Annotated in this window: 82 protein-coding genes and 1 tRNA gene (1 of these 83 cut by a window edge); 8 read left to right on the plus strand and 75 right to left on the minus strand. The window is 33.2% G+C overall.

The window, feature by feature from the left end:
* Together ACZ267_RS04605 and ACZ267_RS04610 are read right to left on the minus strand one after the other, a co-directional pair.
* The coding region (locus ACZ267_RS04605) for a beta-class phenol-soluble modulin (RefSeq protein WP_242244583.1) at positions 1–74 on the minus strand (74 nt) is incomplete at its 3' end.
* Between the two features lie 35 nt (positions 75–109).
* The gene (locus tag ACZ267_RS04610; RefSeq protein ID WP_002450639.1) at positions 110–244 is read right to left on the minus strand and encodes a beta-class phenol-soluble modulin; all 135 of its coding nucleotides are present in this window, start codon (positions 242–244) and stop codon (positions 110–112) included.
* Between the two features lie 363 nt (positions 245–607).
* Between ACZ267_RS04610 and ACZ267_RS04615 the strand changes: the two genes are divergently transcribed.
* Positions 608–681: transfer RNA gene (locus ACZ267_RS04615), tRNA-Arg, on the plus strand.
* Positions 682–1,039: 358 nt separating this feature from the next.
* On the opposite strand, the gene ACZ267_RS04620 is transcribed toward ACZ267_RS04615, so the two are convergent.
* The 30 genes from ACZ267_RS04620 to ACZ267_RS04765 form a co-directional block, all read right to left on the minus strand.
* The gene (locus tag ACZ267_RS04620; protein ID WP_079449223.1) at positions 1,040–2,269 is read right to left on the minus strand and encodes a Fic family protein; all 1,230 of its coding nucleotides are present in this window, start codon (positions 2,267–2,269) and stop codon (positions 1,040–1,042) included.
* A 907-nt stretch (positions 2,270–3,176) separates the two neighbouring features.
* Positions 3,177–4,589, minus strand: a complete 1,413-nt coding sequence (locus ACZ267_RS04625; protein WP_079449222.1) for an N-acetylmuramoyl-L-alanine amidase — start codon at positions 4,587–4,589, stop codon at positions 3,177–3,179.
* An 11-nt stretch (positions 4,590–4,600) separates the two neighbouring features.
* A complete protein-coding gene (locus ACZ267_RS04630) occupies positions 4,601–4,852 on the minus strand; it encodes a phage holin (protein ID WP_015365107.1) in 252 nt (83 codons plus the stop codon).
* 48 nt (positions 4,853–4,900) lie between these two features.
* A complete protein-coding gene (locus tag ACZ267_RS04635; protein ID WP_046464354.1) occupies positions 4,901–5,302 on the minus strand; it encodes a hypothetical protein in 402 nt (133 codons plus the stop codon).
* On the minus strand, positions 5,286–5,705 hold the full coding sequence (locus ACZ267_RS04640) for a hypothetical protein (RefSeq protein WP_047210501.1): 420 nt from the start codon (positions 5,703–5,705) through the stop codon (positions 5,286–5,288). Before ACZ267_RS04640 ends, ACZ267_RS04635 begins: the two co-directional genes overlap by 17 nt.
* Positions 5,706–5,744: 39 nt before the next feature.
* Positions 5,745–5,918, minus strand: coding sequence for an XkdX family protein (locus ACZ267_RS04645; protein WP_078103901.1), 174 nt, complete (start codon positions 5,916–5,918; stop codon positions 5,745–5,747).
* A gap of 1 nt (position 5,919) precedes the next feature.
* Entirely contained in the window at positions 5,920–6,288 is a 369-nt protein-coding gene (locus ACZ267_RS04650) for a DUF2977 domain-containing protein (protein ID WP_047210502.1), read from the minus strand.
* Entirely contained in the window at positions 6,288–7,733 is a 1,446-nt protein-coding gene (locus ACZ267_RS04655) for a BppU family phage baseplate upper protein (protein ID WP_047210503.1), read from the minus strand. The genes ACZ267_RS04650 and ACZ267_RS04655 overlap by 1 nt, the downstream gene beginning before the upstream one ends.
* A gap of 13 nt (positions 7,734–7,746) precedes the next feature.
* Complete coding sequence (locus ACZ267_RS04660) at positions 7,747–9,681, minus strand: phage baseplate protein (RefSeq protein WP_047210763.1); 1,935 nt, start codon at positions 9,679–9,681, stop codon at positions 7,747–7,749.
* Positions 9,682–9,692: 11 nt separating this feature from the next.
* Complete coding sequence (locus ACZ267_RS04665; RefSeq protein WP_047210504.1) at positions 9,693–10,259, minus strand: hypothetical protein; 567 nt, start codon at positions 10,257–10,259, stop codon at positions 9,693–9,695.
* On the minus strand, positions 10,252–11,838 hold the full coding sequence (locus ACZ267_RS04670) for a prophage endopeptidase tail family protein (protein WP_079449173.1): 1,587 nt from the start codon (positions 11,836–11,838) through the stop codon (positions 10,252–10,254). The genes ACZ267_RS04665 and ACZ267_RS04670 overlap by 8 nt, the downstream gene beginning before the upstream one ends.
* Positions 11,839–11,846: 8 nt before the next feature.
* On the minus strand, positions 11,847–12,668 hold the full coding sequence (locus ACZ267_RS04675) for a phage tail family protein (RefSeq protein ID WP_047210760.1): 822 nt from the start codon (positions 12,666–12,668) through the stop codon (positions 11,847–11,849).
* 4 nt (positions 12,669–12,672) lie between these two features.
* A complete protein-coding gene (locus tag ACZ267_RS04680; RefSeq protein WP_079449174.1) occupies positions 12,673–18,114 on the minus strand; it encodes a peptidoglycan DD-metalloendopeptidase family protein in 5,442 nt (1,813 codons plus the stop codon).
* Between the two features lie 198 nt (positions 18,115–18,312).
* A complete protein-coding gene (gpG, locus tag ACZ267_RS04685) occupies positions 18,313–18,783 on the minus strand; it encodes a phage tail assembly chaperone G (RefSeq protein WP_079449175.1) in 471 nt (156 codons plus the stop codon).
* Between the two features lie 63 nt (positions 18,784–18,846).
* Complete coding sequence (locus ACZ267_RS04690) at positions 18,847–19,437, minus strand: major tail protein (protein WP_079449176.1); 591 nt, start codon at positions 19,435–19,437, stop codon at positions 18,847–18,849.
* Positions 19,438–19,443: 6 nt separating this feature from the next.
* Positions 19,444–19,857: a hypothetical protein gene (locus tag ACZ267_RS04695; RefSeq protein ID WP_047210752.1), complete on the minus strand. Its 414-nt coding sequence runs from the start codon at positions 19,855–19,857 to the stop codon at positions 19,444–19,446.
* Positions 19,850–20,260, minus strand: a complete 411-nt coding sequence (locus ACZ267_RS04700) for an HK97-gp10 family putative phage morphogenesis protein (protein ID WP_047210751.1) — start codon at positions 20,258–20,260, stop codon at positions 19,850–19,852. Before ACZ267_RS04700 ends, ACZ267_RS04695 begins: the two co-directional genes overlap by 8 nt.
* Positions 20,260–20,583: a phage head closure protein gene (locus tag ACZ267_RS04705; RefSeq protein ID WP_047210750.1), complete on the minus strand. Its 324-nt coding sequence runs from the start codon at positions 20,581–20,583 to the stop codon at positions 20,260–20,262. Before ACZ267_RS04705 ends, ACZ267_RS04700 begins: the two co-directional genes overlap by 1 nt.
* Positions 20,544–20,879 (minus strand): head-tail connector protein, encoded by a 336-nt coding sequence (locus ACZ267_RS04710; RefSeq protein WP_047210749.1) that lies wholly within the window; start codon positions 20,877–20,879, stop codon positions 20,544–20,546. The genes ACZ267_RS04705 and ACZ267_RS04710 overlap by 40 nt, the downstream gene beginning before the upstream one ends.
* A 9-nt stretch (positions 20,880–20,888) precedes the next feature.
* Entirely contained in the window at positions 20,889–21,062 is a 174-nt protein-coding gene (locus ACZ267_RS04715; RefSeq protein WP_171991407.1) for a hypothetical protein, read from the minus strand.
* A gap of 14 nt (positions 21,063–21,076) precedes the next feature.
* Positions 21,077–22,378, minus strand: a complete 1,302-nt coding sequence (locus ACZ267_RS04720) for a phage major capsid protein (RefSeq protein ID WP_079449177.1) — start codon at positions 22,376–22,378, stop codon at positions 21,077–21,079.
* A gap of 42 nt (positions 22,379–22,420) precedes the next feature.
* Positions 22,421–22,975, minus strand: a complete 555-nt coding sequence (locus ACZ267_RS04725) for an HK97 family phage prohead protease (RefSeq protein WP_058714782.1) — start codon at positions 22,973–22,975, stop codon at positions 22,421–22,423.
* Positions 22,962–24,200, minus strand: coding sequence for a phage portal protein (locus ACZ267_RS04730; protein ID WP_047210746.1), 1,239 nt, complete (start codon positions 24,198–24,200; stop codon positions 22,962–22,964). The genes ACZ267_RS04725 and ACZ267_RS04730 overlap by 14 nt, the downstream gene beginning before the upstream one ends.
* Before the next feature lie 5 nt (positions 24,201–24,205).
* Positions 24,206–24,391, minus strand: a complete 186-nt coding sequence (locus ACZ267_RS04735; RefSeq protein WP_047210745.1) for a hypothetical protein — start codon at positions 24,389–24,391, stop codon at positions 24,206–24,208.
* Positions 24,392–24,403: 12 nt separating this feature from the next.
* A complete protein-coding gene (locus tag ACZ267_RS04740) occupies positions 24,404–26,152 on the minus strand; it encodes a terminase large subunit (protein WP_079449178.1) in 1,749 nt (582 codons plus the stop codon).
* Complete coding sequence (locus ACZ267_RS04745) at positions 26,145–26,615, minus strand: phage terminase small subunit P27 family (RefSeq protein WP_079449179.1); 471 nt, start codon at positions 26,613–26,615, stop codon at positions 26,145–26,147. The genes ACZ267_RS04740 and ACZ267_RS04745 overlap by 8 nt, the downstream gene beginning before the upstream one ends.
* 126 nt (positions 26,616–26,741) lie before the next feature.
* The gene (locus tag ACZ267_RS04750) at positions 26,742–27,053 is read right to left on the minus strand and encodes an HNH endonuclease (RefSeq protein ID WP_081047738.1); all 312 of its coding nucleotides are present in this window, start codon (positions 27,051–27,053) and stop codon (positions 26,742–26,744) included.
* Positions 27,054–27,274: 221 nt separating this feature from the next.
* On the minus strand, positions 27,275–27,721 hold the full coding sequence (locus tag ACZ267_RS04755; RefSeq protein WP_058714784.1) for a transcriptional regulator: 447 nt from the start codon (positions 27,719–27,721) through the stop codon (positions 27,275–27,277).
* Between the two features lie 12 nt (positions 27,722–27,733).
* Entirely contained in the window at positions 27,734–27,886 is a 153-nt protein-coding gene (locus tag ACZ267_RS04760; RefSeq protein WP_124747980.1) for a DUF1514 family protein, read from the minus strand.
* Positions 27,886–28,056: a hypothetical protein gene (locus tag ACZ267_RS04765; RefSeq protein WP_171991408.1), complete on the minus strand. Its 171-nt coding sequence runs from the start codon at positions 28,054–28,056 to the stop codon at positions 27,886–27,888. Before ACZ267_RS04765 ends, ACZ267_RS04760 begins: the two co-directional genes overlap by 1 nt.
* Positions 28,057–28,115: 59 nt before the next feature.
* Between ACZ267_RS04765 and ACZ267_RS04770 the strand changes: the two genes are divergently transcribed.
* Positions 28,116–28,346 (plus strand): hypothetical protein, encoded by a 231-nt coding sequence (locus tag ACZ267_RS04770; protein ID WP_058714785.1) that lies wholly within the window; start codon positions 28,116–28,118, stop codon positions 28,344–28,346.
* 11 nt (positions 28,347–28,357) lie between these two features.
* Here ACZ267_RS04770 and ACZ267_RS04775 read toward each other — a convergent pair whose 3' ends face one another.
* From ACZ267_RS04775 to ACZ267_RS04890, 24 genes are all read right to left on the minus strand, one after another.
* Complete coding sequence (locus ACZ267_RS04775) at positions 28,358–28,615, minus strand: DUF1381 domain-containing protein (protein WP_079449180.1); 258 nt, start codon at positions 28,613–28,615, stop codon at positions 28,358–28,360.
* On the minus strand, positions 28,615–28,830 hold the full coding sequence (locus tag ACZ267_RS04780; RefSeq protein ID WP_079449181.1) for a hypothetical protein: 216 nt from the start codon (positions 28,828–28,830) through the stop codon (positions 28,615–28,617). Before ACZ267_RS04780 ends, ACZ267_RS04775 begins: the two co-directional genes overlap by 1 nt.
* Before the next feature lie 6 nt (positions 28,831–28,836).
* Positions 28,837–29,094, minus strand: a complete 258-nt coding sequence (locus ACZ267_RS04785; protein ID WP_079449182.1) for a hypothetical protein — start codon at positions 29,092–29,094, stop codon at positions 28,837–28,839.
* Between the two features lie 72 nt (positions 29,095–29,166).
* A complete protein-coding gene (locus ACZ267_RS04790; protein WP_079449183.1) occupies positions 29,167–29,487 on the minus strand; it encodes a MazG-like family protein in 321 nt (106 codons plus the stop codon).
* Entirely contained in the window at positions 29,480–29,725 is a 246-nt protein-coding gene (locus ACZ267_RS04795) for a hypothetical protein (RefSeq protein ID WP_049416319.1), read from the minus strand. Before ACZ267_RS04795 ends, ACZ267_RS04790 begins: the two co-directional genes overlap by 8 nt.
* A complete protein-coding gene (locus ACZ267_RS04800; protein WP_079449184.1) occupies positions 29,725–29,985 on the minus strand; it encodes a DUF1024 family protein in 261 nt (86 codons plus the stop codon). Before ACZ267_RS04800 ends, ACZ267_RS04795 begins: the two co-directional genes overlap by 1 nt.
* Positions 29,978–30,151, minus strand: coding sequence for a hypothetical protein (locus ACZ267_RS04805; protein WP_185639945.1), 174 nt, complete (start codon positions 30,149–30,151; stop codon positions 29,978–29,980). Before ACZ267_RS04805 ends, ACZ267_RS04800 begins: the two co-directional genes overlap by 8 nt.
* The gene (locus tag ACZ267_RS04810; RefSeq protein WP_124747979.1) at positions 30,148–30,579 is read right to left on the minus strand and encodes a hypothetical protein; all 432 of its coding nucleotides are present in this window, start codon (positions 30,577–30,579) and stop codon (positions 30,148–30,150) included. Before ACZ267_RS04810 ends, ACZ267_RS04805 begins: the two co-directional genes overlap by 4 nt.
* Positions 30,580–30,591: 12 nt before the next feature.
* Positions 30,592–30,837: an SAV1978 family virulence-associated passenger protein gene (locus tag ACZ267_RS04815; RefSeq protein WP_432813848.1), complete on the minus strand. Its 246-nt coding sequence runs from the start codon at positions 30,835–30,837 to the stop codon at positions 30,592–30,594.
* Positions 30,818–31,174: a thermonuclease family protein gene (locus tag ACZ267_RS04820; protein WP_079449186.1), complete on the minus strand. Its 357-nt coding sequence runs from the start codon at positions 31,172–31,174 to the stop codon at positions 30,818–30,820. The genes ACZ267_RS04815 and ACZ267_RS04820 overlap by 20 nt, the downstream gene beginning before the upstream one ends.
* Positions 31,175–31,188: 14 nt before the next feature.
* Positions 31,189–31,392, minus strand: a complete 204-nt coding sequence (locus ACZ267_RS04825; RefSeq protein ID WP_047210736.1) for a hypothetical protein — start codon at positions 31,390–31,392, stop codon at positions 31,189–31,191.
* Positions 31,370–31,591 carry a hypothetical protein gene (locus ACZ267_RS04830; protein ID WP_058714791.1) on the minus strand — a complete coding sequence of 74 codons (222 nt, stop codon included), beginning with the start codon at positions 31,589–31,591 and terminating at the stop codon, positions 31,370–31,372. The genes ACZ267_RS04825 and ACZ267_RS04830 overlap by 23 nt, the downstream gene beginning before the upstream one ends.
* Positions 31,581–31,835: a DUF3310 domain-containing protein gene (locus ACZ267_RS04835; RefSeq protein WP_058714792.1), complete on the minus strand. Its 255-nt coding sequence runs from the start codon at positions 31,833–31,835 to the stop codon at positions 31,581–31,583. The genes ACZ267_RS04830 and ACZ267_RS04835 overlap by 11 nt, the downstream gene beginning before the upstream one ends.
* Positions 31,836–31,841: 6 nt before the next feature.
* Positions 31,842–32,024, minus strand: coding sequence for a hypothetical protein (locus ACZ267_RS04840; protein ID WP_079449187.1), 183 nt, complete (start codon positions 32,022–32,024; stop codon positions 31,842–31,844).
* 4 nt (positions 32,025–32,028) lie between these two features.
* Complete coding sequence (locus ACZ267_RS04845) at positions 32,029–32,436, minus strand: SA1788 family PVL leukocidin-associated protein (protein ID WP_079449188.1); 408 nt, start codon at positions 32,434–32,436, stop codon at positions 32,029–32,031.
* Positions 32,437–32,613: a hypothetical protein gene (locus ACZ267_RS04850; protein WP_171991410.1), complete on the minus strand. Its 177-nt coding sequence runs from the start codon at positions 32,611–32,613 to the stop codon at positions 32,437–32,439.
* A 4-nt stretch (positions 32,614–32,617) separates the two neighbouring features.
* A complete protein-coding gene (locus ACZ267_RS04855; protein WP_079449189.1) occupies positions 32,618–33,022 on the minus strand; it encodes a DUF1064 domain-containing protein in 405 nt (134 codons plus the stop codon).
* A 9-nt stretch (positions 33,023–33,031) separates the two neighbouring features.
* The gene (locus ACZ267_RS04860; protein ID WP_079449190.1) at positions 33,032–33,256 is read right to left on the minus strand and encodes a DUF3269 family protein; all 225 of its coding nucleotides are present in this window, start codon (positions 33,254–33,256) and stop codon (positions 33,032–33,034) included.
* Positions 33,257–33,267: 11 nt separating this feature from the next.
* Positions 33,268–33,426 (minus strand): hypothetical protein, encoded by a 159-nt coding sequence (locus ACZ267_RS04865; RefSeq protein WP_186293611.1) that lies wholly within the window; start codon positions 33,424–33,426, stop codon positions 33,268–33,270.
* A complete protein-coding gene (locus ACZ267_RS04870; RefSeq protein ID WP_079449191.1) occupies positions 33,423–34,208 on the minus strand; it encodes an ATP-binding protein in 786 nt (261 codons plus the stop codon). Before ACZ267_RS04870 ends, ACZ267_RS04865 begins: the two co-directional genes overlap by 4 nt.
* Positions 34,209–34,220: 12 nt before the next feature.
* Positions 34,221–35,036, minus strand: a complete 816-nt coding sequence (locus tag ACZ267_RS04875) for a conserved phage C-terminal domain-containing protein (RefSeq protein ID WP_079449192.1) — start codon at positions 35,034–35,036, stop codon at positions 34,221–34,223.
* Positions 35,029–35,250 (minus strand): helix-turn-helix domain-containing protein, encoded by a 222-nt coding sequence (locus tag ACZ267_RS04880; RefSeq protein ID WP_015365157.1) that lies wholly within the window; start codon positions 35,248–35,250, stop codon positions 35,029–35,031. The genes ACZ267_RS04875 and ACZ267_RS04880 overlap by 8 nt, the downstream gene beginning before the upstream one ends.
* The gene (locus ACZ267_RS04885) at positions 35,240–35,914 is read right to left on the minus strand and encodes a putative HNHc nuclease (protein WP_015365158.1); all 675 of its coding nucleotides are present in this window, start codon (positions 35,912–35,914) and stop codon (positions 35,240–35,242) included. Before ACZ267_RS04885 ends, ACZ267_RS04880 begins: the two co-directional genes overlap by 11 nt.
* A gap of 11 nt (positions 35,915–35,925) precedes the next feature.
* The gene (locus ACZ267_RS04890; protein ID WP_011276639.1) at positions 35,926–36,471 is read right to left on the minus strand and encodes a hypothetical protein; all 546 of its coding nucleotides are present in this window, start codon (positions 36,469–36,471) and stop codon (positions 35,926–35,928) included.
* A 72-nt stretch (positions 36,472–36,543) separates the two neighbouring features.
* Between ACZ267_RS04890 and ACZ267_RS04895 the strand changes: the two genes are divergently transcribed.
* Complete coding sequence (locus ACZ267_RS04895; RefSeq protein ID WP_340081564.1) at positions 36,544–37,227, plus strand: hypothetical protein; 684 nt, start codon at positions 36,544–36,546, stop codon at positions 37,225–37,227.
* Here the strand turns inward: ACZ267_RS04895 and ACZ267_RS04900 are convergent.
* The 6 genes from ACZ267_RS04900 to ACZ267_RS04925 all read right to left on the minus strand — a co-directional run bounded on the left by ACZ267_RS04900 (position 37,224) and on the right by ACZ267_RS04925 (position 39,476).
* Entirely contained in the window at positions 37,224–37,385 is a 162-nt protein-coding gene (locus tag ACZ267_RS04900; RefSeq protein ID WP_164978474.1) for a hypothetical protein, read from the minus strand. The genes ACZ267_RS04895 and ACZ267_RS04900 overlap by 4 nt on opposite strands.
* Before the next feature lie 25 nt (positions 37,386–37,410).
* Positions 37,411–38,196, minus strand: a complete 786-nt coding sequence (locus tag ACZ267_RS04905; RefSeq protein WP_015365160.1) for an AAA family ATPase — start codon at positions 38,194–38,196, stop codon at positions 37,411–37,413.
* Complete coding sequence (locus ACZ267_RS04910; protein ID WP_079449193.1) at positions 38,197–38,682, minus strand: siphovirus Gp157 family protein; 486 nt, start codon at positions 38,680–38,682, stop codon at positions 38,197–38,199.
* Positions 38,675–38,902: a hypothetical protein gene (locus tag ACZ267_RS04915; RefSeq protein WP_015365162.1), complete on the minus strand. Its 228-nt coding sequence runs from the start codon at positions 38,900–38,902 to the stop codon at positions 38,675–38,677. Before ACZ267_RS04915 ends, ACZ267_RS04910 begins: the two co-directional genes overlap by 8 nt.
* A 74-nt stretch (positions 38,903–38,976) precedes the next feature.
* Entirely contained in the window at positions 38,977–39,156 is a 180-nt protein-coding gene (locus ACZ267_RS04920) for a DUF1270 family protein (protein WP_079449194.1), read from the minus strand.
* 2 nt (positions 39,157–39,158) lie between these two features.
* Entirely contained in the window at positions 39,159–39,476 is a 318-nt protein-coding gene (locus tag ACZ267_RS04925; RefSeq protein ID WP_015365164.1) for a DUF771 domain-containing protein, read from the minus strand.
* 57 nt (positions 39,477–39,533) lie between these two features.
* Between ACZ267_RS04925 and ACZ267_RS04930 the strand changes: the two genes are divergently transcribed.
* Positions 39,534–39,764, plus strand: coding sequence for a hypothetical protein (locus tag ACZ267_RS04930; protein ID WP_050969579.1), 231 nt, complete (start codon positions 39,534–39,536; stop codon positions 39,762–39,764).
* Here the strand turns inward: ACZ267_RS04930 and ACZ267_RS04935 are convergent.
* The gene (locus ACZ267_RS04935; protein ID WP_165489105.1) at positions 39,761–39,937 is read right to left on the minus strand and encodes a hypothetical protein; all 177 of its coding nucleotides are present in this window, start codon (positions 39,935–39,937) and stop codon (positions 39,761–39,763) included. The two genes, ACZ267_RS04930 and ACZ267_RS04935, sit on opposite strands and share 4 nt — an antisense overlap.
* A gap of 93 nt (positions 39,938–40,030) precedes the next feature.
* On the opposite strand from ACZ267_RS04935, the gene ACZ267_RS04940 reads away from it, so the two are divergent.
* Complete coding sequence (locus tag ACZ267_RS04940) at positions 40,031–40,411, plus strand: DUF2513 domain-containing protein (RefSeq protein ID WP_463680290.1); 381 nt, start codon at positions 40,031–40,033, stop codon at positions 40,409–40,411.
* On the opposite strand, the gene ACZ267_RS04945 is transcribed toward ACZ267_RS04940, so the two are convergent.
* The 3 genes from ACZ267_RS04945 to ACZ267_RS04955 are packed head-to-tail and all read right to left on the minus strand — an operon-like array spanning position 40,398 to position 41,638.
* Positions 40,398–40,595 carry a hypothetical protein gene (locus tag ACZ267_RS04945; protein ID WP_079449196.1) on the minus strand — a complete coding sequence of 66 codons (198 nt, stop codon included), beginning with the start codon at positions 40,593–40,595 and terminating at the stop codon, positions 40,398–40,400. The two genes, ACZ267_RS04940 and ACZ267_RS04945, sit on opposite strands and share 14 nt — an antisense overlap.
* Positions 40,596–40,608: 13 nt before the next feature.
* Entirely contained in the window at positions 40,609–41,364 is a 756-nt protein-coding gene (locus ACZ267_RS04950) for a phage antirepressor KilAC domain-containing protein (RefSeq protein ID WP_079449197.1), read from the minus strand.
* Between the two features lie 13 nt (positions 41,365–41,377).
* On the minus strand, positions 41,378–41,638 hold the full coding sequence (locus ACZ267_RS04955; protein ID WP_046464318.1) for a helix-turn-helix domain-containing protein: 261 nt from the start codon (positions 41,636–41,638) through the stop codon (positions 41,378–41,380).
* Positions 41,639–41,829: 191 nt separating this feature from the next.
* Between ACZ267_RS04955 and ACZ267_RS04960 the strand changes: the two genes are divergently transcribed.
* The 3 genes from ACZ267_RS04960 (at position 41,830) to ACZ267_RS04970 (ending at position 44,657) form a co-directional block, all read left to right on the plus strand.
* Positions 41,830–42,468 carry an XRE family transcriptional regulator gene (locus tag ACZ267_RS04960; RefSeq protein WP_046464317.1) on the plus strand — a complete coding sequence of 213 codons (639 nt, stop codon included), beginning with the start codon at positions 41,830–41,832 and terminating at the stop codon, positions 42,466–42,468.
* A 682-nt stretch (positions 42,469–43,150) separates the two neighbouring features.
* Positions 43,151–43,276 (plus strand): hypothetical protein, encoded by a 126-nt coding sequence (locus tag ACZ267_RS04965; protein ID WP_257875483.1) that lies wholly within the window; start codon positions 43,151–43,153, stop codon positions 43,274–43,276.
* A 355-nt stretch (positions 43,277–43,631) separates the two neighbouring features.
* Positions 43,632–44,657 (plus strand): tyrosine-type recombinase/integrase, encoded by a 1,026-nt coding sequence (locus ACZ267_RS04970; RefSeq protein WP_058714806.1) that lies wholly within the window; start codon positions 43,632–43,634, stop codon positions 44,655–44,657.
* A gap of 166 nt (positions 44,658–44,823) precedes the next feature.
* Here the strand turns inward: ACZ267_RS04970 and ACZ267_RS04975 are convergent, their stop codons facing one another.
* From ACZ267_RS04975 to ACZ267_RS05015, 9 genes are all read right to left on the minus strand, one after another.
* Entirely contained in the window at positions 44,824–45,342 is a 519-nt protein-coding gene (locus tag ACZ267_RS04975; protein ID WP_002466007.1) for a YfcE family phosphodiesterase, read from the minus strand.
* Complete coding sequence (locus ACZ267_RS04980) at positions 45,335–45,922, minus strand: XTP/dITP diphosphatase (RefSeq protein ID WP_002466003.1); 588 nt, start codon at positions 45,920–45,922, stop codon at positions 45,335–45,337. The genes ACZ267_RS04975 and ACZ267_RS04980 overlap by 8 nt, the downstream gene beginning before the upstream one ends.
* A gap of 15 nt (positions 45,923–45,937) precedes the next feature.
* On the minus strand, positions 45,938–46,735 hold the full coding sequence (gene racE / locus ACZ267_RS04985; RefSeq protein WP_002466008.1) for a glutamate racemase: 798 nt from the start codon (positions 46,733–46,735) through the stop codon (positions 45,938–45,940).
* Between the two features lie 152 nt (positions 46,736–46,887).
* Positions 46,888–47,724 carry a succinate dehydrogenase iron-sulfur subunit gene (gene sdhB, locus ACZ267_RS04990; RefSeq protein WP_015365172.1) on the minus strand — a complete coding sequence of 279 codons (837 nt, stop codon included), beginning with the start codon at positions 47,722–47,724 and terminating at the stop codon, positions 46,888–46,890.
* A complete protein-coding gene (sdhA, locus tag ACZ267_RS04995; protein ID WP_002450644.1) occupies positions 47,724–49,490 on the minus strand; it encodes a succinate dehydrogenase flavoprotein subunit in 1,767 nt (588 codons plus the stop codon). Before sdhA ends, sdhB begins: the two co-directional genes overlap by 1 nt.
* Before the next feature lie 53 nt (positions 49,491–49,543).
* Complete coding sequence (locus ACZ267_RS05000) at positions 49,544–50,158, minus strand: succinate dehydrogenase cytochrome b558 subunit (RefSeq protein WP_002466009.1); 615 nt, start codon at positions 50,156–50,158, stop codon at positions 49,544–49,546.
* Positions 50,159–50,565: 407 nt separating this feature from the next.
* Positions 50,566–52,350: an excinuclease ABC subunit UvrC gene (gene uvrC / locus ACZ267_RS05005; RefSeq protein WP_079449140.1), complete on the minus strand. Its 1,785-nt coding sequence runs from the start codon at positions 52,348–52,350 to the stop codon at positions 50,566–50,568.
* Between the two features lie 133 nt (positions 52,351–52,483).
* Positions 52,484–52,798: a thioredoxin gene (gene trxA, locus ACZ267_RS05010; RefSeq protein WP_002450647.1), complete on the minus strand. Its 315-nt coding sequence runs from the start codon at positions 52,796–52,798 to the stop codon at positions 52,484–52,486.
* A gap of 171 nt (positions 52,799–52,969) precedes the next feature.
* On the minus strand, positions 52,970–54,542 hold the 3' portion of the coding sequence (locus tag ACZ267_RS05015; protein ID WP_047210711.1) for an endonuclease MutS2. It continues 776 nt past the right edge of the window; the window shows 1,573 of its 2,349 coding nt (coding positions 777–2,349); its start codon lies off the right edge, out of view; its stop codon occupies positions 52,970–52,972.

A 54,542-nucleotide genomic window follows, 5' to 3' on the forward strand; every position in this document is an offset into this window, starting at 1 on the left:
GTTCCTAATTTTGCGCCGTCATGTCCTTGTGCCGCTTGTACTGTGTTTGCGATTGCTTCTGCTAATTTTGTCATAATTCAAAACTCCCTTTATTTAGATATTTTTATAATTAAAATCCGAATAGTTTACTTAACACACCTACACCGTTTTCTACAATGCCTACGATGCTTGTTCCTAATTTTGCGCCGTCGTTATTAACGCCAGCTTCAACAGTATCTTTAATTGCTTTGATTAAACCTTCCACGATAAACACTCCTTAATATTTATTGTTCAAAAGTTACTTTCAAAAACTGTTGTCATTGATATCGTGTTGTTTATCTATCGTTTTGTTATCTATACTATATAACTTGTACGCAATTATTTGGAGATTTGTTCTTAATTAGACAATTAGAACTCAAAACTGTAAAATCGCTTACAAAATTGAACAGTTAGGCACACTAAACTGAATTGCATTCAATTTAATAGTCCTTGTCCCTTTAACTTATTGATCATTAAGTTGATTTTATGTTTAATAACACTACTATAGTGAAAAATATAAACATTTTTTATAACATAGCTATTGCTAATTACTGATTATTTAGCTATAATAATTCTTGTGTTAAAAAATGTCCTGGTAGCTCAGCTGGATAGAGCAATGGCCTTCTAAGCCATCGGTCGGGGGTTCGAATCCCTCCCAGGACGCTAATAACCAAAAATTAAACACTTTTTAAAATTAAGAATCCCATAACGACGGGGTTCTTTTTATTTTGTCTATTAATAACACACCATATAAAACCAATTTTTAGGGACTTTTTAGGGACCCGAGTCCCTAAAAAAATCCGCGCTCAATAAAGAACGCGGACAAAATATTAGAAAGATCTATTTTTGGAAGGTGGAACTAAATAGTTCCAATAATAACGCTAACATTTTTACGAATAAAAAGCCACGCTCTTATGAACGTGGCTAGTAGAATATAGTATCGATAAGACGTTATCGTTAGGTATATTATAGCATAAAAATAACCGTACCAGTTAAGATACGGTTGATACTCATTTCTAATTTAGAAAGACATTAAATTATTTACGAATTCATCTTTGATTTCATATACTTTTGGTCTTTCTTTAATTTTCGTTAGCTTATCTTTATGCTTTTCTATAATATTATCTAATTTTTTTCTTCCAAAAGGTAAATAGTCAACTAATTCTGGAAGACTAAGTCTTGTATATTCACTACCAAAGACCTTATCTTGTAATAGTACAAATAATACGTTGTTTTCATGTTTATTTATATTTAGATCTTTTAAACCTTCATATAATTTTTCAATCATTTCAATATTTTCTTCAAATTGGTCAATAGCGCTTGATTGCCCCTCAATTATTAAATCCAACATTACATTTATAAAAGAAGTAAGTTCTCCTTTGTTAAAAAATTCAGAGGTCGCTTCGAATGCTTTATCATACTTGTTCTTGTTACGATTTATTGTATAAGAAAATGTCAATGCAGTAACGTGTTCTAAATGGTCATTAAGTAATTTTGCTATTATAAATCTACCCAGTCTCCCATTACCATCATAAAACGGATGTAAGTACTCAAACATAAAATGACTTGCTAATATCTTCAATAATTTTGGAGCCTCATAATAATTAATAAATGTAATAAGCTTGTTTAAAAATTCAATTATTTCATATTCCGAATACTCATTTCTATGCAACCATTTTTCTCTCGTGAGATCCCTAACACCTACTCCTTTATTCCTAAACATTAATCCATCTGGACGATCGTCCTCTTCTATTTCTTTCGATAATAATAAGTCATAAGCCTTTCTGAAATCAGCTACTTCATTGAACTTAACTTCTTCATCGCTTAATAATAGAGCATATAAATCAACCAATCCTTTAAATCTTTTATTACTTTTCGTATTAGTTTGGTTTAATATTGCCGCTAATTCTTTTTTAGTACTTTTTACATTTTCTTTTTCATTTGTACTTTGTAATTCATTTATTAGTAATCGTTTAAGATATGAAGATGTAGCAACACTAGGTTGGCTATTCATTAATTTATTAATTTTACTTGAATTCATTAAAATTTTTTCTGATTTTATAAACAAATCTTTACTCGGACAGAAAAACAAAGGATACTTAGTGCTTCTTATTTGAACTTGATTTCTAATAGGATTAATTTCAATACCAGTATTATATGTTGTAAAATGATTTATTCTTAACTGATATTCATTTTCCATAATTTGATCTCCACTCATATGAAATATTGACTTTAATGTTTTATAGTTCATAACACTTCACCTTTTTTCTCTTTTTATATCATTATATCGATTTATGTTATAAGTATTTAGTCTATTATAATACAAAACTATTATTTATGATATATAGAGTGTAAATCTTATATCTGTTTTTTTACATAAAAAATAAGGCAACCGTCGCAACAGTTACCTCAAGTACACTCCGCAGATATGTACCGCAATTTGTAGTTAATTATAACGCGTTTAGCAATTATATTAGAACTAAAAAAGGACGATCTTTAAGACCGCCCTACAAAAACTGATAATAACGTATCAAGTTATACATTAATTGTCAGCAAACATACACATCTCTTTCTAACTATAATAATACACATTGTTTTATATAAAGTCAAATAAAAAAACCGTCCAGTGGCATGCATAGACGATTAGATGGATTTTTCAGTTTTTGAAATTTCTGTCGTTTCATAATTTTGATGCATGTTCTCATATTGTAACATAATAATACCACCCAGTGACATGCATAGGTGGTTATTAGGAACATAACAATTCATGAATTTAAAACAGCATTGATAATTTTATAGCATGTAATGTACATCATAACACAAAAAAACAGGGCAGTCACTAGGACTACCCCTTGCCAGTGTCTCCCAAGCGAAATCCAAAGGACTTGTTGGTACCCATTTACATTTTAACAAAAAATAGGACAGCCGAAAGGACTACCCTGAAAAGAGAAAAAATAAGAATCTAAAATATCTTATAACTAAACTGGATTGAAAACTATAAATAGCTTAACATATTATTTCCGCTTAATGGAACCGCAAAACTATTTTTTACACAAAAAAAGAGGTAGTCCCCACAACTACCTCTAAATAGAGAAAAAGTAACTATCTAAAACATCTTATAACTAAACTGGATTGAAATCCATATATAATATAACACATTATTTCCACTTAATGGAACCCCAATACTTCTCTTTTTTAATTCTTTCTTGCTTATCTGTTATCTTACATAATGCACAGTAGAAATAACCTAATGATGGATTAGTAGGATATTTGAATTTCGCCCACCAATAGCCATCTTTTTTAGTAATGCTGACAAAGTCTACCCATTGATTTGATAATAACCAATCAGAACTTGGAACTACAGAACCTTTCAAGCTTGGACTACGTCTTACTTTGATTGTTGTATTAGTAGTAAATCTGCCTTTCCAATTCCATGTGATCTGCTTTTCTTTCTTTTTCTCTTTTGATTTCTTGAGTAATTTAGATTCTGCTTTCTTGTTACTAAAATTAGGACGTACAAACCACATTTGTGTGTCGTATTCGTGTCTACGACGTGTAACGGTTTCCCAACCAGTTCCATTATTGATTGGTCCACTTGTCCAACCACCACCGAGCCAGTTTTGCTCAAGTACAACGATGTAGTCAAGTGTAGCCTCAACGACCCAAGCTACATGACCCCAACCATCGCCCATTTGTTCTCCCCAAACGACTAAATCGCCTGGTTTAGCTAAAAAACTAGGTGTGTTTTTATATACTGTAGCCTCATTTTTAAACTTATCTTTATTATAAGCATTAAAAGGAATGTCTTTCGCTCCATTACCTTTAAGACCATGACCAAATAATTTGTCCCAACCTACGTTTGCATAATCAACACATTGAAAAGCAGCGTATAAATCATAATCATATTGTTTACCTACTGTTGATTTTAGCCATTTTACGAATTCTTCACGTGTAAATGATGTCGCACCTTTTTCCTCTTTCATTGGTGTAGCTTTAACTTTTACGTTTTGTTTGTAGTATTTAGCTACTAACTTATCAAGATTTGATGTATTTCTACCATATCCCGACGCCTCTAATGCATTGCCTGGATCTTGTTTATCTGCTTGAATATCTTGATGTCCTGGCATTCTAGTTTTGTAATCAATATGCCAATACTCTGCAAGATATGCTAATACTCTAGCGCCTTTATCTAATGCTTTTCTACTACGTTCTTTATCACTGAAATAACATATTTCGACACCTATCGCTACATCATTAGCGTCTCTGTTGTACCAAATGTTATCTGTAGGGGCGTCATAGAGTACATGCCAAGCTTTCTCTGTTGTTGGTATACAAATGATACATTCTTTATCGTCAACGAATATATGAGCACTAGCTACGTTATTCCAAGGTATATTATAAGTGTTTTCATAATAGGTCACATTCGATTGAGCAGTTGTATTAATATTACCAGTATCATGTGCAACGATGAATTGTGGTTTTCCACCATCCATTGTTTCGCCATATCGGCGCGTTCCTTTTGTTAGTAATTGATATCTTACTTTAACACCTTTCCAATTCTCTGTAGCCATCTATAACACTCCTATTTTAAATTATTTTCTTTTAAGTATTCTTCTTGTGCTTTTGAATGCGAGTGAATAACATATGTGTTTTTATAGACGCCATATATCGCAATTACAAAAGGTACTATTGACGTAGCGAAGTTTTGCCATGCGTCTAATTTATCTGGCATTAAAAAAGGAACTTCGATACCACTTGCTTTTAATGCTAGGTATAAAGCCCCTAACATACCACCAAATAATCCAATATATTGTTTTAATTTATCTGCAGTCATTTGATTATCTCCTTTTGAGTAAAATAAAAAGCCGGCATAACGCCGACTTTACTTAAATAATATAGGTGCTAGTCCAATTGCTGCAGATAATAAACCAAATATTCCTGTTACAATTGCAGTAGCTATACCTACATTGAATGTTTGTTTTTTAGTTAATATTTGACTGAAACTTTTTATTTGTTCGTCGTGACCTTTAACTTCATACCTCAAGTCGTTAACTTCTGATACAAAATCTGTCATTTTATCACTAATCTTTTCTAAATGACTTTCTTGTTTCTTTTGTGATTCATAGGTTTGTTCTTGAATTACCGTTTGTTTATCCACTTTGTTATTCAAACTACTAATTGCCTCTGTGTGTTTTCTATCGTTCTCGTTGATTCTTTCATATATCTTACCTGTGTTACGCTCCCATTCATGTCGCAACACATATTTTTCATCGTTTTCGGACAATGCCTATCACTCCAAGCACACAAATTATAAAATTTAGCACTGCAAGTGTGGAAAATTGCAATGGTGTAAGCCAATTAATAGCATGAAATATACTTGCCGATGTCATTAAGAAGTAGAACAAACCATTACCTGCACCGCCCAACATAATTAAATAATTAAAAGTATTATTCATTTCTCTTTTAGGTAAGAAAAAAGGAGCGATGATCAACATTAAACTAAATACCATACCAAGAATACCCCATACCCAAATAGGCATGATGTTATGAAGTGCTACATAGAACTGTGAATCGTCTAATATATCTTCTTGTTCTTTTGCCCAAAAGAAACCTCTTTCGAACATCAAAATTCCAATACCCATATACAGAATAACTTTATGGATATAATCAAAATAAGTCTTTTTCAATTTAGCACCTCTTTGTTTCCAAAAATAAAACCACAAGCATTAAGCCTGTGGCTTGTCTATATACTTTTCACCTGTTATTAGTGCATAGTCAACTGTATCTAGAACTTCCATTTCCACATACCAATGTATGTCGTCGTTCGTTAAGCAATCCCATAAATACATTTGCTTAATTTCATTAAAAGTAGGGGAAATAAAACCATTATTTTTCGACATATTATGTGACCTCCAAACCTTTTTGTAAATCACTTAACTTATTTTTCAATGTTTCATTTTCTTTTTGTATCTTCAAAATTTTCATTGCATTTTGTACTGATTGTTTTTGAAGTGATGCGATCATTAATTTTAAAGAATCATCATTTGATAAATTTGATGTAGAATTTGTGGTCTGATTCGATGCCACACTTTCATTTTGATAATGTGGATTCATAACAATTTCATTAGGTTGATATAAAAAATATTTAGGCTTATAAAGTTGTTCAAAATTTTGAGGGACTATAGAATCTTCAACTTCAAAATCATTATTTAAACTTCCAACTTTTGCATATCCAATAATTTCATTATTTTCATTAATTAATATTCTCACTATTTATACACCCCTACAATTTTCTGAACAGTAAACTTGTTAGCATTAGCTCCTGAACTTGAACCGTCAATAATATTCATGTAATTATCCGAGTTAATTTTAAGTTGTTGGTTGTTAACTTTAGCTAAAGAGCACTCATATGTGCTTGTGCTAGTAGCATCTAAACCAACAATATTATCCAGATTCAAATTAATATTACGTGTACTTAATGGATTACCTAAAGTAACAAATTCCCCACCGGGAAAGTCGCCGTATATATAAAGAACGATAAAACTATCTAAAGGTTCACTTAAATTAATAGGAGTTCCTACACCATTCGCGTTCCCTTCAAATAATACAGTGTGGCGTTTTGAATATTTTAAATCTGTATAAACTTTTGCGTTGTTTTCAGCTGTATTTGCTTTGGCTTGTGAATTTTGAGGTGTTTCAACATTATTCGGATCTATACCAACTCGTTCCCAATCACTCCAACTGTTATAAAATCTCATGAGATATTGATCTGTTGAATTATATGGGCTAAAAGTAATTCGTTTAACACTAGTGTCTCTCATCTCCACTATTACAAACCCGGCTGTTGATGTAGCTCCAGAAATCGGAATATTTGTACAATAAAAATAACCAGGTGTTAAGTTCCTTAATTTTTCTAAATCGTTATTAAGATTTGTAAAGATACTTTTACCATCGGCTTCAGTCAATTTATATCTTTGCCAATTAGCAGTTTGACCAGTTGTAATAACTTCACTATTGCTCACAGATTTTTTGAAATCTTCAAATTTTGTATCAATATATTTTTTATCATCATCAAATTTCTTACTATATTGTGTGCCTTTTTCATTTATTTCTTTAATTCTATTAGAATGATTTGTATTATAATCACTTTCTTTTGTGGATATTAAATTATTTAGTGATAACAACCCTTGTTCAGTTGTTTCTTGAACTTTAGTAACATAATCATTCATATGTTCAAAATCATCATTAAGTTTTTTTATCATATCTGCTACTTCTGAACGCATATCAGAAAAGTATTTAATTTCTCGCAATTTATTTTCTGCGGGTAATTCTGCAATTAAGTCATTTTCAACATTAAAAGCAAATTTTCTTTGTACGACTACCTGTTCTTCATCTAAAGTAGTCACATAGACTTGACCTATCACTCTTGTTGCAATTTTCATAAATTCATCTGGTATTTTATAGTCAATAACACCATTCAATTCATCTACAAACTTCAATTTATCATCAACTAAAAAACTATCCTTTGATTCAAGCGCAATGAAAATTTTAATATTTTCTTCGCTCAATGCTAAAGGATAGTTATTACGTGTTATTTTAAATTGTAAAGTTGATGTGTCTTTATCTTGATTCCAAAATTGAATATTCAAATCCGTTAAACTTTGATAATACGCTGTTGTTTCTAAAGGAATACTCGCTATTTTATCCATACTCATATGTTAATCCTCCTTATACTGTAGTGCCTTGGAATAATGTCCAAGGAGAAGTCCTTTCGTTTTTATTCGCATTAAAATAAGCTTCATAACGCTGTATTGCAGCACCAGAAGTTACACGGTTCAATACTATTTTAAAAGTGTTTGCTGTTACACTTTCGATATCACACGTCCAACCAGCGACACCAGGATTAGGATGATCTTTAAGCTGGCTAGAACGAGAAGTATCTATATACCATCTTTTGTTAGTAATAATCCCTAATTGATTCATATTAGTTATAAAGCTAGGTACAGCTTCTGCTATACCATTTAAACTACTTGATTTGACATGATTCCAACCTGTTGTATTTCCATCTGTAGCGTTTAATCTATAAATTGAAACCATACGTTCAAACTTCATTAAATCTCTAACATAACTATTACGTGTCAACACTTGTTTAGTATCACCAGAAACATTGGAAGCCGAAACTTCTAAAAACCATCCTGCATCTCGCATTTCTGGTGGCACTGGAAAATCAGTGATTTTTAAAGTATCTGACGTAGTTAAATAATAATATCCCGGTTCAATGACATCGCTTATTTTTGTATATTCAGCAAGTGGATAAGTTTTAGTCCGACCCCCTGTTTCTGTCATTAAAACCGGCGTAGCTTGCGCTGTTAATTTGTCATACACATCGCGCATAAAAATACCGTGTATTTGGTGCGCACGATAATTGGGTGCACCTACAGTAACCCCCGCAAGCAAAGCTTTTTTTCCTGTTTCAATATCGTAATACATTTGTAAGCCTTCTGCTTCAGCAAAGTTACCAGGAAACTCATTTCCAATTTTTCCTATATTACATTCTTTTTGATACTTCTCTTGCCCAGTTTTATAATCAAAAACAGTTATGAAATTTGGAATAGCTGGGTCAGAATCACCTGAATACCAATAAATGTTTTCATCATCAAAAGTTATACCTTGCATAGGTTGTCCACTATCTCCATCACTATATTTAGCAGGAATATCCATTCTATACAATACTTTATCAATGTGATTATCAATATCTTCTATTTTTCTGATTTCTATATAATTACGTGCATTACGTGTTAGCCATTCTGATTTTGGATATTCTACACGGAACAAAATCAAACCTTCTTGTTCGTTTATTATAGGAGCAATATAAGGTAATTCTGGATGACCTGTAAATACTTCCTCCATGTCATATTCTCCGTATTTGATACTAATATTTGGTTTATATGTAAATCTAACCAATTTATGATAACCATCATTATCTAAAATATTAGTGTATATCCATAATTTCTCATCTATCCATCTATAGCCTAAATGCGTACCGTGTCCACCACCTACGATTTCCATTTGAGATAATAGTTGTCCATTCGTTTTCATTTTAGATAGTTTATAATTACTTCCAAATGCTTGTGTTTGATAAATAATTCCTGTGCGATTATCCAGGTGGAAAGATTGCATAACACTATTTGTCAAAGGCGATAAATTTGTAAGATATTGCCATGCTTGATTTGGAATATCAAACATAAATTCTTGTGCTAAAACTGTATTTTTTGCATCTTCAACCTCTTCCATAATATTATCTTTATTTAATTGATACTCTGTACTATCTGAACGCAAACGATCATATAAAGTTGGATGTTGATTACCTTTATTGTCAACGCGTGCATCTTTTACTTCTTGCAGACTGTCCTTACCTTTTGATAACACAAGATTGCTAACACGTTTATCTAAATCCTTTAATGCATTTCCTACATTGCCATTAACACTATGTTCGATTTGCTCCGAATTATGTGCGCTAGTTTCTTTGCTTTTATGGTAATCTTGATATTGCTTTATTTCGTTTGCAAAATCTTCAATTCGAACAAAATTTGTATGCAATTGTTGTCTAAAATCTTGTCCTAACGTGAGTGTTAAACTTTTTTGTAAGTTTAATTGTTTCATTTATTTTCCTCCTATAGCATTAATGTTGTATTGATAGGGAACCAATGGTTAGTGTCTATTGTTGTCTGCGTAGTTCCTTCTAAATCAATGTTTCCATTTGTTTGAACACGCCAACGTGAAAAGTTCAGTGTATTACTTACTTTTGTTGAATTTTGAACAAATGGTTGAGCCGATGTTATATAACTTTTTATAATATCCGGTAATGTTCCAATCGTTCCTGTTGCCTTAATCCCCTTCACTGCTCCTTTTAATGATAAAAAAGAAACACCTTTTATCGACATTAGCCGAACTTTAGGTGTTTCGCTTGAGCTATATGCGGTTATACCGTTTTTTAAATTAATATCTAACCAACCTGTATCAGTAACGATGTTGTTAATTAATGATTGCACTGTATTTATCTGACTTTGGACGCTATTTAAATTATTATTCATTGAAGATATATTATCTTGCAATCCCTCTAAATCGTAATTCTCAAAGTCATCTGGCATGCCGTCCACATAATTCACATGCGAAACAACATATACATTCTCCCCAGTTTTTGGATCTTGCATAAAAATTGCTGGTATTTCTTTACTCATCTACTAATACACTCCCTACCACGTTCGACATAAAATCGTATTTCATATTCTTATCGGTTGTCCAACTTCCATTGGCTATTTTGCTATTAGCACGTTTTATGCGTAAATTAATTTGGTTTTGTATGCTAATAATATCTTGTTTAGCATTGCTGAATTCGACTTCCACAGGCTTATTTGCTTTCGAATGATAACGTGTAATTTTAACAACTTTAAGATCACTGTTAAATTGCAATGGTTTGTGAACGAAACGAACTACATTATTTTCTGCAATATCATCACTAGTTATATAATATCTATCATCATCAGTACCTAAATAATTTGTAGCGAGTTCAACTGTAGGACTATCATTTAATTGTTCCATCATGCTTTTGCGTATTTGTGTTTTAGTTGTTGCATTATCATCGAACACAGTAGGTGCTTGCATCATCCCGAACGTATCAAAAGTAGGTGCTTTATATTCGTCTACTACATGATAGATATCTTCTCCTTTAAGTTCTGCTGTTAAGTTCAGTACATTTGTTTTTTCTGTTCCGATTAGTAAACGAGGTGTTTTCTTCTTATAATCTACACCTGATTTACCACCTTTAAATACAACTTTAAAAGAATGACTACCTTTTTCTAATCCTTTTTTTATAGTGATTTGATTAGTTTTTGAACGTTTACTGTATTGAGAATAGGTACCAACTTTTTTTTCGTCAAGATATACATCTACTACACCACCAAGCGACAATTGCTTATTTGTCCAAGTCAGAGTTTCATTTCCCCACTTACAATTAAATTTAATCGAAAAACTTGCTTCTTTTGTCTCTGAGTACCAAGTACCTTCTTTTTTAAAAGAACCAGATAATTTAAAGTCTTTAGGTTTTTTTGGTTGATAGTTTTTTGTCTCTTCTACTGTTTTCTTTTTGCCATAGCCCTTAATATAAGTTTTCAGATCTGTTGTGACAATATCACATTGTAATTCGTCTGAATTTGCCCGATAGATTATTGGTATTTGACAGCGTTTATAAAATGTGTCAGGTGTATAAAAATAAATTTTTTTATTATCTGCAAAATAAATATAATTAAACAATTCAGCGCCAGCAACAATAAACTCAATACCATTTTGACCTCCAAGTTCTGATACAGGTGCTGTTTGACTAAAATCTCCAACAATTTCGTAACTAAATCCGAGGTTATTATCTTTGAAACCGAATGATAAATAGGAATCTAAAATATATTGTGGTGCATTGGTTTCATCTACTTGTGAATCATTAAGAGTTTCTTTCGATATGTCTTTATCTACATAGTGATTTTGAAAGTCCATAAAAATATGCTTAGCAATCACATCATTAAGTACCATTTGGCTATCGTATTTAAGCGATGTAGATTTAATAACATAGTATTGTCCATTCTCAATAATATAGTTTTCATTAACTAACATATCGAATATATCTTCATTGCCGCTTGATTTATAAGCTGTGAGAGAGATTGAACGTTCATTATTTTTTTCATATTCATACTTAAATGTATCGTAATCGTAATCAGTTAAAATCTCAGCATAATTTCCTGCTTTATTTTCAACCACAAGTTCTTTCATACTCTCACCTACCTATAAATAAAGTTAAATTCAAATTCTGCATACACATTTGATAATCCATTGCCTTCAATTTCAATATTGTTATTACCAGGTGCAAGTGTTATCCAGTCATAATTTGTATCAATACCAATACGATTATTACCTATTATCGGATGTACACCATTTAAAGCTAGTGTTTGATTGGATTTCAAAACACCATAATAAGTGAACGACTCATTAGTATGATAATTATGCATAGTAAAACCATTCGGAGCATCTGCTTTAATACGAATAATTAACTTATGATTAAGTGGATCAATAGTATCAGATGATCCATTATATATGACAAAACGTTTACCATTTTGCCTATAACTAATGTCGTTATCTGTAATAAGTCCATTGCCAAACTGCCATTCATCATTTAAGAAATCGACACTTAATGTGTCTTTAAGCGACTCAGAATAACCTTTATAAACGACGAATTTAATTTCAAACGTCCCGTATTTGCTAAAAACATCAGTAATAGCATTTTCATTACAGTACACTGCATACTTTTTACCTGGCATATCAGAATGAACAATATAATAAGGGTCTCTTCTAAATAAGAGACCCCTTAATCTTTGTTTGAATAAATTATAATCTTCTATATCGGTTCCAATATATGCAAACCTTAATACTAAGTTAAAAGGTCCAAATGTACTGGCCCCAAGTGCTACACCATCTTTACCTTTACGTTCAAGTTTATTCACTTGAACCTCAACACCTTCTTCGTCGTAATCCAAGAATTCTAAACCAGGTATATCTGTGAGCGTATAATCAAAATCATCATTAAACATTCTTACTATCTTCATCAAATTAGAAGGCACCTCCTAAACCTGTATTCCAACCACCTAATTTAGTTCGTTTGCCCTGTCTCTTACTTGTATTTCTTTCAATAGGTTCACCATCTAAATTCAAATTTTTAGAAGCAGTCTGTTGGTTATATACTTCATTATTACGACTTGAATACAGTAAATCTTGCATTGTATATAACATTTCTTTCAAAATGCTGTTTTGTTCTTTTAATGTTTCGTTATCATAGGCTTGTTGTTGCAATCTTAGTTGGTCGGCTTGTGCTTTTGCGTTAGCTTGATTTCTCAATTCATTTGCGTATAGAGAAATGCCTTCATACACAGCACTTTGAGTTTTATTGAATATATCACTCTGTGCGATTTGTTTCATCGCGCTAATTGATACATCGTTAGGTATTACTGTTTCGCCACCATGCATTTGAATAATTTCTCCGCCTTTTTCAAACACAGTGTTATAACCTGCACGAGCATTGTTGGTACCTTTGGCATAACCATGACCATGACCGATAACACCTAACATGCTACCTCCATAACGAGATTTGGCATATGCAATACCAGCAATTAAGTTATCTAAACCGTTTAAGATATTACCGTGACCTGCTTTTTTAAATGCTCTGAACGTGGAAGGTGTTACCTGTACTAAACCTTGTGCTTCATTACCACCACTGTTGACATCATGAATACCTTGATGAGCGCCTGCATTACCACTAGATTCTGAATCAATCTGTCTAATCCAAGCGTTCACATAACTTGAAGACGTTGGCAATCCATTAATTCTTAAGGCTTTCATTACTTCAGGACGCCATGCACTTGCAGCACGACTTCCTCCAGATTTACCTCCACCACCATTGTGAGTTTTAAGCCATTTAACAGGGTCAATAGGGTGACCGTTTTTATGCATTTCATAGTGTAAGTGAGGTCCTGTACTTGCTCCGGTATTACCAGAAATACCTAAAACTGTTCCTGGTTGAACATGTTGACCATTTTTAACGAGCCATTTACTCAAATGCCCGTAAATAACCTCTAAAGCACCACCGACAACTGAAATATAGTGACCAAAACCACCTGGCATTTCTTTTGTATGAGCCGTACCACTAATCGTAGATTGTACTTTTTCGTAATGATAAGGTAAGTCGATACCTGGATGCGCCCAATGGAACGGATAACCTGGAGGCGGTCCATTTGGACTATAAGGTGTTCTAATGTGGTCAAGATATTTAATGTAACCACCGTCGCCGTCGCCACCAGATTCAGAAAACCAATCAGTTACTTTATCAATAGCGCCTTTTTTAAGTTTACTGAACATACCTTTCATCATATTAAATGGTAATTCAGCTGTTTCACCTATATTAAAGGCACCTAAATTGATACCAAAGATATCGAACACTTTTTCAACTAATTTACCTGGTTTTTCCATCCAGTCCATAACATCGCCAATGATTTTACTAGCTGTTTTACCAACAGATTTTGCCCAATCAACACCAGTGCCAACAACATTAGAAGTAGTTTTCTTAACTGAGCCCCAAGCACTTTGAATTTTATTACCAACATCTACCGCATAATCATTGCCGTGTTCTTTTTTCTTACCTTTACCACCTTTTAACAAGTTAGGCACTATACCTAAAACACCAGTACCACTTGCGAATCGTGGCATGTTTGCTCGTTGTAACATTGCATGTGTTTGAGCACCATTGTATACTTTTGAGCCTTTAGGTAAGAACGCCGTTGTATCTCTATTTGGTGTAATAGCAACTTTACCGTTAGGATATTGGATAGCTTCATGTCTAAATCCACCAGGGCCATTACCTTTACCTTTATCCCCCACAGTGGCAAATGTATCACGAGCAATGGCGCCATTCTTAACTACGTTCGTTGTAGTGTTAGTATGTTCAGTACCTGTATGTAATTTAATTTTAGGTAACTTATCCATACCTAATTTACCTGCTACCCAGTTAACACCATCGATTAATTTATTTAAACCACTTTTCACACCACCAACCATCGTGTCAATAAATGATTTAATTTTATTGATGATTGGAGATAAAGCGTCTCTTAATTTACTAAATGCATTTGTTACGTTATGCCATAGTGAAACGGCCATGCCAACTGTGTTATCTTTGATAGCCGACCAAGTATGAGACATGAAACTTCTAATAGCACTAAATATACTCTTAGTGCTTCGAGATAAATTATTAAACCGATTTACCGTTGAATGCCATAAACCAGTAACAATAGAAACCACTCTATTTTTAAGAGAATTCCACAATGATACTACAAAGTTACGTAAACTATTAAATATCGAACGGACACCACGAGATAAAGCGTTAAATGTATTTCGTACATTCGCCCACCATGATCTAACTATTGAAACCACTCTGTTCTTCATGGCATTCCAAATACTCACTGCAAAGTTACGTAAATTGTGAAAAATCGCTCTTACACCACGAGACAATGCGTTGAAAGTAGCACGGTTAGCGTTCCACCACGACCTTACAATCGCAACTACTCTGTTTTTCATAGCATTCCAAACACTAACGGCAAAATTTCGCAAGTTGCTGAATATTGCTCTTACGCCTCTTGATAAAGCGTTGAAAGTATTTCTAACACCTGATGTAATACCTCTAACTATCGCTAGAACTCTGTTTTTCATAGCATTCCATATAGCAACTGCTACGGTTCTAATAGCACCAAATATTGTTGATACAACTCTTCTTAATATAGAAAATTGCAATCTAACACCTGCAACATACACGCGCACAATCGTTAATAATGCGGCTTTCATACCATTCCAGATTGCGACGGCCGAATTTCGAATACCGTGCCAAATAGCACTTAAAACATTTCTAAGTGCTTGAATTGGGTGTTGGATAGCGAATTTAATTCCGTTCCATGTTGCTACTGCTGCAACTTTCAATCCATTCCAGATAACAGTAGAAGCAGTTTTTATACCATTCCAAATGCCAATAATATAAGGTCTTAAGAATCCAAATACTGATATCGCCGTACGCTTAATCGCATTCCAAGCACTAATAACAAAGTTTCTAAAGGTAGCATTGTTTTTCCACAAGTAGACAATCGCACCAACTAAAAGACCAATACCCGTGATAACCCAACCAATAGGACCACTCATAAAGCGTATTGCTAATCCTAATCCTCTTGTAGCGATTGCTGCACCTTTAGTAACTCCAGTCCATAAAACTGTTGCTGCTGCTGCGATTCTTGTTCTTGCAGATTGCAATAATTGAGCTGTGGAAAGTGAGGCGATAGCGAAACGATAGCCATTTGCAATAGCTCGACCAGTTGCAGTGATACCATTCCATATGCCTTGTGCTGCACTTGCGATTTTAGCTCGTCCTGCTTGTAATAGTTGAGCAGTACTCATACCATTTGTGGCATACATATAAGCTAGTGCTACTGATTCTGCACCAGAAATAACACCACGATATACAATCATGACACCTTCAGCCACTTTTGTTGCAGCGCTCCATAATGTTGTGGCAAGCGTTACGCTACCCATTACTGCTCGATAAACACCCCAAATTGGTAATAATGTGGCTAAAGCACCACCTAATACTGATAAAACACCAACTGTTCCACCTAAAATGCCGTTACCTTTTGAGTGTTCTGCAATCCAACCTGTCACAGCTGTTGTTATTCTAAGCATTAAAGAACCAACAGGTGCCATGCCTCTTACTAAAGCGACAACGATTGTTCCTAAGTTTTTAAGTAACTGCCAAACTCTAGGACCATTTTCATTAATATATCTTAAGAAATTTTTAAAACCCTCAGTACCACTTAAATTATTTGCCCAATCTTTAAACGTCTGAGTTACACCAGCCATTGCATTTAAAGCGATATGAGACTGACCACTAAACGCAGTGAATAAACTCAACATACCACTGAATACATTACTGAATATTGTGCCCACAATGGGAAGATTCGTTTTAGTATAACTAATAAATTGGGCGATACCATTGTCTGTAGTAGAACTGTTAGCCCATGTTCTGAATTTTTCAGATAAACTATCTATACCAGAACCAACCCAAGAAAATAAAGGGCCGAATTGACTAAACATGTGTGCAATACCATCAGTAACATTCATACCTGCTTTAAGTAAGTTATTAAAAACAGTAGGGCCTATGGTATTGATCATTCTAAATGACGCAGTTGCATTTTTAGAAGACTTAACCCAATTGAGCATTTCTCCAGACATTCTCGATATACTATTAGACGTTTTAGTAATGAAAGGATTGAATTGAGTTAATGAATATTGAGCAATTCTAATACCATTCGTCATAGTATTAAAAATGTTAGCTTGGTTAGATTGAACTAATCCTTTCCATTGGTTCTGTAAACCATTTAAGGCAGTTTTATAGGTTGAAAGTTCACTTGTTGCACGCATTTCTCCATCTTCAACCATCTTTAATGCAGTTTTAGCTTGAGCACCAAATATAGCAATTGAGCCTAGAGCGACGCCATAGGCACCACCTAAACCGATTGCAGCACCACTTAATGCAACTGTAGCACCACCAATACCGGCTATAGCTGTTGTCGCAGAACCCGCAATAGGAATAATTGAAGAAATATTCGAAATAACAAATCCAGTAACAACACCACGTGCTAAGTAACCTAAATTTCTAAATCTATCTCCAATTTGATCTATTTTTTGCTGTGCTGCGTCCATACGCCCCATAAAGTCAGAGCCGAACAATTTCATTCGTCCAACTAAAGTCTGTTGCATTTCTAATTGCCTTAACTCATCTGTCATCTCATCAACGCGACCTTGCGCAGTTTGAAAGGCAATAGATTCTTGAATTAATGAATTACGTACTTTATTTGCTGCAACACTATTCATGCCTTGTGTACGTTCAACCTCTTTAAGATTATCTTTCAACATACTTAAATTGGCGTCAGATTTTTTCAAGTTATAATCCATTAAATTGAGTTGTTCACGATAATCTTTAATAGATTTCTCCGAATTTTGAAATTCTAATGCGTTTAATTTTGCTTGATCTCTTAAACTACGAAGATTATTTTTAACATCATCTGTAGAACGTCCAAATTGTTTATAGGCAGTACTTGTTTCACTTAATTGTCTTTTATATTCACTTAATTGACTTTCGGATTTCTTGATGGTTGCACTCGCACGTTCAATTTTTAACTTTTGTTCGTCCGTTGCCTTACCATTCTTTTTAACCTCATCAGTTAACTGTTTTAAAGAACTTTTTCGTTTATCAATCAATGCTTCTTGAGACGCAATCGCTTTACTTAAATTCTTCTCTCTATCTGCTAATTCATCCACTGAGAGAGAATTTTCTTTGAAAGCTTTTTGTTGTGATTTTAAAGAACGATTAATACTTTTTAATTGATTTTCAAGTGTTGTTTTGGAGGCTTTCAATGGGTCAACATCAAGTTCGACTTCTGCACCTAAATTAAATTCTGCCATTTTTCCACCTCCTTATTTAAAACATTTTCATTGCTTCTTCAGGACTTAGTGCGCCTGATTCAGCTCTTTCAACCTTTTTCTTCTTGGCTTTCTTGCCATAAATTTTATTGAAGTCCTCAACATAGATTGCATCCACTTCATGAGGCTTATATTGACCCTCTTGTACTAAATTTCTATAAACATCATATATATCTTCGACTACTTCGCTTGCGCTTTTGTTCTTGTTGATGTTGTCTTTTTCTTTGCTTGCTTTCCCGCTTGCTGTTGCCCGAAGATTTGTTGATATGCGTCTCCAATAGATCCATCAACCATTAAACCGTCTAACAATTCGTCATAAGTAAATTGATTATCAAACACACTCAATAAAAGACTTGCAAAGTCATCGAATAATTCAACATCACTTGCCGGTTCTTCTTTTTCACCAAATTCTTCTAATGATTTTTGAAGTTCATCAAAGCCTTCCATTTCTTCAATGTCTACGCCTTTTTCTTCTGCCTCATCTTGCATTTTTTGCATTTGTTGATAATAAACATAGCCCTCAGATTGGAATTTAATTTGTCCTTGCATTTTTTCTTCAAATTCGGCTTGTTTGCGTAAAGCGCCTAAATTTAATTTGTCTTTTACGAAATTTTTGTTTTTACCATCGATTTTTAAAGTGATTTTTACCATTTGTTAATTCCTCCAATAAAATTATTTATAAAAAATAGGCGGTTGTTACACCGCCTTAAAATGTTACGCTACAGGTTTTTCTTCAACTGCTGTAACTGCATCATCACCGTGGATTAATTTTAAGAATTTTTCTTCACTAAATCCTTCTGTTTTATCGTGTACACGAACGAAAACGACACCATCTTCACGTGGAATAAATGTACCTTCTAATTCGTTTTCTTCTTTTTGTTCTGGTTTTTCTTCTTGAGTTTCTACTTTAGAATCTGGAACACCGAAGTTACCACGAGTGGCACCCATATAGATGAATGATCCATCGTTACATTTATATTTCCAAGAAACCGAAACATATGGTGGTACTAAATCTTTAGAATAAACTTCCATACCGTCACGAATTTCCACACCTAATAAATTAGCGCGCTCTTCACTTGATAACTCCATGAAATTACCTGTAACTTTAGCGCCTGTGATACCAGAGTTTAATACTAATGCTTTCACATCATCTGCATATACAGACTCTTGGTCTGATTCAAGTTCTAAACCAACCTCTTGTAATCCTGGTAATTTTGTTAATTTTCCAGGTTCATCTACACCATTACCGATTTGTTTTCTCATTTGGAAGCCTTCGCAACCAATAACTACTTTTTTATTAGCCATAATATATTACTCCTCTTCATTAATTAATATTTGAAACTTAAGCATGTTGTTATATAAATTAAATTCATCATCTTTATCCATCACTCTGTCGTAACACCGACCATTTTTACTTTTAATGATATTGATAACTTGATTACTTATTTCATGCACAGTGTTTAAAGTGCCACCAAAAACTTCGACGGCAAATAAATAACGATAATGATGGCTATCACTATCGTTGTATAAATCGTTATTCATATAAATTTCAGTAAGTCTTATAAAAGGGGTGCTTGATTCTTTTTGATACTCATCAGGAATATCGAATGTGAAAATTAATATTTCGTCAGTCTTTGAAACACGATTATCTTTCATTAGTTTTAATAATTGCTCATCTTCACTTAAAAGTACGTTCATTCTCACAAGTGGATGTTCGTTAACCATTAAACATCTTCCTCACCGCATTTTCATAAATTGCAAGAATAGGTGCTTTGCTCATTTGAAATGAACGTTCTGCGAAATGTTGGGGACGTTGTCGAACCGTACCATGAATTTTTGTACCTACATCAGGAAAATGGATATACCAACCATTATCGCCTTTTCTTGAAAATCCCACTTCTTTTGTTGGTGATGAACGATCTTGTAAAAATCCTGATGTTTTGATTACTTCAATAGCATGAGTATCATGCGTTTGTTTTGCATGTACTGGTGTGTTTGCACGTAAATTACTAGCATATACTTTCGCAGCATCTGTGGTCGCTCTTTTTGCAAATTTTTCACTATTTACAATTAATAAGTTAATTTTTCGACTAATATCTGCGTCTGTATCATATTTTTTGTGTGCCACTATTCGACCACCTCACATTTAAGCATTATTCGTTCTAAATCTTGATAATCTGTTTCAATGTTTTTGATTTCATAAATCTTATTTTTAAATTCAACTTGCATTCCTGATTCAATTTTCACACGTTGTTGATAACGAATGATAAAATTGATTGCCTCTCGCCTTGCCTCTAGGTCCTGTTCTCTAAATTCTTTTATTGTGGTTTTTGACACTTCGCAAAACGGTGTAGCAACAACTGAATTTTCTTTTTTATACGAACCATCACGTTGCCTATTATTGACTACTTTTAAAATTTTAATTCGGTGTTTAAGTCTGCCGATTTCCATTTTGCATACTCACCCCTTAGCGACTGAATCATCGAAAGAGATGATGCAGGAATTTCAGTTTTATCAAACTGTGATGTTATAGAACGATTTTCATAATGATGTCCGATGTGGTTGATGACTGCTAGATTATAAAGTGCATTACCTTTATAAAATGAAGTATCCACACCGAACCCCGTAATAGCCCCCTGCACTTGTCTTTCAGCAGCAGGAAGTAAAACATTTTCAATATAGTCGTCGTCAAAGTCGTGGTCGATACGAATACCAATTTTAATACTTTCGATGTCTAAATCTAGCATTCAATCCACCTACTTTTTATCGTCTTTGATTCGTTCTAAAAAATGACCGTCAAAACCTTTATCGGAAAGTGTTTTTTTAACTTCTTCTGAACGTTTGACAGTCATTTCAACTTCGTCATTCACTTCTAAATCTCTATCTAATTCTTTATCTCTATATGCTTTTAAAACTTTGAATTTAGCCATTTAAATGCCTCCTATTATGCAGTAGGTGTAGCTTTACCTGTGTTAAAAGTTACGAAGAAACCTGCATTTTTATCTGCTTGTTTAACGTCGAAACGGAATGCGCCCATTAAGTATTTACCGTAGATTTCGTTTTCAATCCATTGAACAGAAACGTCAGTACGATCTGCGAATAAGACACCTCGTTTTACATCTCCAATGAACGCTAAAGCGTCGCCATTTTTACCTAATAAGTCATCACGTACCACTGTAACGTTCATGCCAAGTAATGTGTTACCTGAAGTGTTGATGATTGAATCGTTTAATAAGTAACGATCGTTTTTGTCTTTTAATGTATCAACCGCTTGGTAGAAACTTTGAGTACAAATGATTTGACGGTCATAACCAGGGTCTAATTTAACATTAATAATTGCTTTTAAATCATCCACATTAGATACAGTTGTTGGATTAAACGCTTTTAATACTGTTCCGATTTTTTCGTTTAATGTATTGATTTTTTGTTCGTTGATATTTTCAGAAACAATTTGAGTTAAATTTGCAACTGAATCGTCAAGTGCCTCTTGTGAAATCGGAATTGCGCCACGATAAGTTTCAACCTCCCAATTAATCGTTTCAAATTCTGGACGTGCTAACTCTGGGTTTTTCTCTAATTCTGCAACTGTATTGAATTTAGCATTAGCACGTTTTAAGATTGGATATCTACCTGATGCAGTAGTAACTTTCGTTTTTTGTACTAATTCAGATAAATCTTGTACCGTTTTTACTTCTTTTTCTGGTTGATATTTAATATCTTCCGGAATCGTAACGCCGACATCATCAGATTTTACGTTGTCACGTTTTGCTCCTTTTGATTTCATGTATTCTGCAAAGCCTTGCACAGCTTCATTTGTTTCTTGTTCATTTTTAATTCTCATTCGTTTCGCTCCTTTTTTCTTTTCAGAGTCCAAATCTTTTTGGTTTGGTTCTTCAACATCTTCAACTTTTTTATCTGCAGGAGATTCTGTTTCTGAATCTTCTTTTGGTTGATTAGTTTCTTCAGTTTTTTCTGGTTGCTCTTCTTTTTTAGGTGTTTCTGTTGGTTGCTCTGTAGATTCGTCTGCCACTTTAGCGTCCTCCTTCGTTCCTAATTCAGATTCATATTGGTCTAATTGGTCACTAACCTTTTCTAATTCTTCTAATGATTGTTTAGAACTTTCAATTTCACTTTGTAACTGTTTTGCTTTTTCAATATCATTATCTGCTAAAGCTTGTTTAGCTTCATTGATAAGTTCTTGAATTGAACTTTTTAAATCATCTTTCTGATTCTGAACTTCAGCCATCAAATGACCTCCTCTTATAAATTTTGTACATAAAAAATAGCCTTACGTGTCTAGACGTAGGCTTTCTAACTCAAGTGCTATTTGAATCTTTTGCTTTTCTTTGAACTCTTTGAGTCCTTTATTACGTTGAGCCACTTCAACTGAAGTATCACGATAAGCGGGGACAGTAACAACACTCACCTCGATTAACTCATCGATTTTATTAATTGTTTGAACGTATTGACCATCAATGACTTGCCATGTTCTCGATTCTTGGTTATCCGGTGGGAGTGTATAAAAGAAACTACATTGATTTACATTACCAGCCTTGATATTTTCATAAATATCTCTAGCATAGCTCGTGTTAGGTAAGTAGCATTTAAAGTACAAACCTTTGTCATCTACAGTAAGCTCAAGTGTGCTTGATTGCGTACGACCAATCACATAGTTAAAATCATGATTAATTAAACACTTAACATCACTGACATCCACATCGTTTAATGCTTGTGGATTGATAATTTCTCTAAATCCACCTAAATCTTCACTTATCGTATTGAAAAGTATTGCGTATCCCTCAATTACCATATCTTGAGTAGCATCAACGTTACTCATTGCCATATTCATCACCCCCTTGTTGAGGTGCTTTGTTCATACTCGCTCGTATTTTCGCGTTTTGATACTCTTCTAAACTATCAAGCGGTATTCTGTTAAGGTCAACAAGTGTTTTATCTCCGTTATTAACAGGGTCAAATCCAAATACACTTCTTGCTTCATCGATAGTAATAATCCCTTTTTGTTCTAACTCAGTGTATTTCTTAAGTTTAACTTCAGGATCACTATCTATTAATCTTGATTCATCAAATGTGAGAGACATCAGCGGATTAATATCTTTAAATATCTTAATTTCTAACTCTGCAAATATCATTGAGAAGAGAGGATATAAAGTACTCTGCAAATACTCAATATTTGCTTGTGTAATAGATGTATTGACCAACTCACTACTCATTTTTGATAGTGGTAAGCCAAAGGCTTTAGCAACTTGTTGTGTGCTAAATTTATAACTGTTTAGGAAGTTTAATGCCTCTGTAGGAATAGCAATACGCTCAAACTTCATTGTGCTATCAAGTGTTATTAAACCACTATTACTACGAGCTAAACTGTTCTCAAAATCATCTGTGATTAAGTCTCTTTCTTCTTGCGATAATCTCGCGTCTTCTAGTGTTAATACATTGGTAGAAGTACCGCCGTTTTCAAAGAAGTTTTTCAAGAAACTTTTAGAACCTTGTGAAATAGCCACCTCATGCATTAATGAATAGAGTGGCGAATAGCCATGAAAACCATCTAACGTTGTATATCTAAAATGTAGTATTTCATCTGGCGTCACTTTCACACTATTACCGTTATGATCTTCAGTAATATTATAGAAAAGTTCACCATCTTGTTCCTCAATAGAAACCAAACTATTATGTAAGAAATAAAGTTGCGTTGGAACACCTGTCTTTTTATCTCTCACAATCTCAACATAAGAATTTCCATTTAAAAGCATATTTGCGATAATAATAAATTTAAAATGCCAACCTGGAAGCTCCCCATCTGGCGAATCATTTATCAATTTCAATATACGATTATATGCTTCATCTGTTTCATGACCTTTAGTCATAATACTCGTACTTGCGATATCTTCCGAAATTACTTTAACGGCTGTAAAGACATCACTGTTTTTTAATGCATTAATACCTGTATAAGAAATATTCAAACCATGTTCATTAGCATATAAAATACGTCTCAAATCTTCGTTGAATCTTCTATCATTTGATGTAAAACCTAAATCAAACAGTGCCATGTTTTTTAATCACCCCCTTTTCGACTTGGTATGAGTTGATTGATTAATACACTAATAACAATAAGCATTAAACCTAATACAATAAAAGCTAAAGCTGTTGATATTAGTAATAGCCCATAAAAAATAGCCACAACTCCTAATAAAAATAAAACAATAATTAGAAACGCAGCTAATAGCCTTATCTTGTCCATTTTTTCACCGCCTTATCTAAATCTAGGTAAAACGTTCACTTTTTCCCACTCATATTCACTAGCAATTACATAAGCAAATATAGTTGCCATAAGTGGGTCAATCTTTTCTCGATTCATTTTCTTTTCAATCATCACAGAATCATTAGTATTTTTAGCAACTGCATTTTTGACTGCCAAGTCAAGTAGTGGGTTCTTATGATGTTTTATATCACCATTAATTACTTTTAATCTGAAATCAATATTCGGATTGGATAACGTTTGGGAGCCCTGTCGTATCTCAATAAGGTCATAACGCCAATCACGACGTTCAATTTCTGCTAAAAAGCCATGAATAGCATGTGGATCATAACAAATCGCTTCAACATCTAAGTTGTTATCTAATATATATCGTTCAATGTAGTCTAATACTTGATTACTATTAATAATGCCACTCTGTAGATTAGTAATTGTACAGTAACCATTGCGTTCCATTTCCCGATAATCGATAATATCTCGGTCAATTTTTGCTTGTAAACCACCTTTTGTTCCAACAAAGGAGTGAGAGGTCACATAATACTGCTTTTTTACTTCATCTAAATGTATAAATGATACTGCAGTTAAGTCATCTGCACGTGATAAATCAAGTCCGATATAAGTTTTAGTACCTTTAATATCAAAATCAGATTCATTTTTCTTCCAATCATTAAAATCTAAATAAGATTTTTCACTTGCTTGTAGCCAATAATTGAAGTTTTTCACTAAAATTTTGAACATCGTACCTTTTTGAGTACCTTCGGCTACACGTTTTTCTAAAAATATCTCAATTTGTTCTTTCAATTCGTCTGATTCATTGATTAATGGATTTGATTTTGCCCATGTTGATTTGTCTTGCCACTCGTTTTCATCATCTTGTTCATAAATAATTGCAAAATACTCATGATCTGTGTAAGATTCTGACAAAACTTCTTTAGCATAAGGCCACTCATCTGTGTACATTGGTGCATTTAAGTTAAAACCTGCCGTAGAAATGATAAAAATCAAACTTTGATGTAGGTTACCTTGACCAGATTGTATCAATTCCACCATTTCATTGGTTTTTGCAGCGTGATACTCATCAATAACTGCTAAAAATGGTTCAAAACCATCAACAGCACCTGTATCACGTGATAAAGGCATGACATATGAATCATCTTTCAAATTTTGAAGTAACTCACGTACCTTTTTTACATCTTTTTTTATTTCAGGTACTTGAGAAACAAAATACATCAATTGTTTAGCTACCATATTAAAAACAATACTTGCTTGTTTCTTATCATTCGCAGCAGTAAAACACTGACGTCCTTCTTTTGGTTCATTATCAAACAAGAATGAGTATAAGACTAAGCCACTGACAATAAGTGACTTACCACCTTTTCTTGCCATGGAAATAAAAGCTTTCTTAAACCTCAAATAATCATCTTCGGTAAACCAACCACGAACCATAGATACCATAAACTTCTGAAATAGCGCCAATGTATGAAACTTACCTTTAGTGTCTGGTAAAGCTTCCATAAATTTAATTACTTTTTTTGCACGCTTCGGTTTATATACATAAGGGAAGTTGTCATCATTTTCGATTCGTTTTAAATCTTTTAAATGACGAATACAAGCAAGTTGAGTATCTTTACATGTTATAAATGTACCTGACAATACCATAACGCAATACTTATAAGCGTCATCTTTGTATTTATCAGCTACATCTAAAAGTTGCTCATATTCTTTATTCAATTTTACGCTAGTCATCGTCATCAACACCGAACTGATCATAAACAGATTGTTTCTTTTTGTTTTCCACTGGAACAACAATTCGCATTCTTGAGTCAATTGTGAGACCTAATGAGCCACAAACTGAACGTAACTCTTTTAAACTCTCCATATAAACTGCGAATGCACCAGTTTTTTTGTTTGTTTCTGTATCAAAAGTACCAACTATTTGAATTTGACTATATGCATTGTTGTTAATATCAACTAATTCACAGTATTTTTTGATTAGCGTGTAGTCGAGTTCTGCAATAGGCAACTCCTGAAGTAATGGAACAATTCGATTCCATTCTTTTTGCGCTTGATCCGTTAAATCTGTAGGCGTATTGTTTACAGTTAATTTATCAAATTGATTCAGACCATTTTCTTTTAATTCTGAAGCTTCTAATTCTTCTTTAGTCCTATGCCCTTGTTTTGTCGCATTTAATTTGCGTGGTCTAGCCATTGAAACACCTCCAAACGCCCTATATGGCTAGGTTGAAATATTTAGTTTTGGGAATTTGGTTGTAAATTTGGGAACGTCGATTAATCGTGAACCTTAGAGCCACGGGGAATTGAAACACCTCCCCCCCTATTTTAATTTATGTAATCGGTTATGACATGACGTGCACACCGTTTCAAGATTATCCAGGTTCAAACGCCCTCCCCAGTCTTCACGTAACTCCCGCTTGTGATGGACTATCAGTCTCTTATCATTAACGATTCCTTTAGCCAAACATCTCTGACACAAGTAGTTATCACGTACAAGTGCCTGAGCACGCATTTTGCGCCACTGTGACGACTGATAAAATTTTGTCAGGTCTTTATCTACCTTATTGCGTACCTGTGCGTTATACGTCCTGTGTGCATGCCTCCTACGCTCCTGCAGTTGGCTTTGTGTCATAGTCTTGTTACCTAGACGAACCTTTGGTTGAATGAAAGACAAAATGATTTCAACTTCTTTCAATATAAAAAGAACAAACAACAATAAATAAATTAAAGTTGAATGTTCTTTGTCTTTGATTATGTTTTGTTAATACTTAAAAGAATCATTGTTATATTCTTTTTGATAATATCAATATAAATCATTTCTTTCCGCAATTAAACAAACAGCTAATTGCGATTTTACTTGAAATGAATATATCCAATTCTTCTTGCTGTTTCTTCCATTAATTTTCTTCTCAATCTTAATACTGAATAAACACTTATAATTTTGTCATCATCTCTTTGTTTAGTTAATTCATGAGCAATGTCTTCCCATTCATAAGTTAAAGAATCTTTATCCCAATATCTAAACTTAACTATCTCTTGTTGTTCATATGTAGCACATCTGTATATATCTTCGATAGCAGATATTGTCTTACTCAGATTAGCATATAGGTCATCTTCGTGTAGCTTTACTACCTCACGTTCTATAGGGCTACTAACTATATTTGTTTTACCCCCACCAATATTAGTGTCTTGTGGTTGATATAGTAGCTCATATCTCCTATAAGCCAATTGCCCTTTCATTTCATTATAGTTCTCCCAATACTCCTCTATCTTCTTGAGGTCTAGTTTACTTAACTTCATCGCTTACCTCCATTACTTCCGTTTCTCTTCTATATATCTCACAATGTAATCACGCATATATTGATTAGCGTACTTGTAATCTTCTATTTGCTTATGCTGTTCGTATTGCACGCCTATTGATATGAGTAAGGCGATTGCTAATAGTATCGAGATGATAATCCACATTAGTCCGACACCTCTGCATTTAAATGGATATGATCGTATTGGTTAAAGTCTTGTGGTGGTGTGTCGATATCGTCTTGTTTGTATCTATATGCGTTAAACGTTGCAGTGAGCAATTTATAAATTGTAATTGCAGCAATTGATGTTAAGAATGTTTCTAATAATTTATTCATAAGGTATCGTTCCTTTCTGGTATAATAATTTTATTAATTGGCAAGGGGGGTGGGAAATAATGGATAAACAAGAAATTATTCGTCAGATAAATATTGGTATATCAAACAATATTTATACTATTGTGCACACGACTAACGAAAATGCAAAAAAGTATATAGTTAAAAACTGTCGAGAAATTGACGATGAAAATATAGAACTTCTTTTATCTGATGACTCAAGTGTCAAAATTAGATACGAAGATATATTCACATCAAATCACGAAAAAAATATACCGCCTAAAAAATTTTAATATTAGAGGGCTTAATCGCCCTCCTCATTAAAAATGCATGAATCTTTTGGTTTAAGTGGTTTAACAAATGAAGTTATTCCTGGTTTAAACTTACGTTCAATTGACGCAAAATTTAACGCTACTGTATTTTTTATTCTTTCATATATCTTCATTGCCTGCTCTTTACTCTTTGCCTCAACCACAGTAAACATTTGGTTCTCTCTAGCCTTAGTCACGTGTGAATATTTATTACCGCTTGAATCTGTGTATGTTGTGATTAGGTATTGCATTAGCTATTTTTCTCCAATCTAGGTCTGTTAGTTTCAACTTCATTCATGTTGACCCATATCACTTCTAAAGCGTAATATTCAGCTTCTAATTGTTTGATGAAGTTTATATCGGCACCGTCAAATTTAGCTTGTTCAAGTTTGTCTTGTATATATCTTCTAGCGTTAGAAACAAGTTTGTGAATCCTTATGAAATTTCTAGTGTAATAATCTTCCATTCCCACTCACTCCTTAAAATGTTTATCTAATTCTTTATTAACACGGGATATTACTCTTGATTGATTCATTTCTTTACGTTGTTCTTCCATTCTCTTATTAGCCATAGCTTCAAATTTACGGTATTCTCTATCTGTTCTTCCCTTAAATGTCTCAAAGTCTTTTTTGTTCTTTTTATATAACGCTAAAACTACACTAAGTGTTAATACATACATCGTAGTGAATACACCAATGGCTAGTAATCCTAACAATAATAAATCATTCACTTCCCCAGCACCTCTTTCACTCTAGTTAGAATATCTTTATTTTTAACCGCCTCGAATTCGACACGTTTAGAATTACTGTAAGTCTGATTCTTTGATGAATGTTCCATTGATCGTCTTTCCTTTTCGTCCTTTGATTTCGTCATACGCAAACTGTAAGCACTCCCGTAAACTCATATCGTGTTGTTGAGCTAAGATGATTAACGTTACTACTGTATCGCCTATACCATCTTTTAATGCATCCATTTGCCCACGTGATAAAGCTGCTCCAACTTCTCCCGCCTCTTCATAAAACTTCAACGCTTGTCTGTCTGGATTGCCATTGTGCAACCCTTTATCGATACTCCATTGTTCTACTGCATTTACTAATTGATCTACTGTTAATTGATTAGTCATTTTGTTCCTCCTCATCAATACCAGCCAATTCACACATAACACTCTCTACACTTCTATCTTTTAATTCTTCTGACACAAATACTTTCATATCATGTAATTCTGTTTTTATTGTTTTTTCATCATTGTCATGGTCAATGTAGATTTCTAGAGCACCATCTTCTAAATTAAAAATAGCTTTATCTTCATCAACTCTGTAACCTTTTTCTTCTAACTTCTTTAATGATTCATAAATTTTCATCACTCTTCACGCTCCAATTCTTCAATATAATTAAATATATTTTCATAAACACCACTCAATAAACTATATCTAGGGTCTTGAGTCTCTTTATAAAGAACACTGTAACTATCTAGCTCTTCTTTTATGTTATTTTTTACTTCATCAAACGTATTCGCTTTCTTATACACACTATCCAACTCATTCAACAATTCCACCGTCTCATTGCCTGTGTACACTCTTGCACCAATAATCCCTTGTTCTATTTGTTCACGGTTAGTCATTTTGTTCCTCCTCGATAAATTCAACTTGATACGGTTCGACAATTTTCAACTGGTTTTCGTATTCTATAACTGCCACCAGAGAGGGTTCGTCTTTCGATAATTGAAATACACCGTGAAATTGTTCTTTTGATATTTTATAGATTCTCTTAGTATCAATAGTCATCACTCTTCACGCTCCAAATTATTAATAACCATTTTAGTTACTATGTTATTCATGTTTTTTATTACATCGTTATCTTCAGATAATACAGTTAATGCTATCTCATCAAACGCTTTTGCTTTCTTCTCCAACTCTGCGTTGTATTTTATTACGCTTGCATTGCTTTTAATTAACTCATCACGCTCTTTAGATGTCTCATATAAATTCTTTTCTATTTCATAACTCAACTTAATTTCTTTATCTAATTTTTCTTCGAACTCTACATTACGCTCACGCAACTGAGCTATATCTTTGATGAGTTCGTCACGTTGTTGTTTGTACTCGTCACGTTGTTGTTTAAACTTCCACCAGTCACTGCGTGGATACGATTCATCTGTATCTAGTTTGTTATTTCTAATATATTCTTCTAATTGTTCTCTAGTTGGATATGTCATTTACTCAATCTTCTAAAATAATGTTAGTTGATTATCTTCTTCCAAACTCAACTCGTATTTCTGAATGCAATTCATGAACTCTTGCTCACTGTTAAACGTCAACTTAATACCTGACCACTTCGTCTTGTGATGACCGTGCAAGTAATACACACCATTTACTATGTGCATATGCGCCACTCTTTTATCGTCTTGGTACAAGTAACGCTTGGTACCGAAATACTGGTTAAGGAACGCTTTTTTATTTTTCATTGCTTTCATTCCATTTCGAATTAGGTTTGATTAATTGGTTAATGTGCAGATCATCATTCAACGAACGTATCTCATTACCTGTATCATAAAAGACATTGGCTAAATATCTGCCGAAAGCGTCATCTTTATACGTCTGAACATATATCTTCTTATTTTCTACACATTGCTTAGTAAAGTTAGTAGCTTTACTATAATTTTCTTGTCCTCTCTCTGGCGTATCAACATTGAGTAACCTGACACGCCTTTTAGCAAAAGTTTCAAACCCTAAATCTATATCTATCGTGTCCCCGTCAACAACATTGGTACATGTTGCTTTAAATGTGTATAGTTGGTTTTTGATATTCATCTCATACACTCCTTTTATTGATTAGGTAATCCTGCAGACATACATTCGTTATATAATTCATCTTTTGCTATTTCTTCTTTGAGATGTTCGATAACTTGGCTAACTTCTTTATGGCTCATCTTTTTAATTTGCTCGTCAGTATATTTTTCTCCTATGTTAAATGGGTCGAACTTTTTTTGAAGTAGTTTTACATAGTCAACTTGTTTTTGCGTTGCCATTTTTCATACACTCCCTATTACTTTTTTTATGTTCTTCTAATACTTTCATTGTGACTTTACGTCCTGCCACCTTAACCACAAAACCTTGTACACCTAGCTTGCGTAATTCCTGTTGTATCTGTGTAGGTCTCTTGCCTTTAGTGTTGTATTTGTAGCGTTGGTTGATTGTGTCGGATAGGTCGTATGTGCTAGTTGTCATTGTTTGTGTCCCACACATTGATTGCCATATCAACGCTTTCCTTTGCTTTCTTCAAATCTTCTAGTCCATTCTTTCTTGAGGCACGCATTAAATATTTCAATGCATTACCAACATGGTAGAATACTGACGCAGATTTATATGTTTTGCCGACTGCTTCAATGATTACGTTTGCCGTAAATATTCCAAATTGATAATGTGGTGGTTGTTTAACCATATCCACTTTCTGATTACTAATAATTGTCATTATCATCTACACCTTTACTATGTCGTATTTATCGTCTATCACTACTAATTCACTACCTACTCGTACTTTTAGATATGGTTCGCCTTTAAAGTTGTAATGGAGTTCTTCCACCACTGCAGGAAATGAGTTATTTGCGTTTGGATATTTGAACCAAATATCATCGCCTGTATTTAATTCATGTAATTCCATTCGCTTATCCCCTTTGTACTCTGCCGTATGAGTCGGTTTTTAATTTAGCTATTGCGTTATTGTCCATTAAACCTTGCAAATACTTACTACGTGTGTGTTTCTGCTTAACATTGAACAAATGTGGTTTCTTTCTACGTATTTCTTGTTCTTCTCTTGTAGCGATACGTTGTTCACGTTCATTATCTTCTTCAATCAGTGGTTTAACTGTTTTGTCTGCTAATGGTCTAACAACATACTGTGTTACTGCAAAACCGTTTTCTATAATTCTTCGTCTCAAATCATAATTGCTCAATCCGTTTTTATTTGCTAGCTCATATATTTCTGCTGGCACCTCAACATTTTGATACATAATTCTCATCAAAAAATATAAGTTGCCGTATTCATCTTTCATTCTTTTTCTTAACTTAACCATTTACTCCACCTCTGACTCATCTATTGTTATATCTAGTTCTAAAATATCGTTTGGACACTCTCTTAACTCGTTAATTTTGTCTTGCAATCTATCTTCTAACGTTTCATGTTTACCTACTGGTATGAACGTGTTTACATGTCCTGTGATTTTAAAATTAATTCTTACTTGATGTTCCATCTCATCAACCTTTCTCTTTCTTGCGTTGACGTCTCACTTTTTGCAAATCTTCATAACCTATCCATTCTTGACCAGTGTATTTAGGTGCCTCACATACCCATGTTAGATACACATCTCTATATTGGTATCTGAACATCTTCGCTTTTAACTTTGCCTCTGGAGTAGCCATACCTTTGACGTCAATGACTTCTAGTAATTTATCGTCTTTCCATAACGCAAAATCTGCTACATATACAATTGGTCTTTGTTTATCAAATTTTGGTTGCAATTCGAATTTAGGTTGTAATTCGATGCGATCAAACATACCTAGTTCTTTTTGTTTCTCTAATTGTTGAAAGTATTTACATTCAGCTTTGCTATCAAATGTAATACCTTTGTATTCAACTTTCTTCGCGTTGTATTTACTCATGTGCCACCTCTACAAATATTCGAATAGATTCGCTTGTAATCCTAGTTCTTGCTCATACAAGAGCCCATGCACGGCCTTAAACCGTTTTAGCTCACTATCAGTCATAATCTTCTTATCGTCGCTAAAATGGGCTCCTGTAAGCGAATAAACCTCATTGGTGTTATCTTCGTACTTGATGACCTTAATATCTTCTGTGCCATCAGCTCTATATAGGTAATATTTTTCCTTTGCCATTTATAACACTCCTAATATTCGACAACAGCAGGACGTATACGACGTTCTGCAAGTTTTCTATAGTAAGTATCTTCTAACTTCTTTTCGTCGCCCTGTGCGTCGTCTATGAGTTTCTGAGCATACACATCAGAACACTCAAGATTTTGTTTGATTTCTTGTAATGTAATCAAAATTTAAGCCCCCTTGTTCTGTAATCTTGACCGTCCATTTTGATTAGCGTTGTATTACTCATAATTCTGCTAAATATACGTTGCATATCTTTATTTCTAGTCATTTCTTTTTCATCTAGGTTAGTTGTAAATATATTGTGTTTTCCTACTCTACTTTCGACTAATTCGAACATCTTACTTGTCGCGAATTCATTCATGTTGATACCGAAGTCATCAAACACCATTAGATCAACATCACTAATGATTTGTGCTAATTCTTGCTCAGTCATACCATTTCTATTGTTGTAAGTATTTTTGATAGTTGATATAAGTTGAGGGACGTTCATATAAAGCACCGTGTAGCCTTTTGATTTAACTTCTTTAACAATACTCATTGATAAGTGTGACTTACCTGTACCAAACGAGCCCTGAATTAATAGTGATTGCTTATTGTCTAACGTGAAGTTTTGGGCATACCTTTGACACAAACCTTTAGCATAATTTAGCTTTTCTGATGTAGGTTGGTAATTCTCAAATGTAACTTGAGCTAAATTGTCGTTTATTATAGATTGTTTAAATATCTTTTCTGCTTTTGACTTGCGTTGTTTCTTTCGATAATTTTCTGTAGATTCTTTGGCTAGTGCAATCATGTCGCAGTCACAACCATCTTTAACGACTTGACCGTTATCAAATTCGTAATAGTCATATGTGCGACCACAGTCATTGCACTTCAAACCAAATTCCTGCTTAACTATCTTGTTCTTAAAACCTGCTTGCTTTGCTAGGTTCTGGAAAGCCTCCATCTCATCACTCCTTTAAAACGGTAGATTTTCCATATCCAATGGCTGTGCATTTTCAAATGCGTTAGCGTATGGGTTGTTAGGTTGTGTATTAGTTTCTTGGTTGAGATATCCCTCAAATTTAGTGCCAAATAATGTTTCGGGCCTTAGATATTTTTCTTGGCTTGTTCCTAACCATTCTGATGTTTTTATATCTATCACTTTTTTAAAGTCATCTAATCTAAAATCTTCATTCCATCTTGCTTCAATACATCTTTTGCTTTTACCGGTATTATGTTTAAATTGTTTGCCTGCTTTTTCATTTAAATAACCAATAATTTCTTTATAGGGAATTGGAGAAGCAGTCGGGTCGCCCGACAATATATCTCTTGAAGAAGTCTCTGAAGTAGTCTCTTGTGTAGTCTCTGGTATTGGTTTGCTCATTTTGAGCTGTTCGACTTGCTCATTTTGAGCAAATCCATTTGCTCTTTTTGACCACATCGTTTGCTCATTTTGAGCAACTCGTTTGCTCACACCCTCAAGCTCTAAATAGTTGATTGTGTACCACTTCGTTTTGTCGAAACCCGCTTTATTGTAATTGCTTGTGATTATTAGGTTTTGTTTTTCTAAACTTGTGATCGTTCTACGTATTGTTACATTGCTCCAAAAAGGGAATTGTTCTTCCCATTCTTTATAGCTGTTATATATCCAGTTAAATCCATCATGTATGTGTTTGCTACTTCCTAACCAGTAGTGAATCTGTTGAAGTACAATAGCCTCGTTTAATCCGATTTCTGTAGCTAACTTAGGCAAAACTAATATTGGGTAATCGTCTATTAATAACTTACTCATTGCTGTCACTTCCATACAGAAGGTATTCTTCGCTATACTTTAGAATTCCGGCTATTTTAGGTATTGTTTCTTTTTTAGGTAAATGAACACCAGACTCCCATTTTTGAACTGTTGATTTAGTTGTGTCAGTTTTACTAGCTAATTCTTTTTGTGTCATTCCTAATCGAGTTCTTCGCTCATTTATACGTTCTCCTACATCAAATCTATCTACCATTTTTTACTCCTTTCAACATCGCATTAAGACGATCATCAACTTTGATCCAACTGTTTTGTAAGTGGTATTTTTCATCAAACGATTTAACACCAATCGCATGTTGTTCTGAATGATGGCGTCTACATAAAGCTAGTACATGCTTGTCGTAGTGATTCATCTTATTCCTGTTCATACCTCTACCTACTGTCTCGTAATGAGCTAAGTCACTACCTGGAGCACTACATATCACACAATTACGATTAACAGTTGCCCAATACAACATTGCCTGGTCTCCACTTAGTAACTTGCTTGTCTCTACTCTCATAGGTATTTGATGATGAAACATGAATGCGATGATCAATTCAATTAATTCTCTAGCTACTTTCATAGAACAATCTCGTAAACTTATTTCTTCATAACCGTTCATTATTTCAAGTTCTGCTTGAAACCTTTTTCTTAGTGATTCCACTGGTTCTCCCCAATGCATTTCAATATCTCTGCACATAGCAAAAATCTTTTTACGTTGTTCAATAGACAATCTTTTGTTATCCGGCACTTCCACTTCTGCATTAAGTGAGTAACCGTTATCTAATAAATCTATGTGACTTCGCTCTAGTTCAACACCAGTAGCAACGACGGAATAAGTACCGTCGTTATCTCGCTGGTATCTTGTAATGCGTTGCATTTAATCACATCCTAGAATGCTAAATCATCTTCATAACCTAATGGGTCATTGTTACCAAACGGGTTATCTTGGCTTGTCATTGGCGTTTGTTGTGAATTGCTTTTCTCTTCAGCTTTTTGCTTTTCGGTTTTAGGGATCGGTTTATTAATTATTCCTTCTCCATTTTTGTAAGGTTTAATAAATGAAAAATCAGTGAAATATTTACCTTCATCTTTATTGAATTTCCATTTCAAAACTAAATGACACGGTTTTCCAATTAATTCGTTAGTATCAAAGTCTAAACTTGGAAGATTTAATTTAATGCCTAATCTAGTTAGTAGTTCTATCAATTGTTTTTCTTGGAAATCATATTTGTAAGGTGGAACAAATTGATTGTGTTTGTATTGTTTACCTTCATCATTTTCGAATACGATTGTAAAATATCTATTCTCTCTATCATTAAATTCAATATTTTTAACTTTTACTGTGAATTCTCCAGCTTGAAAACCTGTTGTACCGTTATAGAACTTTTCTTGATTTGTTTCTTTAATATATTGAGCTTGTCCTGAAATTTTCATAATTGATTACCGTCCTTTATGTTATTTTTGTATAATATATTTAATTCTAATTTTTGAAAGTGAGTGATATTTTTGAAACGCAAAATTCTGTTGTTAAATACTCAAGGAAGTGCACACGGAAAGTATGAGATAGAGTTACCAAATTATTGTCCTTGGTGTAAATCTAAGATAAGTCCGTCTATATTAAGTTCAACTCCATTTGATACAAGTAATAGATATTTTCCAGTGTCAATAACTCTACAATGCCCTAGTTGTAATAAGCATTTTTTGCAAACCTATAAGGTTAATTTCACACCGGGAGGTTCCATTGCTGAACTTAAAATGGATAATGAAAAACCTATGCCTGAGACATTGTTCGAATATCCAAGTGAAATTGATGAAATAAGTCAAGAATTCAAAAATATTATTACTCAAAGTTCAAATGCAGAAGCTTTAAGATTTGATCATTTAGCTGGTATTGGTTATAGAAAAGCAATTGAATTTCTTGTTAAAGATTATTTAATTAAATGCAAAGACAAAGATGAGTCTAAAGTATCAACCCAACAACTTGGACAATGCATTTCTGATATTGATGATATAAGAATTAATAATTTAGCTCGTGCAGCTAGTTGGATTGGAAATGATGAAACACATTATGTTAGAAAACACGTTGATAAAGATGTACAAGACTTAAAGAAATTTTTACACGCTTTAACGGCTTTAGTAAGTTTAGAAATTAGTATTTCTGAAGCAAATGAATTTATTAATAAAGATTAAATGCTTTTTTCAAATATAAATGTGCCATTTAAGTCATAATATCTTTCAACTTTCCTAATAGGATCTTCGTTACCATTACCTTTCAGACAAATAATTTTAATTAATTTAACTACATCAACTGCTTCTGGTGGTTGATGTGTTATGTCATTTTTTTTCATAATTAATTACCGTCCTTTTAGTTTTTTAGTTTCCGTTTTGTGCCATATCTACAATTTTTGAAATTGAAGCATTTTTAATATTCGGATTATTGATTGTTACTTGCGGATTATGTCTAACTTTAGTTGTGTATAAATTAGAAGGTTCTACAGAAAACACATAATCATGTGTCGCGTTTCCATTCTCATCTGTATGATCTTCTATAAATGTATGTCCTATAATGTCAAACTGAGTTACTAAGTTATTGTGTATTGCTGGTTGTACTTCAATTGATATTCTAGGGTTAATAATCTTTCCGTTTTCATCTTTATCCTCTGAGTTAAGTCCTTCATGGCCTGTAAGTACAACGTGAAATCCGAGTTTGTCTTTAACCTTTAATAAATGTCTAACTGAATTAACAATTAATTTAGACGTTTCGCCATAATCTTGTATTCTTGCTTTTTTGACTTGGTGTGTATTCATTACATGCGTAAGTGTTATATCTCTTAATTTTTGCGCTGTTTCAATTACAACCACATCAATTAACTTTCCTTTTTGTCTACCTGCATTTACTATCTTTTCGATACTCGCTATCGTATTTCGAAAGGCGATATAATTATCAACTTTCTTAACAAAACCTTCTCTCGTTACCTGAATTCCATCTTCGTGGATATCGATAATAAATGCGTTGTTTTCTCTAGTTGCTAGAGTTGTTTTACCTGTACCGGACTTACCATATGCCATAATTGAATAATAGTTTTGAGTATCTTCATTAATCTCTTCTATACCTAACTCTTGCAGTATGTCAGATTGTTCAACATTTGATTCAGTCATCTACTTCACCACCAAACTAACTGTTTGTTTAAGTTGAGCTCCTGGTATTTCTTTGCCTGCTTTTAAATCATCAGTGAGCATTTTTGAATTAAGTTTAGGTGCTTGTGATACCCAGTATTCTTTAGGTATTTTAGATTCATCTATTACATCTTTACTCGCACCGTTTTTACGTTTGTAAATGTAGTTTTTAGATGTTCTGTAGTTATCTAACTGTCGTTGATCTAACATGTCAGAGAGATAACCTTTCAAACGGTCTGAAAATTTTACTTTTGATTTTTTCAACTCTTGTAGACGTTTAAGTTCTTTATCAATAGCGTCCACATCTGAATCAACACTGCGTTTAAGTCCTACAATGTTATCTACTTTTTCATTTAGTTCTAATTCGATTGAGTCTAATGTGTCTTGTATGATTTGTGGGTCAACATCTTCATCAGCCATATTTAAAACTGATAAGAATTTATCGTTAATTTGGTAAATGTTACTCATCTATCAAACACTCTCCTTTGATTACTTTTTTAGCTAGTTCAAAATTGGTTAGCATTTCACCTTCTGAATGAATTGTGTTGTCTATTTGAAGCACGCTCACACCGTTTGTATGGTAATGTGAGAACCAAATAACATCGTATTTATAGTCAACTTGAAAACGATTGTTTGGTATCAAATCCATCAAATCATGTGCCATTCGTTTAAATTTATGTTGTTTCATTTGTACCTCCGTGATACATTAATAGTAGATATATTTGAAAAAAATACTTTGTGTCGACTGTCTGCTAATGGCCGTTAGCATTCAGTCTTTTTTATTTGAAAAAATTCATATTCGAAAAACACAAACGCTGCAATACTGATTTGCATTGCGATACCTAATGCAGTTGTGAAGTAGACACCTGCAAATGTAAGTGCTAGTGATAGTACAATCCATGATAGTAATGCGATTAAGAATGCTATGTCGTGTGATTTCATTTTTATCTCCCCTTTCCGTGTATTTCTTCAAAATGTTCTTCGATGAACTTATTCATCTTTCTAGCGTTGAATCTCCAACGATTTAAACTTTCATCTGGATAATGTGCGATACCTTGCTTTTTAAGTAATTTCTCAAATTTAGGATTGAATAGTAATCTGTCTTTAATAGTGTCGTCAGATGACATTTTCAATTTGCGTTTCAATTCTTTTAAGTCCCAAACTGGATCTAGTGAGTAATTTATTAACTCATCGTATTCATCTTTAGCGACAAGTACGTGTGTGTCGGGTATGGGTACAGATACAGTTAAAGTTTGTGTCATCTTAGATACTCCTTTCGTGTATAATGTTGTTATCCCTTTATGAAGGGAGGTGGATTTATGCATAAAAGTTTGCTCAGTCAATATTTAGATATGGAAAACGTTATTTCTTTAGATTTACATTTAATTAATGGCGAAGTTATTAAAGTGCAAGAACGTCGGAAAGATGCCGAAAACAAAACTCTACACATCATTCAGCCGAAAGATAGAGTTGTCAGTTTAGATCACGTTTTGTATTTCGACATTAATGTTAGAGATGAAAAGAATAACAATAATCCTTATCCATCTTAAAAACCATAGCGCTTATAGTTATTCGCTATTTGTTTGCAGTTATCACTGGCAAGTCCTACCTTGTCAGCTTGGTAACTGTATTGATTATTCACTTCGTTTACTAATCTATTCCAGTCGTCTCTCGGCACATCTTCAAGTAGTAAGAGAAGCATCTTTAATTTTTCTTCGTTCATTCCATTTCCTCCTTTAAGTTGTTTGTTCGATTGTGGGTGTTTATAATTTTTATAACTTTTTCTGCTATACTCCTTATTAGGAGGTGGATAAATATGAAACTAAATCATGATTGTATTCGAGACTTATTATTAGAGATTGAAGAAAAGAAGCCTTTCGAAACTATGTTAGTTACATATAATTTTCAAGATTATGAAGTATATAAAAATTATAATTTTAGTGAATTAATATATTGCTTGTCTAAATTAAACGAAGCTGGCATTTTAGATGCACGAGTTGATGTTGCAAACAATAATATTAATTACTATCAAATTGGTAATATCACTTTTTATGGTCATGAATTCTTAGATAATATTCGCGATGACGAAACTTGGAATGAAGTGAAACGTGTTGCTAAACAAACATCGAGCATGTCAGTAACTTTATTAAGTAGGCTTGCTTTTCAATATCTATCTAAAAAATTTAATCTAACTTAAATTCATTACCATCTAGTTGCATGTATAAGTTATTGATAGTTAATGGAAATTCTCGTTTTATATGCTCGATCCATTTTTCATCTAATAGAAAGTTTAGTTGCTTTTGATCATCTACACCTAAAGGTCGTCTATTGCTTTTTTCGTCATAGTAGTAATAGATGACTTTTTTATTTTGTTCATGCATTTGTTTTCCTCCTTTAAATTGTTTGTTCGATTGTGGGTAGGATGTCGTTATCTTTAAGTAATTCATAGATGAAAAGACGTCCTTTTTGTGTCCACTTGGTATTCATTCTTACTGATGTACTCCCATCTTTATGCTCAATTTCTGTAGTTGATGAATGTGTGTAACCTTTTTCTTGAATATTTGAGTAAAGTAACCATTGTCCTGATTGTTTGTATTGAACTTTTAAATCATGAAGTAGTTTGTTTAATGCTTGAGCTGACATACCGTAATCTTTTGCAATTTGGCCAACAGTGACCAAACTTTTATTATTCAAGATAGTATCTAGATAAGATGCTTTAGGTTCATATTCGGCTATTTTCTGTTTGTTCATGTTATTTTCCAGTTCTAACTTCTCTTTTTCTTCTACTGTTTGAAGTAGTTGTGATAACGCCTCTTTATATGTTCCAGGTAATCTATTTTGAATTTCGTTCTCCATCTCATTAAATTTATTAATGTAGGTCATTTTGAATTCGTTGTGACCTTGAATATTGAACATGTATAAAGTGAAACCGTCTTTTGTTAGTAAGTATTCTTTTCTACTTTCTCCTTTAGAATCTTTATATTCGCTTGGAATGATTAACGAGCTCACATTTGAGCCGGTTAAAATTTTCTCTAATCCTCTGAGTACATTTTTGTGAGTTCTATTTAACTCATTCGCTACTACTCGACTAGAAACAACTGCTCCTAATTCTGTATTGTTTTCAATTTGAATTTCTTGTAATGCTTGCATTTGGTTTCCTCCTTTAAGTTGTTTGGTGTTCTTTTTCTTCGACTAAAACGTATTTAAAATACGATTCGTCTTTTAAAAAAATAATCTCATCGATTGAGACTTCTAAAGTATTAGCGATTTTAAACGCATCTTTAGGTTTAATCATTTCTGGATTGTTTTCCCAAAAATTATATGTTGATGGTGAAATACCTAATTTATTAGCAAAAGATGATTGAGTATAACCTTTTCTTTTGCGCCATTCATCTAATTTTAGGTTCTGTTTGATGTGATTCATTTTTTGACCTCCTTGTTAAGCTCTGATTAGAGTATATCGAATTATAAATACGATTGCAAGTTTTTTTCGTAATTATTTTTTTGAAATTAGTAATTTTATTTTTTAAAATCGTATTTTAAGTGTTGCAATTACGATTTTTCATAGTATAATAAAAAGTGTCAAAAACATCATATATAAGGAAGGTAATTAAAATGGCTTTCAAAAATTCCATCAAAGAAATTAGATTAGATAATAGACTGTCGAAAGTTGAAATGGCTAAAAAATTAGATGTTTCGGAAGGCACAATAAGAATGTGGGAAAACGGTAAAAACGAACCTAGAATGGGAATGATTGAAAAAATATCTAGCTTATTCCATGTTTCAAAAGGATATCTTTTAGGTGAAGTAGAAGAATCAACACTACCAGATTTTGATGGCGAAGTTGATATTCCTTATTATGGCAAAGTTTCTGCAGGTAATTTTGAAGAAATGACAATTGACAATGAATCAGTTAAAGCACCAAATTTTGCATTCAATGGTCGTAAACCTAGCGAATGTATTGCTTTGCAAGTAAATGGAGATAGCATGAACAAAATCTTGGCTAACGGATCATACATAATCGTACATGATTATAGAAAGAATCAAGACTATAAGTTGAATAGTAATGACATTCTAGTACTTCGTTTAGGTGGAGAATACACGGTAAAGCGTGTTAGACGTACTGAAACAAAGTTACATTTAGACCCGGTAAGCTATTCTGATGAGTTCAAAACTAATTCTTATGATTTAGATTCTATAGATGAAATTGAAGTAATTGGAAAAGTTATTTATAACTACCAAATTTTTGATTAATAAGCGACCTAGTGACGCTTTAATATAAATATTTAAACAAAGGAGAAATGTAGAATGAAAATAATTAATTATCAAGTTAAACTGAGGAAAATTTATTATACCGTGAGAACTAACAGAGGTAATGTTTTTAGGAAGTCACGTCCTAAAAAGGAAAGTATTATAAAAACACGCAGAAAATTACAAAAATACGCCCGAGAAATTGATGAAAAAAGACAGTAAGTCCAAAGGAGGCGTAGATGATGACATTCGTTATTGAATGCCTATTAATTTTACTAATTGTAAATATTATTTTGTTAATCATCAATATTTATAAACTTATAAAAGCGAACGAACAAATTTCCAAAAGAGCTTATACCATGTGGACGGTATTAACCATAGTTTTTATCTCTATTATCGTGATAATACTATATAATTTTATTTTTTTATAATTATATAATTCACATTTAGTTACTGCATATGATCAAGATGAAATAAACTTAATCTAAGGGGATGAATACATTGATCTATGTGATTATCGGTTTATTTTTAATTAGCATTTTTTTATTTATTTTCAGTTTCTTTTTATCACAAACTGAAGGGATAACTTATAAACACACATGTAGAACAATTTCATTGGCTTTTTTAGCTGTAAGTATAATCTCATTTCTAGGATATCTAATTTTATGATATGGTGGTGTTTATTGTGAAATTTAAATTTATTATAGCAGTTATTATGATGGCAACTTTATCATTATCTGCTTGCGACCGTCATGCAGACAATGTACTTAAAGATAATAATAAAATAGAGGATAAAACAACTAAACACTAATCCTTAAATCTTATTTTGATTGCTAGAAAGGACTTTTAAAATTATGTTTTATTTTCTTTTCGGCATTATTTTCATAATTACCATCACTTTCCTACATTCACTTTATGTAATTGTGAAAATTCAAGAAAAGAAGTTAACTATTAAAATTATATTAATCTATATAATTTTATATTTTATTATTTTAATAATTTTGGTAACAATTCTAATAAATATAATGCAAATAAATGAATTTAGTTGATTCTAACTCTCTATTGTTAACACTCAAAAAAGAGTACATTTTCACATACTCTTTTTTACATTTTTAGGGTAGTCCGCCTACCCTTATTATTTTTTACCTTTTTTGAGGAGGGATAACATGCAAACACGATGTTATGACGGTAAAAAATGGCAATACGAATTTAAGTATGAAGGTAAACGGTATAGACAAAAAGGTTTTCGAACAAAAAGAGAAGCTAATTCTGCTGGATTAGATAAGTTAAATGAGTTAAAACAAGGCATTGATTATGAACCTAATTTAACCCTGTATGACTATTTTAAAACGTGGTGTGAAACGTTTAAGAAATCGACTGTAACAGCTAAAACATATAAGTCTTACGCTGCTGCTATAGAACATATCAATAACCACCCTATTGGCAAGAAAAAGCTGAAAGATTTATCCAGGTATCACTATCAAGATTTTATTAATGAATTTTCAAAAAATCATTCTAAAGAGTCTATAAGAAAATTAAATGGCTATATAAGAACATCATTAGACGATGCAGTATACGAAGGGCTTATTGCAAAGAACCCTACCTTTAAGGTTAATTATAGAGCTAATAACCCTAATAAAAGTGAATATAGTAAGTATATCAATCTAAAAGATTATGAAGTGTTAAAACAGTATTTGATGACTAAAGACAACGCATCATCACTCGTACTATTCATCATGATTTGTACTGGTTGTCGCATAAGTGGTGCTTTAAATCTAAAGCGTGAATATATCAATCAAATTAAAAGCGAAATATATATTGATGAACATAAAACTGATTCATCTCCACGTTATGTGTCCATTAGTCCAAAAGATATGAATTATATCATTAAATCTATTGATCAATTACCTAGAACAATTGACGGTACTATCTTTGGTGAACTAACAAACAATGCAGTTAACAAACGTTTAAAAAAATATTGTAACAATCTAGGTATCAAAGAAATCACTTCACATGCTTTACGTCATACTCACTGTTCATATTTACTAGCCAAAGGCATTTCTATATATTACATTTCGAAAAGACTAGGACACAAAAATATATCAGTTACTACCGAATTTTATTCACATTTACTTGAAGAAACATACAAAGAAGAAGATGCAAAAGCAACACAAATAATAAGTGCAATGTGATTTTTAGGGACCCATTAGGGACCCGAAAGCCCATGAAACCCGTCGTTATAAGGTTTATAGTATCCCTCCCAGGACGCTAATAAGAGTTGTAATCTACTGAGATTACAACTCTTTTTTATTACATTTTTATATGCAAACTAGAAAACAGTTAGGCAATATTGAATGCCTAACTGTTTTCTAGTTTGAATTCGATTGTATCTATCGCTTTATTTTCACGATTTCTAAAATTCAAAGTACATTGTAATGTCGTATCATCAATGATAAGTTCTGCATAAGTTTCTTCAACAGTACTTCTTGATTGTGAAATACTGCCTGGGTTAATCACGTGCACGTTGGCAAGATTTTCATATTTAGCAACATGTGTATGTCCGTAAAATGCTAATTGCGCACCAATAGTCTTAGCTTTTTCAGCCAATTTCATTCTTGTCTGATTGACCTGATACAAATGTCCATGTGTATAAAATGCACGAACATCATGATGTGTAATAGATTGCTCCTCTGGAAATTCTGGATAAAAATCACAATTTCCTTTAACTCGATGATATAAGCTCAATTCTGTGTCATCATATTGAAATTCAGAATCTCCAAGATGAAGGAATACATCTGCGTCTTGATGTTGATCATACACTTGGTACAGAATACCTGTTTCATTATGATTATCACTAACTATAATCCATTTACTCATTTTTCTCCCCCGCTAAAAATTGTTGTAATTGTTCTATAGCATGACCTCGATGGCTAATTTTAGCCTTTTCGGCATCTGACAATTGTGCCATTGTTTTATTTAAAGAAGGTACATAGAAAATCGGATCATAACCAAATCCATGATCCCCGATTGGTTCTGTTGTTATTTCGCCTTTTACTGTCCCTTTAAATTGGGTCGTCTCACCATTTGGTGCACTCATACTAATCACACATACAAATTGTGCGTTTCTATCAGAAATATTTTCCATATTTTTCAATAATTTATTAATATTGTCTTGGTCATTTTTATCTAATCCTGCATATCTTGCAGAATAGACACCTGGTTCACCATTTAATGCTTGGACTTCTAAACCACTATCATCAGCAATGACTTGTTTATTTAAAGCTTTAGCTGCTGCAACAGATTTTAATTTAGCATTTTCTTCAAAAGTTGTTCCTGTCTCTTCTACATCAAAATCTTTAATTAATTCACTAATACCTATGACATTATGGTTAGGAAATATAGCTTTAAAATCATTAATCTTACCTTTATTATTAGATGCTATTACGATATCTTCCATTAATAATTCCTCCATTTAACCTACTGAAATACGTTCCACTTTAGTATCCATACCTAGCCACTCTTTAATAATATTTTCAATATGCATTGTATCTCCAGTTGCAAAGAAACGATGTGGCGGATGTTGTGTATAACTAGCATGTTCATTACTAAATGTTAATAAAGCACTGACTTCTCTTGCTGTTTCCAATCCCGAAGAAATAACTGTCTTTTTACCACCAAAATAATCATTAATAGGTTTGTATAATAATGGATAATGTGTACATCCTAATATAACTGTATCTGCTTCGCTATTACGCCATTGTTTTAAGGTTTGATGTATCACAATACTGGTAATTGTCGGATCATTATATCTCATTTGTTCAACTAAAGGTACAAACCCAGGACAAGCAATACCATATACTTCTACATTAGGATTAATACGTTTAATATGTTTTCTATAAGCTTCTGATTTTATCGTTCCTTCTGTTCCTAAAATTAAAACATTTTGATTCTTAGTCGTCATTATAGCCGTACGAGCACCAGGTTCAATGACACCGATTACTGGGATTGGTAATATTTTTTGTAAATGTTCTAATGCTACCGCTGTAGCTGTATTACAAGCTATCACAAGCATTTTAATATCGAATTCTACAAGTTTCTGTGCTATTTCAGTTGTGAACTGTTTAACCTCTTCACCTGATCTAGGCCCATATGGACATCTTCCAATATCACCTAAATAATAAATGGTTTCATTAGGAAGTTGTCTCATAATCTCCTTAGCTACTGTTAAACCACCCACACCTGAATCTATTACTCCAATTGGTCTATTCATTGTCTTACATCCTTATTTAATAGTTAACTTTTATTTTATCATAAGCATACTCAAGTGTTGATTAATTCGAACAAAATCACTAATGATGTTTTCATCTAGCAACACATAAAAAAGGGGCACCCCCTAAAAGGGGTACCCCTATAAATTCTATATTAGTCAACTTTGTGGTCAGAACCAAAGAATGATTTAAACATATGGAATGATGTTTCTCTGTTCATTGCTGCAATTGATGTAGTCAATGGAATACCTTTTGGACAAGCATTCACACAGTTTTGTGAATTACCACATTGTTGTAATCCACCTGCACCCATTAAAGCATCTAGGCGTTCATCTTTAGTCATAGCACCAGTTGGATGTAAGTCGAATAAACGTACTTGTGAAATAGCTTGCGCACCAACGAAATCATTTTTTTGAGTTACGTTAGGACAAACTTCTAGACAAACACCACAAGTCATACATTTAGATAATTCGTATGCTGTTTGACGTTTTTTCTCAGGCATACGAGGACCTGGACCTAAATCATACGTACCATCGATTGGAATCCAAGCTTTCATACGTTTCAAGTTGTCGAACATTCTTGAACGATCAACTTGTAAGTCACGAATGACTGGGAATGTACTCATTGGTTCTAAACGTATTGGTTGTTCTAATTGATCAACGATAGCAGAACAAGATTGTCTTGCACGACCGTTAATTACCATCGAACAAGCACCACATACTTCTTCTAAACAGTTCATATCCCATGTTACAGGTGTAGTTTTTTCACCTTTAATGTTAACTGGGTTACGTCTAATTTCCATTAAACAAGCAATGACATTTAAATTTTCTTTGTAAGGAATTTCAAATGTTTCTTCATATGGTTTTGATTCACTATTATCTTGACGTTTAATAATCAATTTAACTGTTTTTTGTTTAGGTTGATTATTTTGATCTTGTGCTGGTTGATTACCTTGAGTTTCTGGAGTGTCTTTTACTGATTGTTCAGCCATTATTTTTTACCTCCTTTAGACTTACTAGTGTAATCACGTTTACGCGGTGGAATTAAGCTAATATCAACTGGTTCATAAGTGAATTTTGGTGCTTCAGTTCTACCTTGGTAGTGAGCCATAGTTGTTTTTAACCATTCTTCGTCATTACGTTCTGGGAATTCTGGTTTGTAGTGTGCACCACGTGATTCGTTACGGTTATATGCACCGATAGTGATTACACGTGCTAATACAAGCATATTCCATAATTGACGTGTGAAGAATACGGCTTGGTTACTCCAAGTTTGTGTATCTTCCATGTCAATATCTTCATAACGTTTCATCAATTCTTGAATTTTCTTATCAGTTTCTAATAATTTATCATTTTCACGTACAACAGTTACGTTTGCTGTCATAATTTCACCTAATTCACGGTGAAGTTTATATGCATTTTCGCTACCACGCATGTTTAATAATTTATCGAAACGTTCTTGTTCTTCTTTAACACGAGCTTCATAGATACTATCATCTAGGTCAGTGTATGAAGTTTCAATTTCATCAAGATATTTAATTGCATTTGGACCTGCAACTGTACCACCATAAATTGCTGATAATAATGAGTTAGCACCAAGTCTATTACCACCATGTTGTGAGAAGTCACATTCTCCTGCTGCAAATAAACCTTTAATATTTGTCATTTGATCATAATCTACATATAAACCGCCCATTGAGTAGTGTACGGCTGGGAAGATTTTCATTGGTACTTTACGTGGATCGTCACCTGTGAATTTTTCATAAATCTCGATAATACCACCAAGTTTAACGTCTAACTCATGTGGATCTTTATGTGATAAATCAAGGTATACCATGTTTTCACCATTGATACCTAATTTTTGGTTAATACATACATCGAAGATTTCACGTGTCGCGATGTCACGAGGTACTAAGTTACCATAGTCAGGATATTTCTCTTCTAAGAAATACCAAGGCTTACCATCTTTATATGTCCAAATTCGTCCACCTTCACCACGTGCTGATTCACTCATTAGACGTAGTTTATCGTCACCAGGAATAGCAGTAGGATGGATTTGAATGAATTCCCCATTTGCATAAATAGCGCCTTGTTGATAAACGATTGATGCTGCTGATCCTGTGTTAATCATTGAGTTAGTTGTTTTACCAAAGATAATACCTGGACCACCAGTAGCCATAATTACGGCATCTGATCCGAATGATTGAATTTCAGAAGTCGTCATATTTTGAGCAACAATACCTCTAGCCGTATTATCGTCATCTTTGACTATACCTAAGAATTCCCAACCTTCGTATTTTGTTACTAGTCCATCTACTTCATAAGCACGAACTTGTTCATCTAATGCATAAAGTAATTGTTGACCTGTTGTTGCTCCGGCAAATGCTGTTCTGTGATATAACGTACCGCCGAAACGTCTGAAGTCAAGTAAACCTTCATTTGTTCTACTAAACATTACACCCATACGGTCTAATAAATGAATAATATTAGGCGCAGCTTCAGCCATCGCTTTGACAGGTGGTTGGTTTGCTAAGAAGTCCCCACCATAAACAGTGTCATCAAAGTGAATCCAAGGTGAGTCACCTTCACCTTTAGTATTTACCGCACCGTTAATACCACCTTGAGCACAAACTGAATGCGAACGTTTTACAGGTACTAATGAGAATAGATCTACATGTGCACCTTTTTCTGCTGCTTTAATTGTTGACATCAGACCGGCAAGTCCTCCACCGACAACAATAATTTTTTTCTCTGCCATAGAAATGTCACTCCCCTGAAATATTAAAACTAAGACTAGTTAATGTGTATTCTTTACATAAATGCAATGATAGCTGATACGCCGATATAAGAAATGATTAAAAATACAATTAACGATACCCATGTGAAGACACGTTGTGATTTTTTAGATTGTAAAATACCCCATGTTACTAAGAATGACCATAATCCGTTAGAAAAGTGGAATACAACTGCAATAACACAAACGATGTAAATTATTGCCCATACTGGATTATGTAGATATTCATGCATCATATTATAATCAACCGCTTTACCGAAGAATGCCTTTTGTAGACGTGTTTGCCATAAGTGCACTGCGATAAAGATGAAAGATAAAATACCACTTGCTCTTTGGAAGAAGAACATCCAGTTTCTGAATAAAGAGTAATGTCCAACATTCTCTTTTGCTGTGAATGCAATGTGTAATCCAAATAAACCATGATATAACAGCGGAATATAGATTAATACAAATTCAACTACCAATAAGAATGGTAATGATTCCATGAAACCTGATGCTTTATTAAAAGCTTCCGCCCCTTGTGTTGCTTGATGATTGACCAATAAGTGAACAATTAAGAATGCACCGATTGGGATAATACCTAATAACGAGTGAATTCGTCTTAGATAGAATTCATTTTTTGATTGAGCCAAAAGGAGTCCCCCCTGTAAACATTTAATTAATTGACTAAAATTATAAAGTTGTATGTAAACTGCCGTAAAAAACCATATAAAATACTAGCTTCTTTTACTTCTTTATTTGGTACTCGTCTCCATTGATTAACTTAAGATACTTTGGAAGCATCCTAATCAAAGTTAAAAAATTAAACAAGTATGGCATAAAAAAGAAAAGGGCTAGTCATGTTATAGATTTCATATAATGATGTCGTAGAATGTCTGTACTATAGCAATTCATGTAACCCTACATGATTGATAACAATTCTCAATTAGAAAACGCTTCCAAACAACTTTAAAAAAATAGCCTTTTGTTAACTATATTGTAACATTATTTAAAGCATTTTTGGACATGAGAATTATTCTCATGTCCAAAAATTGAAATTTTATTTGTTTTGAAGTGCGTGCTGTAAGTTTTTTGCAACATTTTCCGGAAGTCCGGATTTTTTTAATTCTTCTAATGATGCCTCTTTCATTTTCTTAATTGAGCCAAATGTTCTTAATAATTTCGTTTTACGTTTTGCTCCAATACCCTCAATATCATCAAGCACAGATTTAAGTCCTGTTTTCTGTCTTGTCTGTCTATGGAACGTAATAGCAAATCGATGCACTTCATCTTGAATTCGATGAAGTAAATAGAAGGCTTGACTATTTTTCTTTAATGGTACGATTTCTGCACTTGCACCATATAGTAACTCGGACGTTTGGTGTTTATCGTTTTTTTGTAATCCAGCCACTGGTATGTCTAAGCCTAATTCATTTTCAAGAACATCCATAACACCATTCATATGCCCTTTACCACCATCGACAATGATGAGATCAGGCAAAGGTGTACCTTCGTTTAGTACACGTGTATATCGACGTCGAACAACTTCTCGCATTGATTTATAGTCGTCAGGACCTTCGACTGTTTTAATTTTATATTTACGATATCCTTTTTTATCTGGTTTACCATCAACAAAAGTTACCATGGCAGAGACAGGATCCACACCTTGAATATTTGAATTATCGAATGCTTCGATTCTAATTGGTGTCTGAATACCTATTCTTTCACCAAGTTCTTCTATTGCTTTGACCGTTCTAGATTCATCCCTAGCAATCAATTCAAACTTATTATTGAGCGAAACTTCTGCATTATGATTTGCCAAATCAATCATTTCTTTTTTCGCACCACGAGATGGTTGTACAATTTTAGTATCTACAACCGATTGTATGATGTCTTTATCTAAATGTTTCGGAACATGTACTTCTTTCGGTAAAATATGTTGGTTTAAACTATAAAATTGACCGATAAAAGTATAAAATTCTTCTTCTTCAGTTTGTTGAATTGGAATCATCGTAGTATCTCTTTTAATCATATTCCCTTGTCTAATGAAAAAGACTTGAATGCACATCCAACCTTTCGACACGCTATAACCAAAGACATCACGAATCGTATTATCTGTTGACATAATTTTTTGTTTTTTAGTGAGATTATGAATATGTTGGATTAAATCACGGTACTCTTTTGCACGTTCGAAATCGAGAGACTCACTCGCTTTTTCCATGCGTTCTTGTAAATGGTTTAATATTGTTTTGTCCTCACCATGTAAGAAGTCACTAATTTCTTTTGTCATTTGTGCATATTTATCTAAATCGACATCATACACACACGGACCCATGCATTGACCAATATGATAATAAAGACATAATTTATCTGGCATTTTATCGCATTTTCTAAATGGATAAATACGATCTAATAATTTTTTTGTTTCTTGTGCGGAATAAGCATTAGGATATGGACCAAAATATTTGCCAGTCCCTTTTTTAACGGTTCTCGTTACAATTAATCTTGGATGCTTTTCTTTAGTAATTTTGATGAAAGGATAGCTTTTATCATCTTTTAATAAAATGTTATAACGTGGCTGATATTGTTTAATTAAGTTTAATTCTAAAAGTAAGGATTCTGTTTCACTCGATGTCACTATAAACTCGAAATTACGAATTTCACTTACTAAGCGAGTTGTTTTTGCATCATGTGCACCCGTAAAATAAGAACGTAATCGATTACGTAGTTTCTTAGCTTTACCGACATAAATCACTTGATCATTACGGTCTTTCATCAAATAGCACCCTGGCTCCAATGGCACTACATTTAGTTTTGTTTTAATTTTTTCTTGATACGTTTCCATCTATGTCCTCCTCTCTTCGAAAAATTGAATAGCCAACCTTACTCATGTACGTCCTTTATGAGCACGTTAATATAAATAGACAAAACAAAGCTGGAGCATTTATGAAAATGCCCCAGTCTCAGTTTCTATATTCTTATAGATGTTTATCTAATACTTCTGCTAAGTTTTCTTTAGGTTGGAAACCTACTACTTTATCAACTGGTTGTCCGTCTTTAAATACGATTAAAGTTGGAATACTCATTACTTCGTATTTTGCTGCAGTTGATGGGTTTTCATCTACATCTAATTTTAAGATATCTGCTTTACCTTCATAGTCCCCAGCTAATTCTTCTAAAACTGGAGCGATCATTTTACATGGTCCACACCAAGTAGCCCAGAAATCTACCAATTTAACACCAGATTCAATTTTACTATCAAAATCAGAATCAGTTACTTTTACGATTGCCATAATTGCCAATCCTCCTTAATTTTTAAATGATGAGCAAATTATAACAGAATTTATAAGGTAATGCATTGCAATCTGCTTATGCTCGTTTAAAAAAACAATTTTTAAAAGCCTTTTATAGAAGTATCCTCAATTAGGAATACGTTTTTTTAGCATATTACTATGGCTATACTTCTATTTTAGTGATGCGACGGTAACACCAAATCCACCTTCACTAGGCATGCCACCTCTAAATGTTTTCACACTTTTATGTCTTTTTAGATGTTGTTGCACACCTTTTTGTAATGCGCCTGTACCCTTACCATGAATAATATAAACTTGTTCAAAATTACTTAAGACGGCTTGATCTAAATATTGATCTAATTCAATTAAAGCATCTTCATAACGATATCCTCTTAAATCAAGTTCCGTTTTAACTGTTTGTCGGTTAGCTCTTGTGACCATTTTAGTCGGTGTTTCTTTTTTCTTTTTCATTTTTTCTAAATCTTCAATTGGTAATTTCATTTTCAATATTCCCATTTGAACAACCGCTTCTTCATCTCCAACTAACTCGAGCACTTCACCTTTTTGGCCATAAGATAATACTTTAACTTCATCACCAGCTTGGATTTTATCGTATTTTTGTTTTTGGACATTTTGTTTTATTGATTTTGCTTCATATTGATCATCAAGTTGTTTTTTCTTATCTATAAGTTCGTGTTCTTTAACATCCGCACCTTTTTTATCTCTCAGTTCTCTTAACTCTTTAAGAATAGCATCTGCCTCTTTTGTTGCAGATTTTACACGTTGATTTGCTTTTTCTTTTGCTTCATCCATCAATGATTTCTCATAATTTTGATATTGTTGATATTGTTTTTCTAATTCATCATGTGTCGTCTGCGCTTCTTTAACCAGTCTATCTAGTTCAATGCGTTGTTCATCTACATGTTTTGAATTTTTCTCTAATGATTCGATCATATTATTAATTTCTTGTTCATCTGTACCTATCATTGTTTTGGCTTTATTAATTATATTAAGACTCAAGCCCAATTTTTTAGAAATATCAAATGCATTAGAACGTCCTGGGACACCCATTAATAACTTATATGTTGGGCTTAACGTTTCCACATCGAATTCGACGCTCGCATTCATCACGCCTTCACGGTTATAACTATATGCTTTTAGTTCAGGATAATGGGTAGTTGCCATCACTAGAGCACCTAGATTTCTTACATGATCTAATATACTCATAGCAAGAGCAGCCCCTTCACTCGGATCTGTTCCAGCACCTAATTCATCAAATAATATTAAGCTATTTTTATCTGCTTCTTTTAAGATTTCTACAATATTTTTCATATGAGATGAAAATGTAGATAGAGATTGTTCTATTGATTGTTCGTCACCAATATCACAATATACATTCTCAAAGACACTGAGTTGACTGCCATCTAATGTTGGAATAAGCATGCCTGATTGTGCCATAACTATAATAAGGCCTAAAGTTTTTAACGTGACAGTTTTACCACCTGTGTTAGGTCCAGTGATAATCACTGTTTCAATATCATCTACAAACTCAATTGTATTTGCTACAACCGTATTATGATCTAATAAGGGATGATATGCATTAGGTAAATAAACTGTTCTTTCATTATGAAATGTAGGTTTCGTACCTTTGATAGCACGGGCATATCTTGCTTTTGCAATTAAAAAATCAAGATGTCCCATAATCGATTCAGCTAATAATAATGCATCTGATTCAACAGCTACT

Source organism: Staphylococcus sp. AC872, from assembly GCF_979255425.1.

Bases quoted from the DNA above. Each gene is read 5' to 3' on its own strand.
- ACZ267_RS04735 (WP_047210745.1), bottom strand. From the start codon at position 24,391: ATGGACAAGATAAGGCTATTAGCTGCGTTTCTAATTATTGTTTTATTT.
- ACZ267_RS04830 (WP_058714791.1), bottom strand. From the start codon at position 31,591: ATGACAACTAGCACATACGACCTATCCGACACAATCAACCAACGCTAC.
- ACZ267_RS04800 (WP_079449184.1), bottom strand. From the start codon at position 29,985: ATGACTAACCGTGAACAAATAGAACAAGGGATTATTGGTGCAAGAGTG.
- ACZ267_RS04620 (WP_079449223.1), bottom strand. From the start codon at position 2,269: ATGAACTATAAAACATTAAAGTCAATATTTCATATGAGTGGAGATCAA.
- ACZ267_RS04675 (WP_047210760.1), bottom strand. From the start codon at position 12,668: ATGAAGATAGTAAGAATGTTTAATGATGATTTTGATTATACGCTCACA.
- ACZ267_RS04855 (WP_079449189.1), bottom strand. From the start codon at position 33,022: ATGAGTAAATACAACGCGAAGAAAGTTGAATACAAAGGTATTACATTT.
- ACZ267_RS04925 (WP_015365164.1), bottom strand. From the start codon at position 39,476: ATGACACAAACTTTAACTGTATCTGTACCCATACCCGACACACACGTA.
- ACZ267_RS04665 (WP_047210504.1), bottom strand. From the start codon at position 10,259: ATGAGTAAAGAAATACCAGCAATTTTTATGCAAGATCCAAAAACTGGG.
- ACZ267_RS04955 (WP_046464318.1), bottom strand. From the start codon at position 41,638: ATGAATCACATCAAACAGAACCTAAAATTAGATGAATGGCGCAAAAGA.
- ACZ267_RS04825 (WP_047210736.1), bottom strand. From the start codon at position 31,392: ATGGCAACGCAAAAACAAGTTGACTATGTAAAACTACTTCAAAAAAAG.
- ACZ267_RS04790 (WP_079449183.1), bottom strand. From the start codon at position 29,487: ATGACTAATCAATTAACAGTAGATCAATTAGTAAATGCAGTAGAACAA.
- ACZ267_RS04775 (WP_079449180.1), bottom strand. From the start codon at position 28,615: ATGCAATACCTAATCACAACATACACAGATTCAAGCGGTAATAAATAT.
- ACZ267_RS04655 (WP_047210503.1), bottom strand. From the start codon at position 7,733: ATGAGTATGGATAAAATAGCGAGTATTCCTTTAGAAACAACAGCGTAT.
- ACZ267_RS04695 (WP_047210752.1), bottom strand. From the start codon at position 19,857: ATGGTTAACGAACATCCACTTGTGAGAATGAACGTACTTTTAAGTGAA.
- ACZ267_RS04730 (WP_047210746.1), bottom strand. From the start codon at position 24,200: ATGGCACTGTTTGATTTAGGTTTTACATCAAATGATAGAAGATTCAAC.
- ACZ267_RS04940 (WP_463680290.1), top strand. From the start codon at position 40,031: ATGAAACTAAATCATGATTGTATTCGAGACTTATTATTAGAGATTGAA.
- ACZ267_RS04745 (WP_079449179.1), bottom strand. From the start codon at position 26,615: ATGGCTAGACCACGCAAATTAAATGCGACAAAACAAGGGCATAGGACT.
- ACZ267_RS04740 (WP_079449178.1), bottom strand. From the start codon at position 26,152: ATGACTAGCGTAAAATTGAATAAAGAATATGAGCAACTTTTAGATGTA.
- sdhB (WP_015365172.1), bottom strand. From the start codon at position 47,724: ATGGCTGAACAATCAGTAAAAGACACTCCAGAAACTCAAGGTAATCAA.
- ACZ267_RS04970 (WP_058714806.1), top strand. From the start codon at position 43,632: ATGCAAACACGATGTTATGACGGTAAAAAATGGCAATACGAATTTAAG.
- ACZ267_RS04885 (WP_015365158.1), bottom strand. From the start codon at position 35,914: ATGCAACGCATTACAAGATACCAGCGAGATAACGACGGTACTTATTCC.
- ACZ267_RS04975 (WP_002466007.1), bottom strand. From the start codon at position 45,342: ATGAGTAAATGGATTATAGTTAGTGATAATCATAATGAAACAGGTATT.
- ACZ267_RS04765 (WP_171991408.1), bottom strand. From the start codon at position 28,056: ATGAATAAATTATTAGAAACATTCTTAACATCAATTGCTGCAATTACA.
- ACZ267_RS04815 (WP_432813848.1), bottom strand. From the start codon at position 30,837: ATGAAAGCAATGAAAAATAAAAAAGCGTTCCTTAACCAGTATTTCGGT.
- ACZ267_RS04725 (WP_058714782.1), bottom strand. From the start codon at position 22,975: ATGGCAATGAGTAACGTTGATGCTACTCAAGATATGGTAATTGAGGGA.
- ACZ267_RS04750 (WP_081047738.1), bottom strand. From the start codon at position 27,053: ATGACACAAAGCCAACTGCAGGAGCGTAGGAGGCATGCACACAGGACG.
- ACZ267_RS04625 (WP_079449222.1), bottom strand. From the start codon at position 4,589: ATGGCTACAGAGAATTGGAAAGGTGTTAAAGTAAGATATCAATTACTA.
- ACZ267_RS04690 (WP_079449176.1), bottom strand. From the start codon at position 19,437: ATGGCTAATAAAAAAGTAGTTATTGGTTGCGAAGGCTTCCAAATGAGA.
- ACZ267_RS04900 (WP_164978474.1), bottom strand. From the start codon at position 37,385: ATGAAAAAAAATGACATAACACATCAACCACCAGAAGCAGTTGATGTA.
- ACZ267_RS04930 (WP_050969579.1), top strand. From the start codon at position 39,534: ATGCATAAAAGTTTGCTCAGTCAATATTTAGATATGGAAAACGTTATT.
- ACZ267_RS04945 (WP_079449196.1), bottom strand. From the start codon at position 40,595: ATGCATGAACAAAATAAAAAAGTCATCTATTACTACTATGACGAAAAA.
- ACZ267_RS04915 (WP_015365162.1), bottom strand. From the start codon at position 38,902: ATGAAACAACATAAATTTAAACGAATGGCACATGATTTGATGGATTTG.
- ACZ267_RS04820 (WP_079449186.1), bottom strand. From the start codon at position 31,174: ATGAATATCAAAAACCAACTATACACATTTAAAGCAACATGTACCAAT.
- ACZ267_RS04645 (WP_078103901.1), bottom strand. From the start codon at position 5,918: ATGTCGAAAAATAATGGTTTTATTTCCCCTACTTTTAATGAAATTAAG.
- ACZ267_RS04795 (WP_049416319.1), bottom strand. From the start codon at position 29,725: ATGAAAATTTATGAATCATTAAAGAAGTTAGAAGAAAAAGGTTACAGA.
- ACZ267_RS04850 (WP_171991410.1), bottom strand. From the start codon at position 32,613: ATGGAACATCAAGTAAGAATTAATTTTAAAATCACAGGACATGTAAAC.
- ACZ267_RS04705 (WP_047210750.1), bottom strand. From the start codon at position 20,583: ATGGAAATCGGCAGACTTAAACACCGAATTAAAATTTTAAAAGTAGTC.
- ACZ267_RS04910 (WP_079449193.1), bottom strand. From the start codon at position 38,682: ATGAGTAACATTTACCAAATTAACGATAAATTCTTATCAGTTTTAAAT.
- uvrC (WP_079449140.1), bottom strand. From the start codon at position 52,350: ATGGAAACGTATCAAGAAAAAATTAAAACAAAACTAAATGTAGTGCCA.
- ACZ267_RS04870 (WP_079449191.1), bottom strand. From the start codon at position 34,208: ATGGAGGCTTTCCAGAACCTAGCAAAGCAAGCAGGTTTTAAGAACAAG.
- trxA (WP_002450647.1), bottom strand. From the start codon at position 52,798: ATGGCAATCGTAAAAGTAACTGATTCTGATTTTGATAGTAAAATTGAA.
- ACZ267_RS04755 (WP_058714784.1), bottom strand. From the start codon at position 27,721: ATGAAGTTAAGTAAACTAGACCTCAAGAAGATAGAGGAGTATTGGGAG.
- ACZ267_RS04875 (WP_079449192.1), bottom strand. From the start codon at position 35,036: ATGAGTAAGTTATTAATAGACGATTACCCAATATTAGTTTTGCCTAAG.
- ACZ267_RS04715 (WP_171991407.1), bottom strand. From the start codon at position 21,062: ATGGCTAAATTCAAAGTTTTAAAAGCATATAGAGATAAAGAATTAGAT.
- ACZ267_RS04860 (WP_079449190.1), bottom strand. From the start codon at position 33,256: ATGGCAAAGGAAAAATATTACCTATATAGAGCTGATGGCACAGAAGAT.
- racE (WP_002466008.1), bottom strand. From the start codon at position 46,735: ATGAATAGACCAATTGGAGTAATAGATTCAGGTGTGGGTGGTTTAACA.
- gpG (WP_079449175.1), bottom strand. From the start codon at position 18,783: ATGGTAAAAATCACTTTAAAAATCGATGGTAAAAACAAAAATTTCGTA.
- ACZ267_RS04880 (WP_015365157.1), bottom strand. From the start codon at position 35,250: ATGGTAGATAGATTTGATGTAGGAGAACGTATAAATGAGCGAAGAACT.
- ACZ267_RS04710 (WP_047210749.1), bottom strand. From the start codon at position 20,879: ATGCTAGATTTAGACATCGAAAGTATTAAAATTGGTATTCGTATCGAC.
- ACZ267_RS04935 (WP_165489105.1), bottom strand. From the start codon at position 39,937: ATGAACGAAGAAAAATTAAAGATGCTTCTCTTACTACTTGAAGATGTG.
- ACZ267_RS04760 (WP_124747980.1), bottom strand. From the start codon at position 27,886: ATGTGGATTATCATCTCGATACTATTAGCAATCGCCTTACTCATATCA.
- ACZ267_RS04920 (WP_079449194.1), bottom strand. From the start codon at position 39,156: ATGAAATCACACGACATAGCATTCTTAATCGCATTACTATCATGGATT.
- ACZ267_RS04680 (WP_079449174.1), bottom strand. From the start codon at position 18,114: ATGGCAGAATTTAATTTAGGTGCAGAAGTCGAACTTGATGTTGACCCA.
- ACZ267_RS04810 (WP_124747979.1), bottom strand. From the start codon at position 30,579: ATGACATATCCAACTAGAGAACAATTAGAAGAATATATTAGAAATAAC.
- ACZ267_RS04835 (WP_058714792.1), bottom strand. From the start codon at position 31,835: ATGACAATTATTAGTAATCAGAAAGTGGATATGGTTAAACAACCACCA.
- ACZ267_RS04780 (WP_079449181.1), bottom strand. From the start codon at position 28,830: ATGGAAGATTATTACACTAGAAATTTCATAAGGATTCACAAACTTGTT.
- ACZ267_RS04720 (WP_079449177.1), bottom strand. From the start codon at position 22,378: ATGGCTGAAGTTCAGAATCAGAAAGATGATTTAAAAAGTTCAATTCAA.
- ACZ267_RS04770 (WP_058714785.1), top strand. From the start codon at position 28,116: ATGGATAAACAAGAAATTATTCGTCAGATAAATATTGGTATATCAAAC.
- ACZ267_RS04960 (WP_046464317.1), top strand. From the start codon at position 41,830: ATGGCTTTCAAAAATTCCATCAAAGAAATTAGATTAGATAATAGACTG.
- ACZ267_RS04950 (WP_079449197.1), bottom strand. From the start codon at position 41,364: ATGCAAGCATTACAAGAAATTCAAATTGAAAACAATACAGAATTAGGA.
- ACZ267_RS04905 (WP_015365160.1), bottom strand. From the start codon at position 38,196: ATGACTGAATCAAATGTTGAACAATCTGACATACTGCAAGAGTTAGGT.
- ACZ267_RS04670 (WP_079449173.1), bottom strand. From the start codon at position 11,838: ATGAAAGAACTTGTGGTTGAAAATAAAGCAGGAAATTATGCTGAGATT.
- ACZ267_RS04660 (WP_047210763.1), bottom strand. From the start codon at position 9,681: ATGAAACAATTAAACTTACAAAAAAGTTTAACACTCACGTTAGGACAA.
- ACZ267_RS04980 (WP_002466003.1), bottom strand. From the start codon at position 45,922: ATGGAAGATATCGTAATAGCATCTAATAATAAAGGTAAGATTAATGAT.
- ACZ267_RS04840 (WP_079449187.1), bottom strand. From the start codon at position 32,024: ATGGAATTACATGAATTAAATACAGGCGATGATATTTGGTTCAAATAT.
- ACZ267_RS04890 (WP_011276639.1), bottom strand. From the start codon at position 36,471: ATGAAAATTTCAGGACAAGCTCAATATATTAAAGAAACAAATCAAGAA.
- ACZ267_RS04630 (WP_015365107.1), bottom strand. From the start codon at position 4,852: ATGACTGCAGATAAATTAAAACAATATATTGGATTATTTGGTGGTATG.
- sdhA (WP_002450644.1), bottom strand. From the start codon at position 49,490: ATGGCAGAGAAAAAAATTATTGTTGTCGGTGGAGGACTTGCCGGTCTG.
- ACZ267_RS04845 (WP_079449188.1), bottom strand. From the start codon at position 32,436: ATGGTTAAGTTAAGAAAAAGAATGAAAGATGAATACGGCAACTTATAT.